Source organism: Pseudomonas sp. A014 (assembly GCF_052378495.1).
GTDB classification, from domain to species: Bacteria; Pseudomonadota; Gammaproteobacteria; order Pseudomonadales; family Pseudomonadaceae; genus Aquipseudomonas; species Aquipseudomonas machongensis.
The window spans coordinates 3,058,751-3,114,743 of record NZ_CP199001.1 but is presented as its reverse complement, the minus strand read 5'-3'; the positions used below and the strand labels follow the sequence as shown (position 1 = coordinate 3,114,743).

48 protein-coding genes, 2 pseudogenes and 1 riboswitch (2 of these 51 cut by a window edge) are annotated in these 55,993 nt (G+C 63.7%); of the genes and pseudogenes, 23 read left to right on the top strand and 27 right to left on the bottom strand.

From position 1 onward, the window contains the following. The 5 genes in view from ureC to ureG are tightly spaced (at most 27 nt apart) and all read left to right on the top strand, a layout consistent with a single transcriptional unit that may run on beyond the window. Window positions 1-1,094, top strand: the 3' portion of a protein-coding gene (gene ureC / locus ACTYOL_RS14125) for an urease subunit alpha (RefSeq protein ID WP_153773762.1). 610 nt of this gene lie to the left of the window's left edge; 1,094 of the gene's 1,704 nt are visible here — the last part of the coding sequence; its start codon lies off the left edge, out of view; its stop codon occupies window positions 1,092-1,094. Between the two features lie 10 nt (window positions 1,095-1,104). Continuing rightward, on the top strand, window positions 1,105-1,572 hold the full coding sequence (gene ureE / locus ACTYOL_RS14120) for an urease accessory protein UreE (protein ID WP_153773761.1): 468 nt from the start codon (window positions 1,105-1,107) through the stop codon (window positions 1,570-1,572). A 27-nt stretch (window positions 1,573-1,599) separates the two neighbouring features. Further along, the gene (locus tag ACTYOL_RS14115) at window positions 1,600-2,145 is read left to right on the top strand and encodes a HupE/UreJ family protein (protein ID WP_444756458.1); all 546 of its coding nucleotides are present in this window, start codon (window positions 1,600-1,602) and stop codon (window positions 2,143-2,145) included. Then, window positions 2,145-2,819, top strand: coding sequence for an urease accessory protein UreF (locus ACTYOL_RS14110; protein WP_054890759.1), 675 nt, complete (start codon window positions 2,145-2,147; stop codon window positions 2,817-2,819). The genes ACTYOL_RS14115 and ACTYOL_RS14110 overlap by 1 nt, the downstream gene beginning before the upstream one ends. 11 nt (window positions 2,820-2,830) lie before the next feature. After that, window positions 2,831-3,454, top strand: a complete 624-nt coding sequence (gene ureG, locus ACTYOL_RS14105) for an urease accessory protein UreG (RefSeq protein WP_054890758.1) — start codon at window positions 2,831-2,833, stop codon at window positions 3,452-3,454. Window positions 3,455-3,518: 64 nt separating this feature from the next. Here ureG and ACTYOL_RS14100 read toward each other — a convergent pair whose 3' ends face one another. From ACTYOL_RS14100 to ACTYOL_RS14090, 3 genes are all read right to left on the bottom strand, one after another. After that, complete coding sequence (locus ACTYOL_RS14100) at window positions 3,519-5,096, bottom strand: hypothetical protein (RefSeq protein WP_444756457.1); 1,578 nt, start codon at window positions 5,094-5,096, stop codon at window positions 3,519-3,521. Window positions 5,097-5,222: 126 nt separating this feature from the next. Next, window positions 5,223-5,717, bottom strand: a complete 495-nt coding sequence (locus ACTYOL_RS14095; RefSeq protein ID WP_054890756.1) for a DUF934 domain-containing protein — start codon at window positions 5,715-5,717, stop codon at window positions 5,223-5,225. After that, a complete protein-coding gene (locus tag ACTYOL_RS14090; protein WP_444756456.1) occupies window positions 5,701-7,353 on the bottom strand; it encodes a nitrite/sulfite reductase in 1,653 nt (550 codons plus the stop codon). Before ACTYOL_RS14090 ends, ACTYOL_RS14095 begins: the two co-directional genes overlap by 17 nt. 214 nt (window positions 7,354-7,567) lie before the next feature. On the opposite strand from ACTYOL_RS14090, the gene ACTYOL_RS14085 reads away from it, so the two are divergent. Next, complete coding sequence (locus ACTYOL_RS14085; RefSeq protein ID WP_444756455.1) at window positions 7,568-8,647, top strand: ABC transporter substrate-binding protein; 1,080 nt, start codon at window positions 7,568-7,570, stop codon at window positions 8,645-8,647. 293 nt (window positions 8,648-8,940) lie between these two features. Here the strand turns inward: ACTYOL_RS14085 and ACTYOL_RS14080 are convergent, their stop codons facing one another. The 4 genes from ACTYOL_RS14080 to ACTYOL_RS14065 form a co-directional block, all read right to left on the bottom strand. Next, on the bottom strand, window positions 8,941-9,159 hold the full coding sequence (locus ACTYOL_RS14080; RefSeq protein WP_054890753.1) for a DUF2970 domain-containing protein: 219 nt from the start codon (window positions 9,157-9,159) through the stop codon (window positions 8,941-8,943). Window positions 9,160-9,212: 53 nt separating this feature from the next. Beyond that, window positions 9,213-10,046 (bottom strand): TIGR03915 family putative DNA repair protein, encoded by an 834-nt coding sequence (locus tag ACTYOL_RS14075; RefSeq protein ID WP_444756454.1) that lies wholly within the window; start codon window positions 10,044-10,046, stop codon window positions 9,213-9,215. Then, window positions 10,037-11,257, bottom strand: a complete 1,221-nt coding sequence (locus tag ACTYOL_RS14070; protein ID WP_444756453.1) for a putative DNA modification/repair radical SAM protein — start codon at window positions 11,255-11,257, stop codon at window positions 10,037-10,039. The genes ACTYOL_RS14075 and ACTYOL_RS14070 overlap by 10 nt, the downstream gene beginning before the upstream one ends. A gap of 222 nt (window positions 11,258-11,479) precedes the next feature. Beyond that, window positions 11,480-12,907, bottom strand: coding sequence for a hypothetical protein (locus ACTYOL_RS14065; protein ID WP_444756452.1), 1,428 nt, complete (start codon window positions 12,905-12,907; stop codon window positions 11,480-11,482). 239 nt (window positions 12,908-13,146) lie between these two features. On the opposite strand from ACTYOL_RS14065, the gene mqo reads away from it, so the two are divergent. Further along, window positions 13,147-14,721: a malate dehydrogenase (quinone) gene (gene mqo / locus ACTYOL_RS14060; protein WP_444756451.1), complete on the top strand. Its 1,575-nt coding sequence runs from the start codon at window positions 13,147-13,149 to the stop codon at window positions 14,719-14,721. A gap of 134 nt (window positions 14,722-14,855) precedes the next feature. Further along, a complete protein-coding gene (locus ACTYOL_RS14055; RefSeq protein ID WP_444756450.1) occupies window positions 14,856-15,254 on the top strand; it encodes a RidA family protein in 399 nt (132 codons plus the stop codon). A gap of 42 nt (window positions 15,255-15,296) precedes the next feature. Here ACTYOL_RS14055 and ACTYOL_RS14050 read toward each other — a convergent pair whose 3' ends face one another. The 3 genes from ACTYOL_RS14050 to ACTYOL_RS14040 form a co-directional block, all read right to left on the bottom strand. Beyond that, window positions 15,297-16,541 (bottom strand): saccharopine dehydrogenase family protein, encoded by a 1,245-nt coding sequence (locus ACTYOL_RS14050; protein WP_444756449.1) that lies wholly within the window; start codon window positions 16,539-16,541, stop codon window positions 15,297-15,299. Window positions 16,542-16,572: 31 nt separating this feature from the next. Beyond that, window positions 16,573-17,670: a carboxynorspermidine decarboxylase gene (locus tag ACTYOL_RS14045; protein WP_054890747.1), complete on the bottom strand. Its 1,098-nt coding sequence runs from the start codon at window positions 17,668-17,670 to the stop codon at window positions 16,573-16,575. A 295-nt stretch (window positions 17,671-17,965) separates the two neighbouring features. After that, on the bottom strand, window positions 17,966-18,361 hold the full coding sequence (locus tag ACTYOL_RS14040; RefSeq protein ID WP_153773753.1) for a RidA family protein: 396 nt from the start codon (window positions 18,359-18,361) through the stop codon (window positions 17,966-17,968). 112 nt (window positions 18,362-18,473) lie between these two features. On the opposite strand from ACTYOL_RS14040, the gene ACTYOL_RS14035 reads away from it, so the two are divergent. Further along, window positions 18,474-19,370, top strand: coding sequence for a LysR family transcriptional regulator (locus ACTYOL_RS14035; RefSeq protein WP_151924581.1), 897 nt, complete (start codon window positions 18,474-18,476; stop codon window positions 19,368-19,370). A 104-nt stretch (window positions 19,371-19,474) separates the two neighbouring features. Further along, window positions 19,475-19,669, top strand: a pseudogene (locus ACTYOL_RS14030) (helix-turn-helix domain-containing protein); the annotation flags it as partial. A gap of 3 nt (window positions 19,670-19,672) precedes the next feature. Here ACTYOL_RS14030 and ACTYOL_RS14025 read toward each other — a convergent pair. The 3 genes from ACTYOL_RS14025 to ACTYOL_RS14015 form a co-directional block, all read right to left on the bottom strand. Next, window positions 19,673-19,972 carry a hypothetical protein gene (locus ACTYOL_RS14025; RefSeq protein ID WP_112898371.1) on the bottom strand — a complete coding sequence of 100 codons (300 nt, stop codon included), beginning with the start codon at window positions 19,970-19,972 and terminating at the stop codon, window positions 19,673-19,675. An 85-nt stretch (window positions 19,973-20,057) separates the two neighbouring features. Next, window positions 20,058-21,410 (bottom strand): GntP family permease, encoded by a 1,353-nt coding sequence (locus ACTYOL_RS14020; RefSeq protein ID WP_444756448.1) that lies wholly within the window; start codon window positions 21,408-21,410, stop codon window positions 20,058-20,060. 111 nt (window positions 21,411-21,521) lie between these two features. Next, window positions 21,522-22,061: a gluconokinase gene (locus tag ACTYOL_RS14015; RefSeq protein ID WP_054890742.1), complete on the bottom strand. Its 540-nt coding sequence runs from the start codon at window positions 22,059-22,061 to the stop codon at window positions 21,522-21,524. A 195-nt stretch (window positions 22,062-22,256) separates the two neighbouring features. On the opposite strand from ACTYOL_RS14015, the gene ACTYOL_RS14010 reads away from it, so the two are divergent. The 3 genes and pseudogenes from ACTYOL_RS14010 to ACTYOL_RS14000 all read left to right on the top strand — a co-directional run bounded on the left by ACTYOL_RS14010 (window position 22,257) and on the right by ACTYOL_RS14000 (window position 24,723). Continuing rightward, window positions 22,257-23,276 (top strand): LacI family DNA-binding transcriptional regulator, encoded by a 1,020-nt coding sequence (locus ACTYOL_RS14010; protein WP_197890773.1) that lies wholly within the window; start codon window positions 22,257-22,259, stop codon window positions 23,274-23,276. A gap of 127 nt (window positions 23,277-23,403) precedes the next feature. Further along, a pseudogene (locus ACTYOL_RS14005) lies at window positions 23,404-24,186 on the top strand (PAS domain-containing protein); the annotation flags it as partial. Between the two features lie 42 nt (window positions 24,187-24,228). After that, window positions 24,229-24,723 carry a methyl-accepting chemotaxis protein gene (locus ACTYOL_RS14000; RefSeq protein WP_370672098.1) on the top strand — a complete coding sequence of 165 codons (495 nt, stop codon included), beginning with the start codon at window positions 24,229-24,231 and terminating at the stop codon, window positions 24,721-24,723. Here ACTYOL_RS14000 and ACTYOL_RS13995 read toward each other — a convergent pair. The 7 genes from ACTYOL_RS13995 to ACTYOL_RS13965 form a co-directional block, all read right to left on the bottom strand. Further along, window positions 24,698-27,973, bottom strand: a complete 3,276-nt coding sequence (locus ACTYOL_RS13995; RefSeq protein WP_444756447.1) for a transporter substrate-binding domain-containing protein — start codon at window positions 27,971-27,973, stop codon at window positions 24,698-24,700. The genes ACTYOL_RS14000 and ACTYOL_RS13995 overlap by 26 nt on opposite strands. An 11-nt stretch (window positions 27,974-27,984) precedes the next feature. Next, complete coding sequence (locus tag ACTYOL_RS13990) at window positions 27,985-28,599, bottom strand: response regulator transcription factor (protein WP_054890738.1); 615 nt, start codon at window positions 28,597-28,599, stop codon at window positions 27,985-27,987. A gap of 221 nt (window positions 28,600-28,820) precedes the next feature. Then, a complete protein-coding gene (locus tag ACTYOL_RS13985; protein WP_153773749.1) occupies window positions 28,821-29,072 on the bottom strand; it encodes a DUF1272 domain-containing protein in 252 nt (83 codons plus the stop codon). Window positions 29,073-29,135: 63 nt separating this feature from the next. Further along, entirely contained in the window at window positions 29,136-29,888 is a 753-nt protein-coding gene (cobM, locus tag ACTYOL_RS13980; RefSeq protein ID WP_197890777.1) for a precorrin-4 C(11)-methyltransferase, read from the bottom strand. Between the two features lie 31 nt (window positions 29,889-29,919). Beyond that, window positions 29,920-30,315 carry a cobalamin biosynthesis protein gene (locus ACTYOL_RS13975; RefSeq protein WP_197890778.1) on the bottom strand — a complete coding sequence of 132 codons (396 nt, stop codon included), beginning with the start codon at window positions 30,313-30,315 and terminating at the stop codon, window positions 29,920-29,922. Next, entirely contained in the window at window positions 30,315-31,004 is a 690-nt protein-coding gene (locus ACTYOL_RS13970; protein ID WP_054890887.1) for a CbtA family protein, read from the bottom strand. The genes ACTYOL_RS13975 and ACTYOL_RS13970 overlap by 1 nt, the downstream gene beginning before the upstream one ends. Window positions 31,005-31,014: 10 nt before the next feature. Next, on the bottom strand, window positions 31,015-31,200 hold the full coding sequence (locus tag ACTYOL_RS13965) for a CbtB domain-containing protein (protein WP_063545029.1): 186 nt from the start codon (window positions 31,198-31,200) through the stop codon (window positions 31,015-31,017). Between the two features lie 99 nt (window positions 31,201-31,299). After that, window positions 31,300-31,522, bottom strand: a riboswitch (cobalamin riboswitch). A gap of 169 nt (window positions 31,523-31,691) precedes the next feature. On the opposite strand from ACTYOL_RS13965, the gene ACTYOL_RS13960 reads away from it, so the two are divergent. After that, window positions 31,692-32,423, top strand: a complete 732-nt coding sequence (locus ACTYOL_RS13960; RefSeq protein WP_197890780.1) for a hypothetical protein — start codon at window positions 31,692-31,694, stop codon at window positions 32,421-32,423. A gap of 15 nt (window positions 32,424-32,438) precedes the next feature. On the opposite strand, the gene ACTYOL_RS13955 is transcribed toward ACTYOL_RS13960, so the two are convergent. After that, on the bottom strand, window positions 32,439-33,323 hold the full coding sequence (locus tag ACTYOL_RS13955; RefSeq protein ID WP_054890732.1) for an alpha/beta hydrolase: 885 nt from the start codon (window positions 33,321-33,323) through the stop codon (window positions 32,439-32,441). Between the two features lie 191 nt (window positions 33,324-33,514). On the opposite strand from ACTYOL_RS13955, the gene ACTYOL_RS13950 reads away from it, so the two are divergent. The 4 genes from ACTYOL_RS13950 (at window position 33,515) to ACTYOL_RS13935 (ending at window position 37,341) form a co-directional block, all read left to right on the top strand. After that, window positions 33,515-34,600 carry a metal-dependent hydrolase gene (locus tag ACTYOL_RS13950; protein ID WP_197890782.1) on the top strand — a complete coding sequence of 362 codons (1,086 nt, stop codon included), beginning with the start codon at window positions 33,515-33,517 and terminating at the stop codon, window positions 34,598-34,600. Beyond that, a complete protein-coding gene (locus ACTYOL_RS13945) occupies window positions 34,549-35,316 on the top strand; it encodes a TraX family protein (RefSeq protein WP_269669769.1) in 768 nt (255 codons plus the stop codon). The genes ACTYOL_RS13950 and ACTYOL_RS13945 overlap by 52 nt, the downstream gene beginning before the upstream one ends. A gap of 28 nt (window positions 35,317-35,344) precedes the next feature. Then, window positions 35,345-36,256 carry a LysR family transcriptional regulator gene (locus ACTYOL_RS13940; protein ID WP_054890729.1) on the top strand — a complete coding sequence of 304 codons (912 nt, stop codon included), beginning with the start codon at window positions 35,345-35,347 and terminating at the stop codon, window positions 36,254-36,256. A gap of 104 nt (window positions 36,257-36,360) precedes the next feature. Then, window positions 36,361-37,341 (top strand): LLM class flavin-dependent oxidoreductase, encoded by a 981-nt coding sequence (locus ACTYOL_RS13935; protein ID WP_444756446.1) that lies wholly within the window; start codon window positions 36,361-36,363, stop codon window positions 37,339-37,341. A gap of 51 nt (window positions 37,342-37,392) precedes the next feature. Here the strand turns inward: ACTYOL_RS13935 and ACTYOL_RS13930 are convergent, their stop codons facing one another. Together ACTYOL_RS13930 and ACTYOL_RS13925 are read right to left on the bottom strand one after the other, a co-directional pair. Further along, complete coding sequence (locus ACTYOL_RS13930; protein ID WP_153773744.1) at window positions 37,393-38,787, bottom strand: efflux transporter outer membrane subunit; 1,395 nt, start codon at window positions 38,785-38,787, stop codon at window positions 37,393-37,395. Window positions 38,788-38,803: 16 nt separating this feature from the next. Further along, window positions 38,804-39,568, bottom strand: a complete 765-nt coding sequence (locus ACTYOL_RS13925) for a helix-turn-helix transcriptional regulator (RefSeq protein WP_200602362.1) — start codon at window positions 39,566-39,568, stop codon at window positions 38,804-38,806. A gap of 415 nt (window positions 39,569-39,983) precedes the next feature. Between ACTYOL_RS13925 and ACTYOL_RS13920 the strand changes: the two genes are divergently transcribed. Together ACTYOL_RS13920 and ACTYOL_RS13915 are read left to right on the top strand one after the other, a co-directional pair. Further along, window positions 39,984-46,331 carry an amino acid adenylation domain-containing protein gene (locus ACTYOL_RS13920; protein ID WP_444756445.1) on the top strand — a complete coding sequence of 2,116 codons (6,348 nt, stop codon included), beginning with the start codon at window positions 39,984-39,986 and terminating at the stop codon, window positions 46,329-46,331. Between the two features lie 118 nt (window positions 46,332-46,449). Then, window positions 46,450-47,073, top strand: coding sequence for a LysE family translocator (locus tag ACTYOL_RS13915; protein WP_125929994.1), 624 nt, complete (start codon window positions 46,450-46,452; stop codon window positions 47,071-47,073). A gap of 4 nt (window positions 47,074-47,077) precedes the next feature. Here the strand turns inward: ACTYOL_RS13915 and ACTYOL_RS13910 are convergent, their stop codons facing one another. From ACTYOL_RS13910 to ACTYOL_RS13900, 3 genes are all read right to left on the bottom strand, one after another. Next, complete coding sequence (locus ACTYOL_RS13910) at window positions 47,078-48,280, bottom strand: MFS transporter (RefSeq protein ID WP_153773740.1); 1,203 nt, start codon at window positions 48,278-48,280, stop codon at window positions 47,078-47,080. 144 nt (window positions 48,281-48,424) lie between these two features. Then, the gene (locus ACTYOL_RS13905) at window positions 48,425-49,099 is read right to left on the bottom strand and encodes a hypothetical protein (RefSeq protein WP_444756444.1); all 675 of its coding nucleotides are present in this window, start codon (window positions 49,097-49,099) and stop codon (window positions 48,425-48,427) included. Beyond that, window positions 49,099-49,668 carry a ComF family protein gene (locus ACTYOL_RS13900; RefSeq protein ID WP_444756443.1) on the bottom strand — a complete coding sequence of 190 codons (570 nt, stop codon included), beginning with the start codon at window positions 49,666-49,668 and terminating at the stop codon, window positions 49,099-49,101. Before ACTYOL_RS13900 ends, ACTYOL_RS13905 begins: the two co-directional genes overlap by 1 nt. A 215-nt stretch (window positions 49,669-49,883) precedes the next feature. Between ACTYOL_RS13900 and ACTYOL_RS13895 the strand changes: the two genes are divergently transcribed. After that, window positions 49,884-50,363: a VOC family protein gene (locus ACTYOL_RS13895; protein ID WP_153773738.1), complete on the top strand. Its 480-nt coding sequence runs from the start codon at window positions 49,884-49,886 to the stop codon at window positions 50,361-50,363. Between the two features lie 27 nt (window positions 50,364-50,390). Here ACTYOL_RS13895 and ACTYOL_RS13890 read toward each other — a convergent pair whose 3' ends face one another. Beyond that, window positions 50,391-52,544 carry a TonB-dependent siderophore receptor gene (locus ACTYOL_RS13890; protein ID WP_444756442.1) on the bottom strand — a complete coding sequence of 718 codons (2,154 nt, stop codon included), beginning with the start codon at window positions 52,542-52,544 and terminating at the stop codon, window positions 50,391-50,393. A 198-nt stretch (window positions 52,545-52,742) separates the two neighbouring features. Here ACTYOL_RS13890 and ACTYOL_RS13885 point away from each other — a divergent pair, with 198 nt between their 5' ends. After that, window positions 52,743-55,103: a DNA polymerase II gene (locus ACTYOL_RS13885; protein WP_444756441.1), complete on the top strand. Its 2,361-nt coding sequence runs from the start codon at window positions 52,743-52,745 to the stop codon at window positions 55,101-55,103. Window positions 55,104-55,212: 109 nt separating this feature from the next. After that, a protein-coding gene (locus ACTYOL_RS13880) for an NEL-type E3 ubiquitin ligase domain-containing protein (protein WP_444756440.1) crosses the window boundary here: on the top strand, window positions 55,213-55,993 show its beginning. 4,106 nt of this gene lie beyond the right edge of the window; 781 of the gene's 4,887 nt are visible here — the first part of the coding sequence; the start codon lies at window positions 55,213-55,215; the stop codon falls past the right edge of the window.

The window sequence follows — 55,993 nt, the reverse complement described above, 5'->3', positions numbered from 1 at the left end:
CGCTGCGCGAGCAGATCGCCGCCGGTGCCATGGGCATGAAATTGCACGAAGACTGGGGTTCGACGCCGGCGGCCATCGATTGCTGCATGAGCGTGGCCGAAGAGATGGACATCCAGGTCGCGATCCACAGCGATACGCTCAACGAATCCGGCTGCATCGAGGACACCCTGGCAGCGATTGGCGATCGCACCATCCACACCTTCCATACCGAAGGGGCGGGCGGTGGTCATGCGCCGGACATCATTCGCGCGGCGGGGCAGGCCAACGTGCTGCCGTCCTCGACCAACCCGACGTTGCCCTACACCATCAACACCGTGGATGAGCACCTGGACATGCTCATGGTCTGCCACCACCTGGACCCGAGCATTGCCGAAGACGTGGCCTTTGCCGAGTCGCGTATCCGCCGTGAGACCATCGCCGCCGAGGACATCCTCCACGACATGGGCGCGTTCTCCATGACGTCGTCCGACTCCCAGGCCATGGGTCGGGTCGGCGAAGTGGTGCTGCGGACCTGGCAGGTGGCCCACCAGATGAAGGTGCGTCGTGGGCCCCTGGCGCCGGACGGCAGCTACAGCGACAACTTCCGGGTCAAGCGCTACATCGCCAAATACACCATCAATCCGGCGCTGAGCCATGGCATCGCGCACGAGGTCGGTTCGGTGGAGGTAGGCAAGCTGGCCGACCTGGTGGTCTGGTCGCCAGCGTTCTTCGGTGTCAAGCCGTCGGCGGTGATCAAGGCCGGCCTGATCGTCACGGCGCCCATGGGCGATATCAACGGCTCGATCCCGACCCCGCAGCCGGTGCACTACCGCCCGATGTACGCAAGCTTCGGTGCAGCTCGCCACGCCACGCGCATGACTTTCCTGCCCCAGGCCGCCATGGACCGTGGGTTGGCCGAGGAGCTCGGGCTGCGCAGCCTGATCGGGGTCACCCGCGGCTGTCGCCGGGTGCGCAAGGCCGACATGGTGCACAACGGCCTGCAGCCGTTGATCGAGGTCGATGCCCAGACTTACCAGGTGCGCGCCGATGGCGAGTTGCTGGTGTGCGAACCGGCCAGCGAACTGCCGCTGGCCCAGCGTTATTTCCTGTTCTGAAGGAGCAAGCATGATTGTCCTGACCCGCCGTGTCGCCGAGGCTGCCTCGGTCACCGGTACTGTCACCCTGGATGTGGACAGCCGAATCAAGAGCCGCCTGCGCGTGACCCTCGACGATGGCCGCGAAGCCGGCCTGATGCTCGAGCGCGGCCATCTGCTGCGCGGTGGCGAACTGCTCGCCGATGCCGACGGCCAGCATCTGGTGCAGGTGCTGGCGGCACCGGAGCGTGTGTCCACGGTGCGCTGCGCCGATCCGTTGTCGCTGGCGCGTGCGGCCTATCACCTGGGCAATCGCCATGTGCCGTTGCAGATCGAGGCCGGCTTTTTGCGCTACCAGCATGATCATGTGCTGGACGAAATGGTGCGCGGCCTGGGCCTTGAGGTACTGATCGAGCAGGCGCCGTTCGAGCCGGAGGCGGGCGCCTACCAGAGCGCCCCTCACGGCCACGCCCACGATCATCCGTTCGTTCGCCTGTAATCCTTCCGAATTGCTTTGGAGCACACGATGAAAAAAGCCCTTGCCCTGGCGTTACTGATGATTGCCTTGCCAGCCTTCGCCCACCCCGGCCACGACAACAACCCGCTGCAGGATGGCCTGCTGCACCCGCTGACAGGCCTGGACCACCTGCTCATGCTGCTGGGTACCGGCGTATTGGCCGCGCTGACCCGACGCAACCTGAGCTTGCCCCTGGCCACGCTCTCGGCGATGTTCGGCGGTGCGGTGCTGGGGCATCTGTTCGGTGACCTGGTGGGTATCGAAACCATGATCTCCATCTCGCTGGTGGTGGCCGCCTGCGCCATGCTGCTGCCTAATCGCCAGGTGCTGCTGGCCCTCGCCATGCCGGTGTTCGCCCTGTTCCATGGCTGGGCCCACGGCGTGGAAGCGACGCCCAGCGCGTTCTGGCTGTTCAGCGCTGGCTTCGTCACCGTCAGTGCGCTGCTGCTGGTGGTCGGATTCGGCGTAGGCTGCCTGCTGCGCCGCCACAGCAAGCTGCAGAAGCTGTTCGGTGGTGGCTTGCTGGCCGGCGCCGCGTTCGTGCTGGCCGGCTGATGAGCAGCGACCTGGCGCTGTTGCGTCTGCTGCAACTGGCGAGCCCGGGCCTGCCGGTGGGTGGTTTCACCTACTCGCAAGGTCTGGAGTGGGCCGTCGAGGCCGGTTGGGTGCGTGACACGGCCGGCTTTTGTGCCTGGCAGCGCGAGCAGTTGCACGACACCTTGGGCTGTCTCGACTGGCCGTTGCTGGCGCGCCTCTACCGCGCATGCCAGGACGATGATGCCGAGGCCTTCGCACGCTGGACCCAGTTTCTGCTGGCCAACCGCGAGACGGCCGAGCTGCGGCTTGAAGAGCGCCAGCGGGGCAGCGCCCTGGCGCGGCTGCTCGATGGCTGGCAACTGGCCCAGGCGCCGGCCTGGCGTGAGAGCATCGAGCTATCCCAGCTCGGTGGCATGGCCTGGCTGGGCGCGCACTGGTCGATCCCGCTGCGCGACTTGGCCCTCGGCCATGGCTTCGCCTGGCTTGAAGGCGCCGTCATGGCTGGGGTCAAGCTGGTGCCTTTCGGCCAGCAGGCGGCCCAGACATTGCTGCGCGACTTGGGCGCCGAGTTGCCCGCCGTGCTCGACCAGGCCCTGACCCTTGGCGATGACGAGCTGGGCGGTGGCCTGCCGCTGCTGGCCATCGCCTCGTCACGACACGAAACCCAATACACCCGTTTGTTCCGTTCCTGAGGACTGCCAACATGCAAAGCTATCAGCAACCCCTGCGCGTCGGTGTCGGCGGCCCGGTCGGCTCCGGCAAGACCGCGCTGCTCGAGGCCCTGTGCAAGGCCATGCGTGATCATTACCACATCGCCGTGGTGACCAACGATATCTACACCAAGGAGGACCAGCGCATCCTCACCGAGGCCGGGGCCTTGGAGCCTGAGCGTATCGTTGGCGTGGAGACCGGCGGCTGCCCGCACACCGCGATTCGCGAAGACGCCTCGATGAACCTGGCGGCGGTGGAAGCGCTGGCGCGCAAGTTCGGTAACCTGGAGGTGATCTTCGTCGAGAGTGGTGGCGATAACCTGAGCGCGACTTTCAGCCCGGAACTGGCCGACCTGACCATCTACGTGATCGACGTGGCCGAAGGCGAGAAGATCCCGCGCAAGGGCGGGCCGGGCATCACCAAGTCGGACTTCCTGGTGATCAACAAGACCGACCTTGCACCTTATGTCGGTGCTTCGCTGGAAGTGATGGAGCGCGACACCAACCGCATGCGCCCCGAGCGACCCTGGACGTTCAGCAACCTGAAGAAGGGTGACGGGTTGCAGGCGGTGATCGATTTCATCGTCGATCGCGGGATGCTGGGGGTGAGGGGGTAAGCCTTCTCTGAGCTTGACTCAGTCACTGTGGCGGCGGCGGTTCGCCGCCCCCACAGGTCCTTTGTCAGGCCGCGATCTTCGACGGATCGGTCTGCAGCAACCAGCGGCTGCGCTGCGACTGCAGCAGCCCCTCGAGCAGCGACACACCGCGATCGCGCTGGGCGATGCGGTCCTGCTCGAATGAATCCCTGAGCAGGTTCAGCACGTTGCGCGACTGGGTCACCGCCTTGGGCGTAGTCACGTCGCTTTTCAGGTGGCCATCGACATAGGTGAGGATCCGCTCTTTCTGGCTCGCCTGCTGGGTGGCGCTGGCTTCCACCAGTTGGCCTTTGTCATAGGCCAGGCGGGTGGTGCTGCTGGCCTGGTCGTCGATCAGGTGGTAGCTGTAGTTTTGCGACTCGCGGTCGCTGCCCAGCACCAGGTTGGTCAGCGGATTGAGGCCGCGGTGGAACGAGGCGGTGAGTTTGCTCTGCTGGTTCTGCTCCACCGACCGGTCCTGCAGGCCACGGTTCTTGACCGTGGTGCTCTGCGAGGTGCTGAAGGTGAAACTGTCGGTTTCGTCCAGGCGCATCGGGTTGCTTCTGCGCGTGGTTTCGCTGATCGAGGCGCTGAAGTCGGCCAGGCCGCTGAGCAGGGCGCGGTCCTTGTCGTTCAGGGCCGTCGGGCTTTGCACCGCAGGTTGGCGATTGTCGTCGATGCTGTTGAGCTGGGTGAACGCGTTCTTGAACAGGTTCATCAGGTTCTCGTCGCCACGGCCACGGCGCTGGGCGGCGTCGAACTGGGTCAGGTAGTTGTCGATCGCCGCCTTGCGCTGCGCCGACTTGCCCAGCAGCTCGGCGTCCTGGGTGTCCAGGCTCAGTTGCACCTGGCCGGTCGGGCCCTGCAGGCTGAGGCTGCGCGCCTTGTCATCGAGGCTCAGGGAGAAGGTCTGCTCGCCGCTCAGGGATTCGAACTTGCTGTTTATCTGCAAGGCGCTGAACAGCTTCGGATCGAGCTTGACCAGTGCGCCGAGCTTGAGCTGGGGTGGCACCTCGTTGAGGCCATCGATGGTGGACTGGAAGGAGTCGGCGAGGTTGCCCAGGCCCTTGAGTTCTTCGCTGCTGAGCGAGCCGCCTTCGACTTCCGCGCTCACCGCCAGGCCCTTTTCGCTACTGGCCAGCGACAAGCGAATGGTCGCGCCGGACGCGGTGGTCAGGCTGAAGGTGACGCCGCTGTCGGGATTCTCGCGCAGGCGCTGCTGCTGCAGCTTGAGCACGCCAGGGTCGATTGGAGAGTCGTCGCTGAAGGCGAACACCGACTGCGAGATGTTCTTTCCGCCGTTCTGTGCGAGCTGTTCGATCAAGGCCGCACCAATGCCTTTGAAGCGGCCCGCGCTGCTGGACGACTGGAAGGCGGTCTGCAGCGTGGTGGCGAGCTTGTCCTGGCTGTCCTTTTCCCAGGCATAGCGGACCTGGCCTGGCAGCAGCCCCTGGCGCGAGTAGGTCTCGGAATCGCTGATGGTGTTGCTCTGGCCGAGAATCACGCTGGTGCTCGGGACTGCCGAGACACTGGCGATGCCGGTCGGGTTGCTGGCGCTGGCCGGGGCCGGTTGCGGGGCAGTCAGGACCGGGGCCAGGCGCTGTGCAGCTGTTATCGGATTCATTAGCGTCCTGCCGAATAGAGATACGGGTACACCAGTGATATCGGCAGGCCAGCACTCAACATTAGAAAAAACGCGCAAACGAAACGGCCCGCCAGAAGGCGGGCCGTTCGTTACAGCAGGCGGCGATCAGCGGCGGCGGAACAGCGGCAGCGGCTCGTCGGTGGCACCCTGGTAGGTGACCGAGAAGTCCTTCAGGCTCTGCAACGCGTCTTCCGGGTCCTTGTCGGCACGGATGGCGAAGGCATCGAAGCCGCAGCGGGCCATGTAGAACAGTTGGTCGCGCAGTACATCGCCAATGGCGCGCAGCTCGCCCTTGTACTGGTAGCGATCACGCAGCAGGCGCGCATTGGAGTAGTTGCGCCCGTCGGTGAAGGCCGGGAAGTTCAGGGCGATGACCTGGAAGTGCTGGACGTCCTCGCCAATTTCCTCGGCTTCTTCGTCACTGTCCAGCCACACGCCCAGGCCGCCGTCGCGGGCCTTGAGGGCATGGGCATGGTCGCGCCACAGCTGCAGTGGAACGATGTAGTCGTCGCAGTTGGTCAGCTCGTCGAACGAGGTTTCCTTGGGCAGCAGGTGCCAGGTTTCGTCGATGAGCTGGTTGTTCTTAATGATTCGCTGCATAGACGCGTTCCTTGAATGGGTCGATGCCGATACGCTGGTAGGTGTCGATGAAGCGCTCGTCTTCGTTGCGCTGCTCGACGTACACGTTGATCAGCTTCTCGATCACGTCAGCCATGTCGTCCTGAGCGAAGGAGGGGCCGAGAATCTTGCCCAGGCTCGCATCGCGCGCGGCGTTGCCGCCCAGCGACACCTGGTAGAACTCCTCGCCTTTCTTGTCCACGCCGAGGATGCCGATGTGGCCCACGTGGTGGTGGCCGCAGGCGTTCATGCAGCCGGAGATGTTGAGGTCGAGCTCGCCGATGTCGAACAGGTAGTCCAGGTCGTCGAAGCGGCGCTGGATGGACTCGGCGATCGGGATCGACTTGGCGTTGGCCAGGGAGCAGAAGTCGCCGCCTGGGCAGCAGATGATGTCGGTCAGCAGACCGATGTTCGGTGTGGCAAAACCACCTTCACGCAGTTCCAGCCACAGCGCGTGCAGCTGGCGCTGCTCGACGTCGGCGAGAATGATGTTCTGCTCGTGCGAGGTACGCAGGAAGCCGAAACTGTAGCGCTCGGCGAGGTCGGCCACGGCATCGAGCTGCTTGTCGGTCAGGTCGCCTGGAGCGACGCCGGTAGGTTTGAGCGACAGGGTCACGGCCACATAGCCAGGCTTCTTGTGCGCACGGGTGTTGCGCGAACGCCAGCGGGCGAACCCTGGGTGCTCCTGGTCCAGGGCGCTGTAGTCGACATTGTCGAGGGCCTGGTACTCGGGGTCGATGAAGTGACGCGAGACGCGCTGGACTTCTGCTTCGGTCAGGGTGCTGTTGCCGCCACGCAGGTGGGCCATTTCGGCCTCGACTTTCTCGGCGAACACTTCTGGCGTCAGGGCCTTGACCAAGATCTTGATCCGCGCCTTGTACTTGTTGTCACGACGGCCGTAACGGTTGTACACGCGCAGGATGGCGTCGAGGTAGCTGATCAGGTCCTGCCAGGGCAGGAACTCATTGATGAACGAGCCGACCACCGGCGTGCGGCCCAGGCCGCCACCGACCAGCACGCGGAAGCCCAGCTCGCCGGTTTCGTTGCGCACAGGCTCAAGGCCGATGTCGTGCACTTCGATGGCCGCGCGGTCTTCCTTCGAACCGTTGATCGCAATCTTGAACTTGCGCGGCAGGTAGGCGAATTCCGGGTGGAAGGTGGTCCACTGACGGACGATCTCACACCAGGGGCGTGGATCGATCAGCTCGTCTGCGGCAACACCGGCAAACTGGTCGGTGGTGGTGTTGCGCAGGCAGTTGCCGCTGGTCTGGATCGCGTGCATCTGCACGGTGGCCAGTTCAGCCAGGATGTCCGGGATGTCTTCCAGCGCAGGCCAGTTGAACTGCACGTTCTGGCGGGTGGAGATGTGCGCGTAGCCCTTGTCGTAGTCGCGGGCGATCTTGGCCAGCATGCGGACCTGGCGCGCGTTCAACTGGCCGTAGGGCACGGCGACGCGCAGCATCGGGGCGAAACGTTGGATGTAGAGGCCGTTCTGCAGGCGCAGAGGGCGGAATTCTTCTTCGCTCAGCTCACCGGCCAGGTAGCGGCGGGTCTGATCACGGAACTGCTTGACGCGGTCCTCGATGATCCGCTGATCGTACTCGTCGTATACGTACATAAAAGTCCTGTCTCAGGCTGCATGCAGCTAATCGCGCGCACGGCCGCGCACTCCGGGTCGGAGCGGGGGAACGATAACAGGTTGTATTTATGCGCTAAAGTGATGTTTTTGCATATGAAAAGAACCATTTGGACTAAGTGAGACTGGCTGCTATTTATCCGTGATGGCCATGCGCCGTTATACTGTATCCTTTGCTTTTGCAGGGATGTCTCGCATGGTCATCAGGACGCTGTGCCGCAGCCTGTGCCTGGGTCTGCCACTGGTGGCAAGCGCCCAAGCCGCTTCGGTGGTTTTTCTCAATCCCGGGTTGTCCGATGAGACGTTCTGGGTTGGCTATTCGCGGTTCATGCAAGCGGCGGCCGACGACCTGGGCATGGATCTGCGCGTGGAGTACGGCGAGCGCCAGGCCGAGCGGCAACTGGAGCAGGCGCGGGCGATCCTGCAGGGCGAGCACAAGCCCGACTACCTGGTGCTGGTCAACGAGCAGTATGTGGCGCCAGAGATCATGCGCCTGTCGCAGGGCAGCGGGGTCAAGCTGTTGTTGGTCAACAACGGCCTGACCGAGGGACAGGCCGAGGCGATTCAGGCACAGCCGGGCAAGTACGCGCCGCTGCTCGGCTCATTGGTCGGCAATGACGAACAGGCGGGTTACCAGATGCTGCACGACCTGGTCGCCAGCCTGCCCCGAACAGGCGAACCGATCGAGCTGCTGGCGTTTTCCGGCATCAGCACCACGCCTGCTTCGCAACTGCGCGAGCAAGGCATGCGGCGGGCGTTGGCCGAGTTTCCGCACGTACGCTTGCGCCAGCTGGTGTATGGCGGCTGGAGCCGCCAACGGGCCTTCGAGCAGGCCAAGTTGCTGCTGCAGCGCTATCCGCGGGTGCGCCTGGTGTGGTCGGCGAACGACCAGATGGCGTTCGGTGCAATGCAGGCGTTCGAGGCGGTTGGCCTGGTGCCGGGGCGCGATGTGTTGTTCAGCGCGGTCAACAGTTCGCCCGAGGCCTTGCAGGCTCGCGTGGATGGGCGGCTGAGCGTGCTCATGGGCGGGCATTTCAGCCTGGGCGGCTGGGCCATGGTGATGCTGCATGACGACGCCCGGGGCCTGGCGATGGACCGCGACGGGCAACACCTCTACCGCCTGCCAGTGCTGCAGGCCATCGATGCGGTGAAGGCGCAGCGCTGGCTGGAACTGAGCGCCCGTAAAGGCTATGGCATCGACTTTCGCCGCTACAGCGCAGAGGGGCGGGGCACCGACTATCGCTACCCGTTCCTGGCGTCACCCGTCGATTATTGAAAGACCCTGCTTGAGCAAAGGGCATTGCTGGACTTAACTGCTGGTGTGACGTGCATTCCCATAACCACTACAAGAGGCAATGCAATGGGAAACCCGACCAAGCTCCGCAAGCCTGACAGCAGTGTCGACGCCTGGGCGATCCTGTGCCTGATCGTGCTGGTTGTCGTGACCGCTGTGTACTGGGTCAGCCATCAGTAACGCAAACTTCAGACCGTGAACTGCAACCTGAGCCGCCCGCGGGAGAGAATTCCGCGGGCGGGTGCGTTCTGGCTTGCGCACGCAAAATGAGTGTTTCACCGCCCCGTCAGATGCATCGCCAACTGCACCAGCCCCACCAGCACCAGGATGAACACCAGGGTGAACATCACCCCCATCACGATGAAGTGGCTGGCCTTGCCGTGGGTGAAGTCGCGCGCGCGGTTCTTGCCGCTCTGCACGCCGAAGGCGGCAGCCAGGATGCTGTGCAGCATCTGCCAGAAGGTGGGTGGCTTGCCTTGGCTGGAATCGTCCATGGTGGCTCCCGGAAATCAGAGGCAATCAGCGAAAGTGTAGGCAACAACGGCGCTCAGCGCCCGACCCGCTTGCCACGTTGCAAGCCAACCTCCAGTGCCTGCCCGTCGCGTTGCTTGCCTTGGCGCGCCAAACCTTCGAGCTGGGGAATGAGCATGCCCTCGGGCAGGTGGCGCCAGAAACGCCCCGGCATATGCAGGCGCAGGGCATCAGGGTTCAGCCGCGCCGGGTTGAAGGTGGAGCGGTAGTAGGTACGCCACAGCTCGGCGCCGGTATCTTCGGCATGGCGCGCCCAGTTCACCCATTCACGCGGACACTGCCGACGGTAGTCGAGCTTGCTGCCGTCGAAGCGTATGCCATCGGTGGGCGTTGCGATCAGCCAGCGCTGGCGCCCGAGGCGGTCGGCAAAATGGCCACTGGCGCTTTCAAGGATGTCATGGGCAGGTTCGTGGTAGGCCACCAGGTCCAGTTGCAGGCGCTCGGCGACCGCTTCCGGCAATGGCACGAAGCGCACGAAGGCGTGCAGGTGATGCGCCTCGCGGGAGACCTGCTTGATACGCCGCTGCAACTCGCTGCCAAGGCGGTCGCCGGCGAGCATTGCCGTGCGATCTCCATGGGCGACACGCCAGAGGACTTCGTACAGCAGGTTCCAGCGTTGTTCGCCGCGATAGCGAGCGGCCTGCTCAAGCTGTGCCAGCAAGGCCGCGGGCACCCGCGCACGGAAGGGGCCGGGTCCTTGTGGCAAAGGCGTGGGGATGGCAAGCAGGTCGTCCATCGGCCCCTGGCCCCAGGTCACCTCGGCCGGGTCGATGCCATGGCCGAGAAGGACTCGCGCCTGGTCGCGCCAGGTGCCGAACAGGTCGTCGCAATCCAGCGCGATCATGCCCATAACCCCATCTGCACCGGTGCCTGCGGTTCGCGCAGGCGTTGGCGCAGCAAGCCGCTGCGCAGTTCGGCCTGGGCCGGGCGGTAATCGCTGGTGACGATGAACGGCCGGGCCTTTTCCAGCACGCAGCGCAGTTGGATCAGATCGTCGTAGCGGATCCGCCGCTCGCGTCGCAGCGCCACCAGCCGCTGTACGCTGCGCAGGCCGATACCGGGAATACGGGCGAGCAGGGCGGGCTCGGCGCGGTTCAGGTCCAGCGGAAAGACCTCGCGGTTGGCCAGGGCCCAGGCCAGCTTGGGGTCGATGTCCAGCGCCAGGTTACCGGCCTGGCCGAGCAGCTCGCCGGCCTTGTAGCCGTAGCCGCGCATCAGGAAGTCGGCCTGGTACAGGCGGTGCTCGCGCAGCAGCGGCGGTGCGGCGAGCGGCACACTGTTCGGGCTGTCCGGGATCGGGCTGAAGGCGGAGTAGTACACGCGCTTGAGGCCATAGCCCTGGTACAGCGATTCGGCGTTGCGCAGCAGGGTGCGGTCGTCGGTGTTGTCGGCACCGACGATTACCTGTGTGCTCTGGCCGGCTGGCGTGAAACGCGGCGCCCGCGGTTCGCCGGCCACGGCCTGCTGGCCCTGGTGAATCACGCCCATGGCCTGGCGGATGGTGTGTGCCTGTTTCTCCGGCGCCAGGCGCTTGAGGCTGGCCTCGGTGGGCAGCTCGACGTTGACGCTCAGTCGGTCGGCCAGGCGTCCGGCTTCTTCGATCAGCAGCGGGTCGGCGTCGGGAATGGTCTTGAGGTGGATGTAGCCGCGGAAGCCGTGCTCTTCGCGCAGCAGCCTGGCAACGCGGTTCAACTGCTCCATGGTGTAGTCGGCCGAGCGAATGATGCCCGAGCTCAGGAACAACCCGCTGATGCAGTTGCGCCGGTAGAAGTCGAGGGTCAGGCGCACCACTTCCTCGGGGCTGAAGCGTGCGCGCGGCACGTTGCTGGAGCGGCGATTGACGCAGTACTGGCAGTCGTACAGGCAAAAGTTGGTGAGCAACACCTTGAGCAGCGATACGCAGCGCCCGTCAGGGGTGTAGCTGTGGCAGATGCCCATGCCATCGGTGGCACCAAGTCCGTCACGCCCCCGCGAACTGCGCTTGGGCGCGCCGCTGCTGGCGCACGAGGCATCGTATTTGGCGGCGTCAGCGAGAATGCCGAGCTTGGCGATGAGTTGCATGGGGAAAACTCGAAATACTGGTTTTTCATACAGTATTTCGAGATTCCTCCGTTTGCAAGTGTGTCTGTCGGCTAACGAGCCTTCAGGTGATGGTAGGCGAGAGCGGTGTCCTGGCCTGGTTATGCGCCAAGGTCACGGCATCCTGGCGTTTGGCGGCAAGCGCTTCGCCGACCATCTTGCGCAATGCGCCCGGCTTGCCCGTCTCGATGTCGTGGTCCCCCGCTAGTTTGCATCTGATCGCAACGACCCGACGGCTCTTCTATTTAGGCGGCTGATATACTCTCCCGGGTTTGTATAGCGTCCGTGGACAAAATACGCTTGAACAGGAAGTCTGTCGCTCAGGAAATAAAAGTCCCCTGGCAAAAGACGCGTTGTTTCAGTCTGCGGCAATGGAGTGGCATAACTACCCGAGGTGGTCACGATTAACAGGCGTGAAGGGCTTGGGTTCGAATAGTGTGTGCGGCCGATAACTGTTTCTCTTTGGTTGCCTATCATAATGGACTGGCCAGGTGTCACCAGCGCTGCAGAGGCATCAAGGGTTGGCGCGTCTTGCGGAATAAGCGGCTCTACGCGCGTGCGGCGATAGCCAATGGGTTCGTCGGGGGATTTGGTCATGAAGTAAACCGTCTGAAAGTCGCTGCTGATCTCCAGGTCGCCGGTCACGATATGGTGGCGTATATCATCAGGATTGATGAAAGCGTTGTAGGATCTTTCAGAGGTTTTATCATAAAGTAAACAGATGCGAGGTTCATGTAAGTGAAACCTTCTCGCAGCCACTGAATATCGTTGTCCCCCAACGACGTACTCGTTGTACGGTTTGGCGGCCAAACCCGGACCTTCCGGGAAGGGGTCTTGCTGGAGAGGGGTTTGCTCGTACGCGACTTGCGGTCTACTGCCTTCTTCGTCCGATGCCGGATCGAAAGGTTCACGTTTCCTATCGGGTAGGTTGTCAACGCCCAGCAAGCTGACGGGGCTGCCATTTACCCTCGCGTCGCTTGTTGATAGCTCGGCAGTAACCAATACAATCGCTACCTCGGATGCGCTGATCGCGCGAACGCCGGCAATCACGTAGACAGTTTGATCTTCGTCAATGTAGTAGTCGCCTGGCGTCAAGTAGGGGATTGTAAGCTCAGGTACATAGGTATTCCATGGGTTGAAGTTGTTTTCCGTATTCAATTGAAAGCGATAGTTTTGCTCGCCCGGGACTGTGTAGAGGATGCGCTCGAAGACAGTCGTGTAACCGCCCCTCGTTTCCATGCCCTCTGCGCGAGTGATACCCGGTAGATGGCCACGGGTCTGTTGGTTGCCTTCCTCCCGGACAGGCAGCGGGCGAGTGAAAATCTCGTAGATTGTTTCTACGGGGTCTTCTGGAGGCTGCTCAGGAACTAAAATTTGTATATAGAGGATTCGTCGATAACCTGGTTCCCCGGGGCGGTCGAGGATGAAATCGAGGCTGTTCATATAAGCTTCGATGCCCTCGGCGGCGACAGGCTCGGACTTTTCGATCTGCCCGTTGTTGAGCACGACGTGGACAATCACGCGGCCATCTTTATATTCGAATAGGCGGTAGACGACCAGGTAGTCTGTATCGATCGGACCATGATAACTACCGACGGATGCGCTGAGCAGTGGCGTTGTAAGCGTGGTCATGTGCATGCCTCCCGAGAGTGAAAACTGATGCTACCGAGGGGCATGAATTTCGGTAACTGACAAAAATATCAGGTGCGCCTGAAGCATTCACGCTGTGCGTGATGGCAGCTTGACTAACCAGACTGAATCACTCAGCTAAGCTTGCGTGGGTTTTGTACACCAAAGGCACGAGCGCTCGGACCAGGGGCAGGGCACTTTCACGGATTGGAGCGAGGCCGTGTGGCCTCGACGGAGGGAACATGCAGATCGCAATCTCATACAAACCGGCCCTGGCGGGCCTAGCCTTGGCCTTTGGCCTCACGGCCGTACAGGCCGCCGAGAGCAAGCGGGTCGATGTGCTGCTGGTGGGCGGCGGGATCATGAGCTCCACGCTGGCCGTGTGGCTCAACGAGCTCGAGCCCGGTTGGTCGATGGAGATGATCGAGCGGCTGGACAAGGTCGCCGAGGAAAGCTCCAACGGCTGGAACAACGCCGGTACCGGGCATTCGGCGCTGGCCGAGCTGAACTACACCCCAGAAAAGGACGGCAAGATCGACATCAGCAAGGCGGTGGAGATCAACGAGTCGTTTCAGGTCACCCGACAGTTTCTCGCCTGGCAGGTCAAGCAGGGGGTACTGAAGAACCCACGTTCGTTCATCAACGCCACACCGCACATGAGCTTTGTCTGGGGCGATGACAATATCCGTTTCCTGCGCAAGCGCTACGAGGCGCTGCAGGCCAGCCCGCTGTTCAAGCCCATGCAGTACTCGGAAGACAACGCACAGATCGCCAAGTGGGTGCCGTTGATGATGGAGGGACGCGACCCGAACCAGAAGCTTGCGGTGACCTGGACGCCGATCGGCACAGACGTCAATTTCGGCGAGATCACTCGTCAGTACGTGACGTACCTGCAGACCCGCCCCAACTTCGACCTCAAGCTCTCCAGCGAAGTGCAGGACATCACCCGCAACGACGACGGCTCGTGGCATGTGGAGTACAAGAACCTCAAGGATGGCAGCACGTCGGCCACCGATGCCAAGTTCCTGTTCATCGGCGCCGGTGGCGCGGCGCTGCCTCTGTTGCAGAAGTCGGGCATCCCCGAGGCGAAGGAATACGCAGGTTTCCCGGTGGGGGGATCGTTCCTGGTGACCGAGAACGCTGCCATTGCCGAGCGCCACATGGCCAAGGCTTATGGCATCGCCTCGACGGGGGCGCCGCCGATGTCGGTGCCGCATCTGGATACGCGGGTGCTCGATGGCAAGCGGGTGATCCTGTTCGGGCCTTTTGCAACCTTCTCGACCAAGTTTCTCAAGGAAGGCTCGCTGCTCGACCTGTTCGGCAGCATGACGCTACACAACAGTTGGCCGATGGTGCGTGTCGGGGTCCGCGAGTTCGACCTGGTGCAGTACCTGATCGGTCAGGTCATGCAATCGGACGACGACCGCTTCGCTGCGCTGCAGACCTACTTCCCCCATGCCAGGAAAGAAGACTGGCGCCTGTGGCAGGCTGGGCAGCGCGTACAGATCATCAAGAACGACCCTGAGCAGGGCGGGGTGCTCAAGCTTGGCACCGAGGTCGTGACCTCCGCCGACGGCACCATTGCCGGCCTGCTGGGTGCCTCGCCGGGCGCCTCGACCGCGCCACCGATCATGCTCGACCTGTTGCGCAAGGTGTTCAAGGACAAGGTCGCTTCACCACCCTGGCAGGAGAAGCTGCACCAGATCATCCCAAGCTACGGGCTCAAGTTGAACGAGCATCCTGACAAGGTGCAGGAGGAGTGGGACTACACCAATGAAGTGCTGCAACTGCAGCCTCTGACTTCGCCAGCGGGCTGAGCCCGGCGGTTGGCGGCCCTGGTGCGGGGCCGCCAGATGCGGAGCTACCGTCTCGAAAGCGTGCCGCCATGCCGCAGCTCGCTTTCGCGTTCGCTTGCTAAGATGCGTCCAATCTCAAGCACTGGACATCCTCAATGAGCGACCGCACTCCGATCATTCCCGCTTCCCAGCAGAAACTTGCCGAACGTGCCGGTTATCTGCCGGCCTTGAAGGTCGGTAGTACGTTGTATCTGGCCGGTCAGGTGGGGCGTACGGCGGATCTGCAGGTCATTGCCGACCCGCGGCAGCAGTTTCACGCGGCGTGGGAAAACCTGAGGGACGTGCTGGCGGCTGCCGGTTGTGATTTCGCGGATGTGGTGGAACTGACCACCTATCATGTCGGCTTGCGCGAGCACATGGCGGTGTTTCGTGAGGTCAAGGACGCGCTGTTCCCGCGGGGTACCTGCCCCTGGACCTGTATTGGTGTCAGCGAACTGGCCCATGACGGGCTGCTGGTGGAGATCAAGTGCGTGGCGGTTGGGCGCCAGGGGTGAAATGCAGAAGGGGCGCCAACGGGCGCCCCTTCTTTTTGCTGCTTAGGCTTCAGCGTCCCAGGGACGATCGCCTTTTTCATCCTTGACGCGGGTCGGCAGGCCCATCACGTCCAGCGTTTTGAGGAACGGCTCGGCGGGCAGTTCCTCGACGTTGACCATGCGCCCGGCATCCCACTCGCCGCGGGCGACCAGCAGGGCTGCGGCCACTGGCGGCACGCCAGCGGTGTAGGAGATGCCCTGGCTGTCGGTCTCGGCGTAGGCTTCTTCGTGGTCGGCGACGTTGTAGATGAACACTTCGCGTGCCTGGCCGTCCTTGGTGCCTTTGACCAGATCGCCGATGCAGGTCTTGCCGGTGTAGCCCGGAGCCAGGGATGCTGGATCGGGCAGTACGGCCTTGACCACTTTCAGCGGCACGACTTCAAGGCCTTCGGCGGTCTTGACCGGTTGCTCGGAGAGCAGGCCGAGGCTCTTCAGCACGGTGAACACGTTGATGTAGTGTTCGCCGAAGCTCATCCAGAAACGCACATTGGGTACGTTCAGGTTCTTCGAGATCGAATGTACTTCATCGTGACCGGTCAGGTAGAGGTTCTGCGAACCCACCACCGGGAGGTCGTCGGTGCGCTTGACCTCGAACATGGTGTTGCTGGTCCACTGGCTGTTCTGCCAGCTCCATACTTGCCCGGTGAACTCGCGGAAGTTGATTTCCGGGTCGAAGTTGGTGGCGAAGTACTTGCCGTGGGAACCGGCATTGACGTCGAGAATGTCGATCGAATCAATGCGGTCGAAATACTGCTGCTGCGCGAGTTTCGCGTAGCTGTTCACCACACCCGGGTCGAAGCCGACACCGAGAATGGCGGTAATGTTCTTCTGCTGGCACTCCTCGAGATGCTTCCACTCGTAGTTGCCATACCAGGGCGGGGTTTCGCAGATCTTGCCCGGTTCTTCGTGAATCGCGGTATCGAGATAGGCGACACCGGTATCGATGCAGGCACGCAGCACCGACATGTTGAGGAAGGCGGAACCGACGTTGATCACGATCTGCGATTCGGTCTCGCGGATCAGTGCCTTGGTCGCCTCGACATCGAGGGCGTTGAGCGAGAAGGCCTGGATGTCTGCGGGTACCTTGAGGCTACCCTTGGCCTTGACGCTGTCGATGATGGCCTGGCATTTGGAGATGTTCCGTGACGCAATCGCAATACGACCGAGTTCGTCGTTATGCTGTGCGCACTTGTGGGCCACCACCTTGGCGACACCTCCTGCACCAATGATAAGAACGTTCTTCTTCAATTTATCCCTTGCTCCTTACTGAAAGCCGGTCTTACGACAGGCTGGAAACGTAGTCTTCGAAACCGAACTCGCGCTTGACCTCGACGCTGCCGTCGAGCTGTTTGACGACGATGGCCGGCATCTTCAGACCGTTGAACCAGTTCTTCTTGACCATGGTGTAACCCGCCGCGTCGATGAACGACAGGCGATCGCCGATGGCCAGAGGACGATCGAATTGGTATTCGCCGAAGATGTCACCGGCCAGGCACGACTTGCCGCAGACCATGTAGGTGTGCTCGCCGTCGTTGGGGGCCATCTTGGCGTTGAGGCGGTAGATCAGCAGGTCGAGCATGTGCGCTTCGATGGAGCTGTCGACCACGGCCAGGTGCTTGCCGTTGTAGAGCGTGTCGAGCACGGTGACTTCCAGCGAGGCGCTGTTGGTGATCGCCGCTTCACCGGGCTCCAGGTAGACCTGCACGCCGTACTTCTCGGAGAAGCCTTTCAGGCGGGCGCAGAAAGCGTCGAGTGCGTAGCCTTCGCCGGTGAAGTGGATGCCGCCGCCGAGGCTGACCCACTGGACCTGGTGCAGCAAATGGCCGAAGCGCTCTTCGATGTGCGAGAGCATCTTGTCGAACAGGCTGAAGTCACCGTTTTCGCAGTTGTTGTGGAACATGAAGCCGGAAATCGTGCCGATCACCTTTTCGATCTTTTCCGGATCCCATTCGCCCAGGCGGCTGAACGGACGCGCCGGGTCGGCCAGCAGGTAGTCGGAGCTGCTCACCTGAGGGTTGACGCGCAGGCCGCGGGTCTTGCCTTCGGACTGCTCGGCGAAGCGCTGGAGCTGGCCGATGGAGTTGAAGATGATCTTGTCGCAGTTCTCCAGCATTTCCTCGACCTCATCGTCGGCCCAGGCCACGCTGTAGGCGTGGGTCTCGCCGGCGAACTTCTGGCGGCCGAGCTTGAGCTCGTAGAGCGAGGAGGAGGTGGTGCCGTCCATGTACTGCTCCATCAGGTCGAATACCGACCAGGTGGCGAAGCACTTGAGGGCGAGCAAGGCCTTGGCGCCGGAGTGTTCGCGCACGTAGGCGATCTTCTCCAGGTTGCCCAGCAGCTTGGTTTTGTCGATGAGGTAGTACGGCGTCTTGATCATTTCAAAGGCCCCCGGCCAGGCCGGCCAAAAAAAGGACACGCATTGTGCCTTCACTTGCCGCATATCGAAAGGGCGCGATGCGCATTTCGTCCGAGCTCGCAGGCTGCGGGCCGCGTGAGGGGAGTAGAGCAGGGGAATGTGACTGTCTTAATCGTTGTGGAGGCAGATGGCCCTATCGCGGGACAAGTCGGGGCGCCGAACCGCCGCTCCCACAAGTGACACCGCAGTATGCAGCAGTTGCGGCGCTCTTGTAGGAGCGGGCTCGTCCCGCGATAGGGCCATCTGCCTCGCTACATCACTGCGGCAACCGCGCCACCACCTTGATCTCGAAATCGAAGCCGTACAACCAGGTTACCCCGACAGCCGTCACCGTTGGGTAAGGTGCTGGCCCCCAGAATTCAGCGCGCACCAAGTCCCAGATGCTCTGGAACTTGTTTTGTGGGTCGACGATGAACAGGGTCACGTCCTGCACGTCAGCGAAGCTGCAACCGGCGGCGGCGAGAATCGCCTCGAGGTTGGCGAAGGCCCGGCGCACCTGGTTTTCCAGGCCCGGCTCGGGTGAGCCGTCCTCGCGGCTGCCAACTTGCCCGGAGACGAACAGCAAGCCGTTGCTGCGCACGGCCGGGGAGTAGTGATTGATGTCGTACAGGGCCTGACGGCCAGCAGGGAATACTACGTCGCGTTGGTTCATGGTGTTTTCTCCATCAAGGGGGTGATGGGGCGACTGTACGAGCCCGGACCTGTTCGATAAACGTGCCAGTCTGGTTATCATTGTTTGTTTATTCCAAACAATCGAGGCGCTGATGGACCGGTTCGACGCAATGCGTGCCTTTGCCCGGGTGGTAGAGGCGGGCAGCTTCACCAAGGCTGCAGAGACGCTGCACATGAGCCGCACCAGTGTGACCCAGCTGGTGCAGCAGTTGGAAACCCGCCTGCGCGTGCGCCTGCTCAACCGCACCACGCGCAAGGTGAGCGTGACCGGCGATGGCGAGCAGTTCTACCAGCGGGTGTTGCGCCTGTTGGCGGAGCTCGAGGATGCGGAGAGCAGCCTCAGCGGCGCTGCCGGCCTGCCGCGTGGCAAGTTGCGGGTCGATGTACCGAGCCCGCTGGCAAGCCTGGTGCTGGTGCCGGCGCTGCCGGACTTCCATGCCCGCTACCCGGACATCCAGATCGACATGGGCGTCAGCGATCGTATCGTCGACATCATTGGCGAGCATGTCGATTGCGTGGTGCGCGGAGGCGAACTGCTGGACCAGTCGCTGATGGCGCGCAAGGTTGCCGACCTGCAGTTGGGGGTGTATGCGGCGCCGGCTTACCTCGAACGCCTTGGCACCCCTGCCCATCCTTCGGACCTGGAGGGTTCTGACCACCGTACGGTAGGTTTTCTCTGGGCACGTACCGGCAAACCGCTGCCCTATGCCCTCGTTCGCGGCACCGAGCGGCTGCAGGTTCGCGGTACCCAAGTGCTGGCGGTGGACGATGGCAACGCCTACCTGGCGGCCGGGGTGGCTGGGCTTGGGGTGCTGTGGCTGCCGGACTACATGGCCCGCGCGCCACTGGCCAGCGGTGCGCTGGTGCGGGTGCTCGAAGATTGGCAGTTGGAGCCGATGCCGTTGTACGTCGCTTATCCGCCGAATCGGCATGTGGGCGCGCGGTTGCGGGTGTTCATCGACTGGGTGGTGGAGGTGATGGGGCGCTGATCAGGGCCTTTCCCGACCGGATAGAGCGCGCTTTGACGGTCAGGCAACACCGCCGGTCGTGCTGGGGCTCAAGTACACCTTGCAGCCGGTTCATGGCTCATCACGCTGTCTACGAACCCCAGCGCCCCGAGGCCGGAGCCCGCCTGCCGGACATGGAGCGCGACAGGGTCTACCGAACCCTTGAGCGCACCGACCGGAATGTCACCAAGTCGGCACGCTTGCTGGGGCCGTCACGCGGCATGCTCCGCTACAAGATCGAAAAGCTGGGGTTGAGCAGGCCTGACAAGCGGCAGTGGTGACCGTCAGGGCTTGCCACTGCCGCCCTGGCTACCATTACCCTCCGAGCCGCTGCCGTCCATGCCGGGCAGGTCGCGGTTGTCGTTCTGCCGGGCCGGCGGGCTTTCCGGGTCGTTGCCCTGGATCCGCGGGTCGGTATCGCGCGGCATGGGTTTTTCAACCGGGTTGAGGGTGCTGTCTACACCAGGCTGTGGCGCGGGGTTATGCGGATCGTCCGGGTAAGTGGTGCCGGTGCCAACCGCCATGGCCAGTGGTGAGCAGAGCAGGGCGGCGAGCAGGCAGGTACGGGTCAGGGATCGCTTCATGGGGCAAACTCCTTTGCGCAGGACAGGGGCATCTTTCTCTTGGGCCCCGTCCTGCTCAGCAAGGTGCCATCATCCCGACCGACGGTCATACCACCATCGACAACAGCATGATGAAGATGATGCCGACCACGGACAGGATGGTTTCCATCATGCTCCAGGTCTTGAAGGTCTCGGCCACGGTCATGTTGAAGTACTGCTTGACCAGCCAGAACCCGGCGTCGTTGACGTGGGACAGAATCAGCGAGCCAGCGCCGGTGGCCAGTACCAGCAGCTCACGGTTCACCCCCGGCACCAGTTCGATCACCGGCGCGACGATACCGGCGCCGGTGATGGTCGCCACGGTTGCCGAACCTGTTGCGATGCGGATCACCGCCGCCACCAGCCAGGCCAGCATGATGGGTGAAATTTCAGCCTGCACGGCCATCTGTCCGATCACGTTGCCAACGCCGGTGTCCACCAGCATCTGCTTGAAGCCGCCGCCTGCACCGACGATCAGCACGATCGCCGCGGTAGGCGCCAGGCTCTGGTCGAGCATCTTCATGATCTGCTGGCGGCTGAAGCCGCGGGCCGAACCGAAGGTGTAGAACGCCAGGAGCAAGGCGGCGAGCAGCGCGGTGATGGGGTGGCCGATCAGGTCCATCCACTGACGCACGATATGGTCAGTCGGGAGTACCACGTCGGCGAAGGTCTTGAGCAACATGAGCGCTACTGGCAGCAGCACGGTGACCAGCGTGATGGTGAAGCTGGGCAGGTTTTTCTGGTCGGAGTCGCGGGCGATCTGGTCCATCAGCTCCTTGGACGGGTTGCCCGGAATGTAGCGGGAGATGAAGTTACCGAACAGCGGCCCGGCGATGACTGCAGTAGGCAGTGCCACCAGCAGGCCGTAGAAGATGGTCTTGCCGATATCGGCGTGGAAAATGCCGATCGCCAGCAATGGTCCAGGATGCGGCGGCACCAGGCCATGCACCACCGAGAGCCCTGCCAGCAGCGGGATGCCGATCTTCACCAGCGACACCCCGGAGCGGCGGGCGACGATGAATACCAGCGGGATCAGCAGCACGAAGCCGATCTCGAAGAACAGTGGGATGCCCACCAGGAATGCGGCGAACATCATCGCCCAATGTACTTTCTGCTTGCCGAAGGCTCGGATCAGCGTCTGTGCGATCTGGTCGGCGCCGCCGGAGTCGGCCATCAGCTTGCCGAGCATGGTGCCCAGCGCCAGGACGATGCCGACAAAGCCGAGCACGCCGCCGAAGCCGTCCTGGAACGATTTCATGACCTTGGCCACCGGCATGCCGGAGGTCAGGCCGAGGAAGCCTGCGGCCAGGGTCAGTGCGACGAAGGGGTGGACCTTGAAATGGGTGATCAGCAGGATGAGCCCGACGATGGTAACGAGCGCGTCGAGCAGCAGGTAGGTATCAGTAGCCAGTCCGAACATGGTGTCTATGCCTCGGTCTTGTCGTTGTTGTAATGGCGAAACTTGAGTGAACTTTTGACGCCCGCAGGCGTCGGGACAGCGCTGTCTTTGGTGAGCCGGAAAACCGCCGGATCAGGCAGTTCGCGCCAGGTGCCGGTCACCGCAGGGCTTTAGCCAGTCGTGCACGGATTCGGCAAGTGCTTCGATCGGACGCGTGGCGTCCAGCGCCAGCGTGAGCGGTTCGCCACGCGGCGATTCGAGGGTCGCAAACTGGCTGGTGATGAGGCTTGCCGGCATGAAGTGGCCGGGGCGGGCGAGCACGCGTTTCTCGGCCTCTTCAGGGCTCAATTCGAGAAAGACGAAGCCCAGGCCTGGCACGGCCTGGCGCAGGGTGTCGCGGTAGCGGCGCTTGAGCGCCGAGCAGGTGAGGATCGGGCGTTCACCGGCCTGGAGAATGGCCTGCAGCTCTTCGCCCAGGCGTACCAGCCAACCGGCACGGTCGTTGTCGTCCAGGGGAATGCCGGCGCTCATCTTCTGGATGTTTTCGGCAGGGTGGAAGGCGTCGCCCTCGATCAGGCGTCCGCCGCTACGTGCAGCAACGGCCTGGCCGACGCAGCTTTTGCCACAGCCTGCCACGCCCATGACCACGATGGCGCAAGGGGAAAGGTTCATCGGTACCTCCTGCGGGGTAAGACAGCGCTGTCTTGCTCTCGACGAGCAGTGGTGCAAGCGCCACCCTCCCGGGTGTTATTGATCTTGTGATACGCAGTATGGATGCTGCGGCAATTATTACGTTGCCTGCGTCCTGAGACAGCGCTACCTTAGTGACCGTTCCCACTTCTTGCAAGTAGTAAAATTACAACATTCATGACCCGCACCGGCTCCCGCACCACAGGTCGTCCCACTCTGGCCGAAGTCGCCAGGCTTTCAGGGGTTTCTCCCATTACCGCTTCGCGCGCGCTGCGCGGCGTCAGCACGGTTGCACCGGAGTTGGTGGAAAAGGTCATTGCCGCCGCAGCGAGCCTGGGGTACGTGGCCAACCCGGCCGCCCGTGCCCTGGCATCGGCACGCAGCCAGTCGGTGGTGGTATTGATTCCATCGCTGTCCAACCAACTGTTCATCGACACGCTGGAGGCGATTCACGAGGTGATGCGTCCACGCGGGTTGGAAGTGCTGATCGGCAACTATCACTACGACAGCGCCGAGGAAGAGAACCTGATCCGCAACTACCTGGCCTACCAGCCCTGCGGCATCCTGCTGACCGGGTTCGAGCGCAGCGATGCTTCGCGGCAGATGCTCGCAGCCAGCGGCGTGCCCTGTGTCCACATGATGGAGCTTGGCGGGGAGCCGGGCGCCCTGTCGGTGGGGTTTTCGCAGCAGCAGGCGGGTCGCGCCGCCGCTCGCCACCTCATTGAGCGTGGCCGCAGGCGCCTGGGCTTCATCGCGGCGCAGCTCGATCCGCGGGTGATGCAGCGCGCCGAGGGGTTTCGCCAGGCCTTGCTGGAGGCCGGCTTGCAGGCACCGGAGCTGGAGATGCTGGACCCACAACCCTCATCGATCGGCCTTGGTGGCGAGCTGTTCAGCCGTTTGCTGGCCAAGGCACCGGATGTCGACGGCCTGTTCTTCTGCAACGATGACCTGGCCCAGGGCGCGGTGCTCCAGGCGTTGCGCCAAGGTGTCGAGGTTCCGCGGCAGGTGGCGATGGTCGGCTTCAACGACCTGCCGGCTTCGGCGCACATGGTGCCGCGCCTGACCTCGATCCGTACGCCAAGGGCCGCTGTGGGGCGCACTGCCGCGCAGGCGCTGTTGAGTCTGCTCGACGGCAAGCGGGACGTGGAGCAGCAGCAGGACATGGGCTTCGAGTTGGTGGTGCGGGAAAGCACCTGACCGGACGTGGATACGGTCGAATCTCCCTTCGAAACCGCCTAATCACAAGGTGATATCAGATCGCTTGCATGGCGGCGGGGCCCATCTATGCTCAGGAAACCCCTGCGCACACAAGGAGGCCCGGCGCATGTTCGAGTACCATCGCAAGTCCGACCTGATCGAGATTCAGCGTAGCCGCCAGGCACTGGCAGGCATGGAAGCCAAGTTGGCCGCGATCAGTCGCTCCATGGCGATGATCGAGTTCGCCCCGGATGGCACCATCCTCGACGCCAACGACAACTTCTGCGCAACGATGGGCTACAGCGCCGATGAGATCCGCGGCAAGCACCACCGTCTGTTCTGCGACCCAACCTATGCCAAGAGCGCCGAGTACCAGCAGCTATGGCATGAGCTGGGGCAGGGCAAGGCGATCAGCGGTACGTTCGAACGTATCGACAAGTCCGGGCGCGAGGTGTGGCTGGAGGCGAGCTACATGCCAGTGCTCGATGATCAACAGCAGGTTACCAGCGTGATCAAGGTCGCGGCCGACATCACCCGCAGGGTCAACGAAGAGCATGAGAGCGAAAGCCTGCTCAAGGCCATCGGTCGCTCGATGGCGGTGATCGAGTTCACCCCCGAGGGGCGGGTGATCACGGCCAACCAGAACTTCCTCGATACCATGGGCTATCGCCTGGAGGAGGTCACGGGGCGTCATCACGGGTTGTTCTGCCTGCCCCATGAGCGTGAATCGCCCCAGTACCGGGAGTTCTGGGCATCGCTCAACCGGGGCGAGTATCACTCCCACCGCTTCGAACGGGTCAACAAGCAAGGCCAGACGGTGTACCTGGAGGCTTCCTATAATCCGATCTTCGATGGCAAGGGCCGCCTGTACAAGGTGGTCAAGTTCGCCAGCGACATCACCAATCAGGTCAGCACCCAGCAGAGCGCGGCCGATGCGGCTCACGCAAGCTCCGTGCAGACCGACGCCTGCGCGCGCAAGGGAACCCAGGTGGTGCAGCAGACGGTGCAGGTGATCGAGCAGATTTCCGAGGAGCTCAACGACGCGGCGCGCAGCATCGATGCGGTGAGCAAGCAGTCGGAGCTGATCGGAAAGATCGTCCTGACCATTCGCGGGATTGCCGACCAGACCAACCTGTTGGCACTCAATGCCGCCATCGAGGCCGCGCGTGCCGGTGAGCACGGGCGCGGTTTCGCGGTTGTGGCTGACGAGGTGCGCAGCCTGGCGGCGCGGACCAGCAAAGCCACGCTGGAGATCGTCGAGGTGGTGCGACAGAATCACGACCTGTCACTGACGGCGGTGGCCAGCATGCAGTCGAGCCTGTCGCGCACGGGGTTGGGCGTGGAGCTGGCCAACGAGGCCGGTACCGTGATCATGGAGATCCAGCAAGGCTCACGTCACGTGGTCGATGCGATCAGCCAGATCAGTTCGACCCTGCAATTGCATTGAGCCCCTCGCGCAACTGATGCTCCAGGCCCTGGAGGTTTGCCTCCAGGCGTGCGAGCAATGCATCGCTGGGCGCTCCATCGGCCAGTGCCTGTTCCAGCGTTTCGCAATCGCGGACCACACCCCTGACCTTGAGCATGCGCGCACCGCCTTTGATCCGGTGCACCAGCGTTTTCACCTGCGCCGATGTGTGGCCCGGGGCCAGTTCGCGCAGGGCCTGCAGGTCTTGCGCGGTGCTCTGGGCGAGTTGTTCGAGCAGGCGCCGAGTCAGCTCTACGTCGTCCTGGGTGAGATGGCGCAACTGAGCAATGTCGAAACCACTGTCAGGCGGTGCATCTTCCGGGGGCGTTGCCTCGGTAGTCGGCGCCTGGGGCAAGTGGGCCTTGAGGGTACGCAGGTCGATCGGTTTGAACAGGCACTCGTCCATGCCATCGGCCAGGCACTGTGCCTTGGCTTCGGCCTGGGCGTTGGCCGTGACGCCGAGGATTCGGCAGGGCTGGGCACCGCGTTCGCGTTCCAATGTACGGATGCGTCGTGTCAGTTCGTGGCCATCCATCACGGGCATGCTGCAGTCGGTGATCACCAGGTCGAACGCTTCGGCCTGCCAGAGCGCCAGGGCCGTCTGGCCATTTTCAGCCAGGCGCACCTTGTGCCCGAGAGTGCATAGTTGCTTTTCGAGGAGCATGAGGTTGGCCGGGTAGTCATCCACGACCAGGACATGCAAAGGACCGGCCTGGGCAGTGTCGCCGAGTAGCTCGGGCAGGGGCTGCGCAACCAGGGGCTCGGCGTTCGGCAGCGACAGGCTTATATCGATTCGGGTGCCGACGCCCTGCAGGCTCTGCAGTTGCAGGACGCCGCCCATGAGCTGGCACAGTGTACGGCTGATGATCAGGCCCAGCCCGGCACCATGGCGTGCGCGCTGGCCGTCGAGTTGGGCGAAGGCCTGGAACAGCCTGGCCTGATCGGCTTCGCTGATGCCGATGCCGCTGTCTTGCACCTGCAGTTCCACCTGCAGGACATCTTTGGTCTGTGCCTGCACGATCATACCGACTTCGACCTGGCCTTGCTCGGTGAACTTGATCGCATTGCTGAGCAGGTTGGACACCACCTGGCGTAGCCTTACCGGATCGACAGAGGCCCAGATCGGCGACTCTGGGAGCCTGGTTTGAAGCGTCAGTCCCTTGACCTTGGCATTGGCTTCGAAGGCGCGTACGGTCGAGCGGACGAGCTCGACCAGGTCGGTGGCTACGGGCTGCAAGACCATGTGCCCGGACTCGATGCGCGAGATGTCGAGGATATCGCCGATCAGGTCGAGCAGGCCGAGTGCGGCATCGTGTGCAGTCTGCAAGCCCTGCGGGTCGCTGTGGCCTTGACGGTTGTCTTCGAGTGCCAGTTCCAGCAGCCCGATCACCGCGTTCATGGGGGTGCGGATCTCATGACTCATGATTGCCAGGAAGCTGCTTTTGGCCTGGCTGGCACGCTCGGCATCCTCCTTGGCCTGGCGCAACTGTTCGAGCAGGCTGCGGCTGAGCGTGAGCTGGGCCTGAAGCGCCCGTTGTGCCTCGCTGCGCTGGTGGATCAACTTGCGCAGATAGCCGTTCCAGAACACCACGCCGGCCAGCAAAAATGCCGAAAGCACCAGCACCTGCAACGCCAGCGAGCGGTAGTTGCCCCACAGGCTATCGCTGACGATGGTGCTGGTACGCCAACGGTTGATCAACTGGTCCAGTTCTTCCGGCGGGATACTCAGCAACGCCTTGTCCATGATCGACTGCAGTTGCGGCAGATCGGGCGCCACGGCAAAAGCTATTGCTGTCTGGCTGTCGTCCTGCAAGCCGGCGATGCGCAACCTGTCCTTGAACACATGAGTCAGGTAGTAGGACGCGCTGATGTTGCTGATCAGCGCAACGTCGGTATTGCCCTTGGCCACCGACTCCATCATCGCCAACGTGTTGCTGGCCTCGACCACATGAGCCTGCGGATAACGCTGGCGCAGCGCGACCTCCTGGGAACCGTCACGCACCAGCGCGATGCGTTGTGCGTTCTGTGGGCCGGCTTGCGTGCTGGTGCGACGCACGACCTGCACGTTGGGGCTGACCAGGTAGGGGCGGGTGAAACGCACGCGCGATGCGCGCGACGGGCTGTAGTCCAGGGCTCCGACCAGCTGTGCATCACCCCGTGCCACCTCATCGACCATGGCCGCCACGGAGTTGCGTTCAACGATGTCGAAACGCAGGCCGGTGCGCAAAGTGATCTGTTTGAGAACGTCCAGTGTAATGCCGTTGGGTTGCTGCTGGGTGTCGTTGAATGTGATTGGTGCAAAGCTTGGATTGATCAGTACCCGTATCCTGGGGGCTCTGGCCAGCCAGCGTTGTTCTTCATCGGTGAGCGTGGAAAGGCGACGCTGCAGGAGCAGGCTGGTGTTGCCACTGGACCAGCGGCGCAGGATGTTCAGGCGCTCGCTGTCGGTAATCCTCTGTAACGCCTGGTCGACCAGGCCGAGTAGCCTGGTGTTGTGCTGGTCCAATGCGAAGGCGAAAGCGCCTGCGGGTGCCTGGACGAAATGGTCGATGCGCACCAGGCCTTGATAGGCTCGTCCAATAGCGAAGTCCGAGCTGATGGCATCGCCGATGTAGGCATCGGCATCACCCTGCGCCACTGCGCTGAGGCCTGCGTAGGTCGAGCTGTAGAGGATCAGCTGCGCCTGGGGATACAGGGCTTGGACAGCCGTCTTGGGCAGGTAGTGATCGACCATGGCCAGGCGCAGGCCGGCCAGATCCTCACTGTGCAACTGGGGGCGGTCCTGACGTGTGACGATCACCGGAAGGTCGTCGGCATAGGTTTGGCTCAGGGACAACTTGGCATCGGCTGCTTCGAAGCCATTGGAGCTGCCAAGCAGGTCGATCTGCCCCTGGTGCAGGGCTTCGATGGCCGCCGTGCGACTGGCAAAACGGCGTACTTCGATCGGCATGCCCAGTTGCTCGCCGATCAGGCCAGCATAGTCCGCACTCAACCCCTCGTAGTCGTTTGGGCTGACATTGATTTCAAAGGGGGGGTAGTCAGGACGCGAACTGCCCAGGACCAGCACCTTGCGCTCGCGCAGCCACTGGCGGTCGCTGTCGCTCAGCGGCAGCGCGACACTGGCACTGATCGAGCGAGCCAGCAAGTGTCGCGGTTCGCTTTCACCAATGGCGGCGCCCGATATCAGCAGGGCCGCCGCTGCCAGTAGCAGGCCGCCAAGGGTGTGCCTCATCGTCGCGAGGCTCAGTTCACTTGGTTGCGTTTGGCCAGGTCGACCATTTCGACCAGCGACTCGGTCTTGAGTTTTTCTCCGATTCGACCGCGGTAGGTGCTGATGGTCTTGGCGCTGAGGTTCATGGCCGTCCCTATGTACTTGTTGTTCTCTCCCCGCGCGAGCCTGCGCAGGACTTCCATTTCCCGATTCGACAGGCTGTTGAGCCTCACCGTTTCCGATTCCAGGGTGCTGCTGTTCACCGACATCTGCGGAAAGGTCGAATAGCCTTTGACCAGGGCCTTGAGCGCGAACAACAGGGCATCGAGGTCTTCGTCCTTGTTGACGAAGGCCGAGATTCCGGCATCCAGGCAGCGACGGACGTAGAGATCAGAGGACTGCCCGGTGAGTACCATGATTTTTGGTGCAGGATCGAGCAATTGCAAACGCTTGATCACTTCCATGCCATCCAGGCCCGGTAACCCAATATCGAGAATCACCACCTTCGGTGCAAGCTGGCGTGCCATCTGCACGGCCTCGATGCCATTGCCCGATTCACCGACAACCTCAAAGCGTTCCCGCTCGAGCAGGATACGCACGGCGAGGCGGACGGTAGGGTGATCATCGACCATCAGTACGGTGGTCATTGGAAAACTCCTGTACGAAATAATGTTCGTTCCTGACGTTATCCAGGAATACGTCTGTAGGGCCAATCTGGCTGCGGGCACGATACGTCCATCAGAACGCTTTGATAATGGCGAGTATAGGCGTGTGGAAAAAGCCGCCATTTGCTGGTGAAAAGTCTTACAAAAGAAACTAGGGGCGAGGGGCGATGAGACCCTCGCGGGCGGGTGTGGGGTAAGGGCGCTCAGGTCGGGCGCGCACAGGCGGGATGCGGTTTATTCACGCGATGCGTCGACGCGGGATTTTTGAGCAGCGCAGCACCGACCCGTGTCGGGCGTTGCTGCAATTGCCCCGCGCAATTCGGACATTGTCCCTGTAGATGCTGTTCAGCGCAGCGGCGGCAGAAGGTGCACTCGAACGAGCAGATCAGCGCGTCCAGGGTGTCGGGGGGCAAATCGGTATCGCAACATTCGCAATTGGGGCGTAGCTCGAGCATGGCGCAACTCCGGTGCGGACAGAGATGCGCCAGTGTCGGTCGCTGGACGCTGGCTGGCAATCCTCAGTCGCCGGGGCGATACAGATGGGCGTGGCCGGCGCGGTACAAGGCCGAGTCGGCAAACGGTGCGTCGCCTAGAACATGGCCGACGAGAATCAGTGCCGTGCGCCGGAAGCCTTTGTTGGCAACACCCTCGACGATATCGGCGAGACGGCCCCTGACCCAGTCCTGGTCCGGCCAAGTGGCGCGGTGGATCACTGCCACCGGGCAATCCGCCCCATAGTGCGGCAGCAGCTCCTCGACGATGCGCGGCAGATGGCGTACCCCCAAGTGAATGGCCAAGGTACTGCGGTGGCGCGCCAGGTCCGCCAGTTGCTCGCCTGCCGGCATCGGCGAGCGATCGCCGTAGCGGGTCAGGATGACGGTCTGCGAGATGTCCGGCAGCGTCAGTTCGCAGCCGAGCAGGGCGGCGCTGGCGGCTGTGGCGGTAACGCCAGGAATGATCTGGTAGTCGATGCCCAGTTCGCGCAGGTGGCGGATCTGTTCGCCGATGGCGCCATACAGGCTCGGGTCCCCGCTGTGTACACGGGCCACATCCAGGCCCTGGTCATGGGCGTCGCGGATTGCGCCGATGATCTGCTCCAGGTGCAGTTCGGCGCTGTTGATCAGGGTACTGGCGGTGTGGCCTTCGAGTACCGCGGCCGGTACCAGTGAGCCGGCGTAGATGATCACCGGGCATTGACGGATCAGGCGTTGGCCCTTGACCGTGATCAGCTCCGGATCGCCGGGGCCGGCACCGATGAAATAGACCGTCATGGCAAGTCCTTGAAGGTGAAATGAAGTGCGATTATCCGTTGCTGGCCAGCGCCAGGGTAGCGTCACCGAGCACCTGCCTGGTGATTGTCAGGATCGGCGAGCGCTGACCCTCGCTCGCCGCCAGTGCCAGCGCCGCGCTTTCTGCCACTCCCCAGCAGCCGGTGGTGTTGAAGGCCATTTCGGAGCGGTGGCTGAGCAACGGCAGGAAGGGCTGCAGTTGCTGGGCGCTGTACAGCGTCAGGGGCAGGCCGAGCTGCTCGGCCAGTTGCCGCAGGCCGGGCTCCTGAGCCTTGAGATCGATGCTGGCGATACCTCGCAACGCGGCCAGCGTCAGGCCGTTGTTGGCCAGTGCAAGGTGCAGCAGGGTTTCCAGAACCGCCGCGGGGCAACCCCGGCGGCAGCCGAAACCGACATAGAGCGCGGCCATCAGGCCTGCGCGGAGCGGCGGTACAGCCAGGCGCTCAGCAGACCCAGTGCCACCCAGAAGGCTGCGTTGGTCAGCCAGGAGGCAACCTTGAACTGTGCTTCCAGCGCTTCAGGCGCCAGGCTTTCATGCACCAGTGGCTGAGGGGCGCCGATCAGGTGCGGTACCACCAGCAGCGCTGCGCCAAGCACTTTGAGCAGCCAGTGCCGCGCGAAGACCAGCAACGCCAGGCCCACAGCAGTGGCGGCGGCGGTGCCGATCCACCAGGTCTGGCGTTGACCCAGATCGGCTGCGGCGGTGCCAGGCAGTTCGGGTGGCAGGCCCAGGGTCGGTGCCAGGCAGAACACGGCGAAGCCGCCCAGCCCCCACAAGGCGCCAGTACTGACTCGACCGGGTTCGCGCAGGCTGTAGAGTGCGGCGAGGATCAGCGCGAAACCGACTGCCACCACCAGGTTACCGCCGGTGGTCGACAGCACGCGCTGCCAGCCGTCTTCCGGTGACCAGGCTTCTGCACCGTGCTCATGGCCAGCGGCACTTTCACCGGCGTGCTCGTGCTGCTCGGTGGGGGCCGAGTTTTCATAGGTTTCGGCTTGAAGGATCAACGGAGCGACCCAGAAACTCTGCAATAGCGTCAGCAAAAGTGCGGCGAGCAGGCCACTGAAGCCTGCAGTGCGAGCGATACGCTTGATCATCATCGGACACTCAGTGGCAAGGGAAGGCGGCGCTGTGACGGGTATCGTGGGCAGCGTTGTGCACAGCCTCCAGGTGCGAGAACCCGGCGAAGTACACCAGGCACAAGCCCAGCAGGCTGGCGCCGACCGCAACGACGAGACGCTGGCTGAGGCTGACGGGGGTGGCGATGCTGTGTTTGGCGCTGGTGACGGACATGACGCATTCCTCTGCTTTTTTTCATGGGCGACAGGAAGCGCGGCAACCCCAGGCGAGAACCGCCCAGGGACATGCAACAGCGCCCGCCCACCGCGGGGTGTGATCACAAGACGTCGGGCCGGTCTCCGGGCTGACGAGCAGGAGCCTGGCTCCTGGGGAGAGCGTCACCTTCCCATGCCGCACTGCAGGCACAGTGGATCAGACGCTCGCTCGCTTACCGTTGCGGGGGCAGCACCGGACTTGCCAGACCCATGAAGAGCCTGTGACGCACCGGTTTCCCGTTTCACCCCTGCAAAGGGGCACCCTACGTAATGTATTAGGAGATCACGGCCATGCTTTGGTCGTCAATTCTTGTTACGAATTGAGCAAATGGGCGGGCTGAAAATCCTCAGTCAGCCTTGAACGTCGCACTTTTTTACATTCAGGGGCTCTATGCATGGCCAGGCTGCGCCGATTCCCGGCCCGGCCGCTGACCCTGGACCCCGGTGCAAATGCCTGTTCCCGCCTTTCGCCGCCGTGCCCGCCTGTCATTGGTGGGTGTCTTGATCGCCCTGTGCGGGTGCACCGGGCAGCAGGGGCGTGACGTATTCACCCAGTTGGGTAACGGGCATCCTGGCGAGCTGTTCCAGACCAGTGTCGACCGCATGGCCACCTTGTCCATGCGCGACAACCTGCAGAGCCTGTATCTGCTGATGAACAAGCTCTACCTGCGCAACCCCAGTCAGTGGAAGCAGTCCGGATACCTGGATGCCGCCACTGCCGAGCGCCAGATCCGCCAGGCCATCGAGCAGCGCCAGTCGTTGCCGCAACTGGGCGAGCGCCGTGACCTGGCGGCGCTGAGCTATGCCTTGAGCCCGGAGTTTCGCGGTGATCGGGTCGGTGCGTTCATCTATGCGATCGGCAGCATGTTGATTACCGCCCACGGTGGGCGCACCGAGTTCTACATGACCGACGCCATTGACCCACTGTTCGTCAATAACGCCGCGCGCAACATCGAAAAGGCCACCTGGATGCTCGGTCAGCGCCAGGACGCCAATGGTGTGTTGCTGCTGTTTTCCAACGAGATCTCGGAAGAGGGCAGCAACCTGAGTTTTGCCGTCGAGTTCGGCAAGATCGTCGCACGCCTCGACCTGCTGGCGCAGATGCTCGATGAGCGCTACCGACGGATCGGCCTCAACTATGCGCAGAGCCTGCTGCTGATGAATTTCCTGCCCGTACAGTGATCATCGCCCCGGGCCTCAGAGCAAGGCTTCGATGGCGCGGCGATAGCGCTGGCCTGCCAGGCTCATGCTGTTGTTGTGGCTTGCCCCCGGCACCAGCAGCAAGGTCTTGGGCTGCTGCGCGGCCTCGAACAGCGCCTGGCTGAAGCGTGGCGGCACATAGCGGTCGTCCAGGCCGTGCACCAGCAGCAGAGGTAAATCGATATCGGCGATCTTGCCCAGCGAGTCGAACTTCTGCGACAGCAGCCAGCGTACCGGCAGTGCGGTATCGGCCACCGATGCTGCCACGTCGCCAAGGGAGGTGAAGGTGGATTCGAGAATCAGGCCGCGCGCAGGTACGGGCTGGCCTTGCTGGCGTGCCTGGCGTGCGAGCTCCGACGCAAGCTCGACAGCGACCGCACCGCCCAGCGAATGGCCGAAGATCAGGCGCTTGCTTGGCACCGGCTGCAACTGGGCGAAGCGCTCCCAGGCAATTCGGGCGTCCTCGTATACCGTGGCCTCGGACGGCAGGTCGCCTTGGCTCTGGCCAAACCCGCGGTAGTCCACGGCCAGCACCGAATAGCCCATGGCGTGCAGCTGCTCGATGCGGAACAACTGACCGGTGAGGTTCCAGCGTACGCCGTGCAGGTAGAGTATCGCTGGCGCATCGGCGCGTTTGGCCGGCCACCACCAGGCGTGCAGGCTCTGGCCGTCGGTGAAGCTGCGCGGGCGCAGGTCCAGCTCCTGTACGCCGGCCGGCAGGCCCCTGAACCAACTGGCCTGGCCCGGCTCGATACGAAACACCAGTTCGCGCTCCTTGTGCTGCAAGACCGCGCAACCCGCGGGCAGGCCCACCACCAGCAAGGCCATGGCCAGCCAGGTGAGCCAGCGGCGTTTGAAGTGAGTGAGCAGGGTGTCGGTCATGGGTGTCATCAGGCGTGCTGGAAATCGTCGTTTTTAACAGAAGCCATGGCCTCGCTGCAGGCAATTTTTCCCGAGCGGTGCTGACACATGTTTGCAAGCTGTTTCCCCAGCGCCCTCGAGGGGATCTGCACGCTTGCCGCAGCGGGCGCCGAGGGGTAGGTTTCCCTGACCCTGTCGATGGAAGACTTACCTTGGACTCGATTACCCAAGCCGTACTTGGCGCCGCCCTGCAAGGTACCGTGCTCGGCCGCATCCAGGGCCGCCGTTCGCTGTTGTACGGTGCCGCGCTGGCCACCTTGCCCGATCTCGATGTGGTGATCCGGTATGCGGACCCTGTTTCGCAGATGACCTATCACCGCGGTTTTTCCCATTCGATCTTCGTCCTTACCGGCCTGGCGCTGCTGCTGGCGTGGCTGGTGGCCTGGGTAGGGCAGAGGCGCCGGCCCGACAGAGGCTACCGTTGGCCCCGACTGTTCGTGGCGTTCTGGCTGGTGCTGGTCACCCATCCCCTGTTGGACGCCTTCACGGTCTATGGCACGCAATTGTTCTGGCCGCTGCCGTTCACTCCCGAAAGCTGGGCGGCAGTGTTCATCATCGACCCGATCTACACCGTGCCGCTGCTGGTCGCTGTGATCTACGCCGCGTGGCGGGGGCTGAGTGGTCGGGCGATACCCCTGATGGCAGCGGCTCTGCTGTTCAGTACGGCGTATCTGGGGTTCGGGCTGGCCGGGCGCATGGCGGTCGAGCAGCGTTTCCATGAGGCCCTGGGCCGCCAGGGCGTTGTTGTCGATCATGTGCGGGCAGTGCCCATGGCCTTCAACAGCCTGGTCTGGCGGGTGCTGGCCAAGACGGCGGATGGTCATTACTACGAGGGCGTGAGCAGCGTTTTCGACCGCGAACCACCCGAGATGCAGCGCCTGTCGCTGAACCTGGACGCCGCCAAGGTGCTCGAGGGCGTCGCGCTGCACGAGCGGCTGCGCTGGTTCACCGATGATTGGCTGCGTTATGACGTGGTCGGCGATGTGCTGGTGGTGACCGACCTGCGCATGGGCATTCCCGGTAACTACACCTTCCGTTTCCGCATGGCTCATCGCGACAGCCAGGGTCAGTGGGTGGTCGATACCCCAGCCAACTGGAGTGACGGTGCCGCGATGTTCAACGGCCATGACCTGGGGCTGATCTGGCGTCGCATCCTCCAACAGCAACCTCCGCTGCCCCTGGCGGCTTGGACCACACGCTACCTGAATCCCTCGCCGCAATCCGGGGTGGCGCCCTGAACGGCCGCTCGGCCGGGCTCGACCTGGTCAAGTGGACGGCGATCCTGAGCATGGTCGCCGATCATTTGCGCTACCTGTGGCCCAGTGCCGACGGGTTGTTCGTGGTCGGGCGCCTGGCGTTTCCACTGTTCTGCCTGGTGATCGCCTGTCATGTCTCACGCGCCCAGCCAGGCGCGCTGTACACGGCAGCCAACGCGCGCTACCTGAGCTGGATGTTGGCCTTCTCGGTACTTGCCGAGGGCCCGTACCGTTGGTTGGACAATGGCTCGCACACGCTCAATGTCATGCCCACCCTGACCCTTGGCCTGCTGGTCGCCTGGGGGGTGAAGCATCCACAGCCTGCTGCGCGCATTGTCGGCCTCGGTAGTGCCGGGCTGGCGCTGGTTTTCAGTGATCGACTGATGTATGGCTTGCCGGGGGTATTGCTGCCGGCGGCCTGCCTGATGCTGTGGTCGCGAGGTCGGCCCGGCTGGCTGGTGCCCTGTCTGCTGGCAATGGGCGCAAACCTGACCAACAGTTGGTTATGGGCGCATCCCTGGCAGCCCTTTTCCCTGCTGGTGCTGGCCACCGCGGCAATGGCGCTGCCATTGGGTTTGCGCATGCTGGCGTACCAGGGCGCCTCAATCGTGCCTGTGGGACGCTGGGCCTACGGGTTCTATCCTTTGCACCTGATGGCGATCAAGGCCTTGCAATACCTCGATCTGCCCCCATCCTAGGCAGCCTCGGATATCCAGGAACAGCTTCATGGAACCCAACCGCTTCGGCGACATCGCCGCCTTCGTCAGTGCCGTGAAGGTCGGCAGCTTCACCGCAGCCGCCGCGAGCCTGGGCCTGACCCGCTCGGCGGTGGGCAAGAGCATCGCGCGCCTCGAATCGCGCATGGCCGTGCGCCTGCTCAACCGTACCACGCGCAAACTGAGCCTGACCGATGAAGGCCAGGTCGCGTTCGAGCGTTGGCGGCAGATCCTCGAAGACCTGGACGAAGTCGAGACCACGATGGCCCAGCGCCGTGGACGACCGACCGGCACCCTGCGCCTGACTGCGCCGCTGTCGTTCGGCCAGCGTCATGTGCTGCCGATCCTGGATGTCTACCTCAAGCAATGGCCGGAACTGCGCGCCGATATCCGCTTCACCGACCGTTTCGTCGATTTGGTGGAGGAGGGGGTGGACGTTGCCGTGCGCATCGGTGCGCCCAAGGAGGACTCGCAACTGCTGACACGCACCGTGGCGTGGCAGCAGTTCGTCACCTGCGCTGCACCCGAGTACTTGCAGCGTCATGGGGTGCCCCAGGTACCGGCAGACCTGTATGGGCACGACAAGATCGCTTTTCTGGCGGGCGAGAAGGCCAGCCCCTGGCGCTTCCACACCAATGAAGGGCTGCACCTGTGCGAAGAGCCCGGGCGCTTGAACATCGACAGCTCCGAGGCCATGCTCGATGGCGCCCGCGCCGGGTTCGGGCTGATTCACCTGCCCACCTACATCACCGGCGACGACTTGCGCGCTGGAACGCTGGTCGAGGTACTTGCGGATTACCGGCCGCCAGCGGACCCGATTCGTATCGTCTACCCCAGCAAGCGCCATTTGTCGCCACGGGTGCGAGGTTTCATCGACCTGCTGGTCGCCCGCTGGGAGCATGGAGTGCCCTGGGAACGCTGATTGGGGAATGCAGGGACCGTGTGTAGGGCCCGTTTTGCGGTTTATCGCCCAGGCGTGGCCCTGGACACTGTGCAGTCATATCCGTCACGACTTATGGAGACGCCATGACTGCGTTGTCTGTCCTGGACCTGGTCATGATTGGCGAGGGCAAGACCCTGGCCGATGCGATCGAGGAATCCCGTCAACTGGCACGCCACGTCGAGCAGCACGGCTACGCTCGATACTGGATCGCCGAACACCATGACATGCCCGGCATCGGCTCTGCCGCCACAGCGCTGGTAATCAACGAGATCGCCAATGCCACGCGGCTTATTCGCGTGGGTGCCGGTGGCATCATGCTGCCCAATCATGCTCCGCTGGTGGTCGCCGAGCAGTTTGGCACGCTCGATGCCCTGCACCCGGGGCGCATCGACCTGGGGTTGGGGCGTGCCCCCGGCAGCTCCGGCCCGACCGTCCGTGCTTTGCGCGGCGTCGCGCCCGAGCGTGACTTTGCCCAGGACATCGCCGAGTTGCGCGACTACCTGGCCGACAACGGCCAGCGATCGGTGCGCGGGGTGCCGGGCAAGCACGAGGTGCCGGTGTGGATATTGGGTTCCAGCCTGTTCGGCGCCGACCTTGCGGCACGGCTCGGCTTGCCTTACGCCTTTGCCTCCCATTTCGCCCCGCGCTACCTGCTGCAGGCCATCGCCCATTACCGCGCGAACTTCCAACCCTCGGCGCAACTGGCCAAGCCCTACGTCATGGTGGGCATGAATCTGTTCGCAGCAGCCAGCGATGCCGAAGCCGATTATCTGGCCAGCTCGCACCGCAAATGGATGCTCGATCTGCATGTCGGACGTCACGGCCTGCTGCCCCTGCCGCAGGAAGGTTATGTCGAGGGCTTGCCGGGCCATGAACGGGCGGTGCTGGAACAGGTGATGGCCTGTACCGTGGCCGGTGGGCCGCAGCGGGTGAGGGATGGGTTGCGCACACTGATCGAACAGACTGGCGCCGATGAGTTGATGATCGATTGCCGGATCCATGACCCCTTGGCGCGCTTGCGCTCCCACGCATATGCGGCCCAGGCCCTTGCCGATCTGGCCTGACTCGACCTGAGCGGCAGGCGCCAAGGCGCGGCCGCGGGCCACGGCCTGGCTTCAGTGCGCGTCTGTCCAGCCTCCCCCTAACGCGGCATAGAGGTTCACCTCTGCCAGCAATTGCGCCAGCCGGTCGTTGATCAAGCCCTGCTGGGCACTGAACAGTGAGCGCTGGGCGTCGAGAAAGGTCAGGCTGCTGTCCACGCCAATGCGGTAGCGATTGCGTGCCAGGTCGTAGTAGCGCTGGGTGGAGGCCACCAGGTCGCGCTGGGCCACCAGTTGCCGCTGATAAGTGGCGCGCGCCGCCAGGCCGTCAGACACCTCCTGGAACGCCCCCTGAATCGATTTCTCGTAGCGAGCCACCTCGATTTCCTTTTGCAGGCGCGCATAGTCCAGGCTGGCCCTCAGGCTGCCGGCGGTGAACAGCGGCAGGTTGATCTGCGGCTGGAACAACCAGGTACCGCTGCCGCCGTCGAACAGCCCGGACAATTCGCGACTGCTGGAGCCTGCGTTGGCGGTCAGGCTGATGCTGGGAAAGAACGCTGCCCGTGCGGCACCGATGTCGGCATTGGCTGCACGCAGCTGGTATTCGGCTTCCAGGATGTCCGGGCGACGTTGCAGCAGTGCCGAGGGCAGGCCGGGCGGCAAGCCGACGATCTGCTGCGAGGCCAGCGGCAGATTGGGCGTACGCTCATCGAGGGGCGCGCCGACCAGCAGGGTCAGCTGGTTGATATCCTGGGCAACCTGGCGCTGGTAGCGGGCTACTGCGGCACGAGCGGTGTCGACGCTGGTCTGCGCCTGGATCTGCTGCAATGCCGACGCAGTGCCGGCGCGACGCTGACCCTGGGTCAGGCGCAGGCTTTCCTGGTCGGCGATCAGGGTCTGGCGTGACAGTTCGAGCAGCTCCAGGTCAGCTCGCCAGGTCATGTAGCTGCTCGCCACGCTGGCCACCAACCCCAATTGCACACTGCGCCGGGCCTGTTCGCTGGCGAGATAGGTCAGCAAGGCCTTGTCACTCAGGCTGCGCAGGCGGCCGAACAGGTCAAGCTCATAGGCGCTCACCCCGAGCGTGGCGGCGTAGGTCTGGGTGATGGCTCCGTCGCCGGTCCCGGTCATGCGCCGCGGCAGGTACTGGCGCTGGCCCTTGGCGTCGGCGGAGACCTTGGGCAGCAACTCCGAGCGCTGGATACGAAACTGCGCACGATAGGCTTCGACGTTGAGCGCTGCTACGCGCAGATCGCGGTTGTTGAGCAGTGCGTTGTCGATCAGTTGGCGCAGCAACGGATCCTGGAACACCTGGTGCCAGTCGTCGTGCTGGCGGCTGGGAGCCATGGCATCCTGGCTGGCTTCCCCTGGGAATCGAGGTGCGACAGGCAGGGCGGGGCGTTGATAGTCGGGGGCCAGGGTGCAGCCGGTCAGCAACACCGCCAACACGGCAGCAGGGTATCTGGGCATCGCGGGTTCTCTGGAGTCAGGCACCGGCCATCCATCTGGCCAGGCCGTGGCGGCCACTGACGCCAAGCTTGGCGGTGGCGCGTTTGAGGTAGGTTTCCACCGAACTGTTCTTCACGTTCAGGCGTTGGGCCATTTCCGGTACGGTGCCACCGGTGAGCAGCCCCAGGCAGACTTCCTGCTCACGGCTCGACAGTTGCACGGCTTCCTGGGCCAGGCGCTCGTCGAAGCCGTGGCGCAAGGTGTCGGGCGTCGCCGAACCTTCACCCTGCACGTGCACCTGGTGCTGCGCATGGTGTTCAAGCAGAGGCAGCAAGGTGTCGGAGAGGCGTTTGAGCAGCGACAGTTCGCCGAGGGAAAAGGCCATCTGGCTGGGCAGGCGATGGAAGCAGATGACCCAACGGCGGTCGCCATTGCACGACACCAGGTTGCACTGGTGAGCACTGGATTGCGGGTTGCCGGTGGCATGAGGCGCCTTGACCTGAATGAGCAGGGGATCCTTCATCTGCAGGATGTTCTGCAACAGTGGGTGATTGGGCTGATCAGGCGGAGGAAACTCCTGGGCAAGCCCCGCGCCGCCCAGCACCTTGACCCGAGTGACGCCGGTCTGTCGGGCATCCAGGGTCCACTCGCTCAGGTCGAGCCGGTGCACTGGCACTAGGCTGTCGACCAACTGGAGCATGCGCTCGGCAAAATGATCCTCGCCGGTGCTGGCGATCAGCTCTCCCAGTTGCAGGTAGAGGCGCGCGTCGTGGTGATGTTCGAGGCTGCGGGTCAGCTTCATGTCCTGTTCATCCTTGAATCGGGTACTGCGCAGGCGGGTGGCGAATGGTCTTACGCCCTGGCCGGTCGAGGGTGGCGCTATTCAAGCCTGGGCCTGGCGCCTGCGTCTGTAGTGGAAACCGGGGACAGAAAATGGCATCGAATCGGACAAAGTGGGGGGATGATTCGGACAGACTAAATGCAAATGTTTCGGCAGTAGTCGACAAATTGACGTCATAAAGCCGCTGTTGCCATCACGTTTGCCACGGTTGGCCCTGCGGGTAGGCTATCGAAGGGGTTGATATGTAGCTGATTTCCTACAGAAAAATCAGCGACCGAGGATGCGCGGGCGACTGTCCGGGTTTCCGGGGCCATACAGGGTAGGGAAGCGATGCTTGAATCCGCGGACGATCAACGGAGAAGGACCCTCCCAGCCCATGCCTGCCGCCGATACCTACCCCCTGACCAGCGCTCAACGGGACATCTGGCTCGACCAGTTGAGCAACGGCGATTCTCCGCTCTATACCATCGGCGGCTATGTCGAACTCACGGGCGACCTGCGGCCGGACACCCTGCGCCAAGCGTTGCAGCAACTGGTGGCGGCCAACCCGGTGTTACGCACCGAGCTGTTGCCAGGTGCCGGGGCCGACGGCCTCCCTGTGCAGCGCTTCGCCGAGCATGCCACCTTGGCATTGCCCCTGCTGGACCTGTCGGCTGAAGCTGACCCGGCAGCGGCGGCCACGGCATTGATTCAGGCGCAAATGGGCCAGGGTTATCGCTTCGACGGCACGGCACTGCTGCGTTTTGCCCTGATTCGCCTGGGGCCGGAGCACCACTGGCTGGCAACCCAGGCCCATCACCTGATTCTCGACGGCTGGGGCTTCGGCCAGATGCTCAAGGCACTGGGCGAGCATTACACCGCGCTGCTCGAAGGCGGCGAGGCGCCACGGGCCCAGGCCGGTTATGCCGACTTCATCGACGAAGACCGCCAGTACCAGGGCTCGATTCGCCAGGCCCGCGATCGCGCATACTGGCTCAAGCGCTTCGCCAGCGTGCCGGAGCCGCTGCTGGCAGCGCGTCACCATTACCGTCGAGCCACCGATGAAGCACCTTCGCGCACCTGGGTTCAGGCGTTCCCCGATGGGTTGCACGAGCGCATGAAACGCCTGGCCGAAGTTCACCAGGCCTCGGCGTTCCATGTACTGCTGGCTGCACTGCATGTGCTGTTCTCTCGCAGCGCACAACGCGAGGATTGGGTGGTGGGCCTGCCGCTGCTCAATCGTGGCGGCGCACGTTTCAAGGCTACGCTGGGGACCTTCGTGCAGGTCAGCGCGGTGCCCTTGGCGTTCTCTCCGGCACTGGTTTTCGCCGAACTGGTGGTCGCGATACGCGACACCCTGCGCCGCGATTTTCGCCATCAGCGGCTGGCCGTGAGCGAGCTGAACCGAGCACTGGGCCTGTTGCGCGAAGAGCGCGGGCAACTGTTCGAGGTGTCGGTCTCCTACGAGCAGGACGATCACGACTACCGTTACGGCGCGGCCAGCGCCCACACGGTGAAGGTCTCCAACAGCCACGAATCCACGCCCTTGGCCATCCACCTGCGCAGCAACCGCCATAACGACAAGGCCTGGTTGCACCTGGTGCATCACCGCGCCTGGCTGGCGAGCGACGAGGCCGAGGCGTTGGCACAGCGGCTGCTGCACGTGCTGGATCAAGGCTTGGCGACACCCGCGTTGGCGGTTGCCGATTTCGATCTGCCGACACCTGCCGAGCATCGGCAGATGCAGGTATGGAACGCGACGGGGCGTGCAGTTGGCGAGCCGCTCGTGCATCGCCGAATCGAGGCACACGCGGCGCTGATGCCCGAGGCCATTGCCGCCGTGCACGAAGAGCGCAGCCTGAGTTACGGCGAGCTGAATCAGCGCGCGAATGCACTGGCCCTGCGTCTGATCGAGCGAGGTGTGAGGCCCGAGCAGCGCGTTGCGGTGGTTGCCCGCCGTGGCCTGGATACCCTCGTGGGCCTGCTGGCGGTGCTCAAGGCGGGTGCGGCCTACGTACCGATCGACCCAGCACATCCGCGTGAGCGCATCGCCTACCTGCTCGAAGACAGCGCACCAGTGGCACTGCTGACACAGCAGGATCTGCTGGCGCGTCTGCCACGCCATGCACTGCCGTTGATCGAGCTCGACGCCTGCCCGGCAGCCGCGGCCACCTTGGACAATCCTCGCGTGGCGGGGCTTGTGGCCGAGAGCCTGGTCTATGTGATCTACACCTCAGGCTCCACCGGCCAACCCAAGGGGGTGATGGTCGAACACCGCATGCTGGCCAACCTGGTCGACTGGCATTGCGAGGCTTTTGACCTGGGCGTTGGCGGACACACGTCGAGCCTCGCTGGTTTTGGTTTCGATGCCATGGCTTGGGAGGTCTGGCCAGCCTTGTGCGCGGGTGCGACGCTGCACCTGGCGCCTACCAGCGAAGGTGGCGAGGATATCGACAAGCTGCTGCGCTGGTGGCGGGCCCAGCCACTGCAGGTCAGTTTCCTGCCAACCCCGGTGGCCGAACATGCTTTCACCCAGCATGATCATCCGACCCTGCGCACCCTGCTGGTGGGGGGCGACCGGCTGCGCAGCCTGTCGCGTGAGCGGGCCTATGCGGTCATCAACAACTACGGCCCTACCGAAGCCACGGTGGTCGCCAGCTCCGGGCGGGTGATGGCGGGTGGCGCGCTGCATATCGGCACGCCTGTGGCCAATACACGGTTGTATGTGCTCGATGCGCAGCTCAAGCCATTGCCGGTCGGCGTACCGGGTGAGCTCTACGTAGCAGGCCTGGGGGTCGCTCGCGGCTACCTGAATCGCCCGCAGATGACTGCCGAGCGTTTCCTGGACGACCCGTTCAGTGACGAAGCCGGCGCACGGATGTACCGCACCGGCGACCGGGTGCGCTGGCTTGCCGACGGCACCCTTGAATACCTGGGGCGCAACGACGATCAGGTGAAGATCCGCGGTGTGCGTGTAGAACTCGGCGAAATCGAGGCTGCGCTGGCCAGCCACGGACAGGTGCGTGAAGCAGTGGTACTGCTGCGCGATGGCCAACTGCAGGCCTGGTTCATCGGAGATGCGGTCACCCCCGGCGACCTGCATGAGCACCTGCGCGGCCTTCTGCCTGCGGCCCTGCTGCCGGTCGGCTACCAGCGCATCGACCACTGGCCGCTGACCGCCAATGGCAAGCTCGACCGCCGCGCCTTGCCGGCGCTGGATGAAACCGCGTCGGTACGCCGCGCCCATGAAGCACCCCGCGGCGACGTGGAGGTTCGCCTGGCGGCACTCTGGAGCGAGTTGCTGGGAGTACAGCGCATTGGTCGTCACGATCACTTCTTCGAGTTGGGCGGCCATTCGTTGCTGGCAGTGCAACTGGTCGAGCGCATGCGCCAGCAAGGCCTGCAGGCTGACGTGCAGGTGCTGTTCGGCCAGCCGACCCTCGCGAGTCTGGCCGCGGCCAGCCAGCGTTCCCTCGCTCAGGTGGAAGACAACCGTGTGCCTGCTGATTGCAGCCACATCACGCCGGAGCTGCTCAGCCTGGTGTCGCTGACCCAGGGCGAGATCGACGCGATCGTCGCGGGGATACCGGGTGGTGCGGGCAATGTGCAGGAAATCTACCCTTTGGCGCCTTTGCAGCAGGGGCTCCTTTATCACCACCTGCGCGACAGCCATGATCCTTATCAGCAACAGGCGCTGTTCGCCTTTACCGACCAGACGGCATTCGAGGCATTCGCCCACGCGTTGCAACAGGTCGTCGAGCGTCACGACATCCTGCGCACCAGCCTGGCCTGGGAAGGGCTCGAACAACCGCAGCAGGTGGTCTGGCGTCAGGCGCAATTGCCCGTGGAGGTATTGCGGGCCGGGCCGGACGATACGGCGCAGGCGTTGGCTGCGCATTACTCTGCGGCGCAACGCCCGCTGGACCTGCGTCGTGCGCCGATGATGGCGCTGGCGGGTGCCGAAGACCGTGAGCACGGTCGTTGGTTGGGGCTGTTGCGTTTCCACCATCTGGTCAACGATGCCGTGTCGGTGCAGGTGTTGCTCGGTGAGCTGCGGGCCCTGATGAGCGATGAGGGTCATACGCTGCCGGCGCCTGTGCCTTATCGCAACTATGTCGCGCTCAGCGGCGCCGAGGCGCGGCAGCAAGGGCACGAGGCGTTCCTGCGGGCATTGCTGGCAGGTGTCGAGGCACCGCCGACGTTGCCGGGCATGGTCGAGGATCAGGTGCAGGTGGGCGCGCTGGAGAGCCTTGCGCATGAGGTTCCGCTCGTGCTCACCGAGGCCTTGCGCCGCCTGGCCCGGCAGCAGGATGTCGGCCTGGCCAGCCTGTTCCACCTGGCTTGGGCGCAGGTGCTGGGGGCATTGGGCGGTCGTGACGACGTGGTGTTCGGCAGCGTGTTGCTGGGGCGGATGATGGCGGGCGAGGGGGCCGATCGGGCGTTGGGCATGTTCATCAACAGCTTGCCCCTGCGGGTGAGCCTGGCGGGCCGCAGCGTGGCGCAGGCACTGGCCGACACCCATGCCGGGCTTGCCGCGCTGTTGGGCCACGAAGATGCACCCTTGCTGCTGGCTCAGCGTTGCAGCGGGCTGCCAGCGGGTGTGCCGCTGTTCAACAGCTTGATCAATTTCCGCCATGGGCTGGTGGCAGGGCAATCGACATTGCCAGGTGCCCGCTTGCTGGAAGCCAGCGAAGTACACAGCCATGCGCTGGTGCTGTCGGTGGATGATCAGGACGAGGCCTTGCACCTGAACGTTCGCGCGCCGCGAGCGTTGGGTGCAGCGCGTGTGCTGGCCTACCTCGAGCGTACCCTCGAGGGGCTGGTCGAGGCGCTGGAACAGGGCGGTTCGGCACCGATCGAGCAGTTGTGCAGTGTGCCTGAGAACGAGCTGCAACGGCTGCTGCACGAACTCAATGCCACCCAGGAGCCCCACGAGTTGATGCGCCAGACCCTGCCGGCGCTGTTCCAGGCCCAGGTGCTGCGCACGCCGGATGCGGTGGCGCTGCAGACCGACGAGGCGGCGCTGAGCTACCGTGAACTCGACGAGCAGGCCAACCGTCTGGCCCATCACCTGGTGGCCCTTGGCGTACAGCCTGACACACGTGTCGGCGTCTGCATCGAGCGCGGCCTGTCGCTGCTGGTCGGGCTGCTGGGCGTGCTCAAGGCCGGCGGTGCCTACGTGCCGTTGGATCCTGGTTACCCGGATGAACGCCTGCGCTACATGGTCGAGGACAGTGCACCGTTGGCAGTACTGGTCCATGGGGCCACACGTGGTCTGTTCGATCCGGCGTCGGTGCCGCTGGTGGATCTCGACCAGGGAGGCTGGCAAGCGCAGCCTGCCGAGGCCCCTGAGGTGCCGGCGTTGACGCCTTCGAACCTTGCCTACGTGATGTACACCTCCGGCTCGACCGGTATGCCCAAGGGTGTGATGATCGAGCACCGCGGGCTGGGCAACCTCATGCATTGGGGCTCGAGCATCTGCCCGCCGCGTCCGGGTGATGCGCTGTTGCAGCGTGCGCCGTTCAGCTTCGACGGTTCGGTCTGGGAGTTGTTCTGGCCGTTGTGTGCAGGCTTGCGCCTGGTGCTGGCCCGCCCAGACGGCCATCGCGATCCGGCTTATCTGGTGCAACTGGTCCAGACTCACCAGGTGACCACGATCAAGTTCGTCCCGGCGTTGTTGCACCAGTTTCTCGAGCAGCCGGGCGTCGAACGCTGTACGAGCCTGATCGACATCTTCTGTGGCGGGGGTGAGTTGACCCTGGCGCTGGCTGCCAGCGTGCGCCGGCGCCTGCCGCAGGTGCGCTTGCACAATGTCTATGGGCCGACCGAGGCTACGGTCGACAGCACGGCCTGGACGCTCGAACCCGATCAGCCGCTGCCGCACACGCCACCGCCGATCGGCCGGGCGATCGCCAATACCCGGCTCTACGTGCTCGATGCCCATGCCCGGCCGGTGCCGATGGGCGTGGCAGGAGAGTTACACATCGGCGGCGTCGGCGTGGCACGCGGCTACCTTGGGTTGCCGGTGCTGCAGGCCGAGCGCTTCATCGACAGCCCGTTCGTCGAGGGCGATCGGCTGTATCGCACCGGGGACCTGGTGCGCTACCGCGAGGATGGCGAGCTGGAGTTCCTCGGGCGCAACGACTTCCAGGTCAAGCTGCGCGGTCTGCGCGTCGAGCTCGGTGAAATCGAGGCACTGCTGGGTGGGCATCCTGCGCTGGGCCAGAGCGTGGTCCTGGTGCGCGACGAGCGCCTGGTCGCCTATTTCACCTGCCGAGAGGGGCAACCCGCTCCGGCGCTGGATACGTTGCGTAGCCATCTGTTGGCGCGACTGCCGGAGTACATGGTGCCCTCGGCCTTCGTCGCCCTGGCCGACATGCCGCTTAGCCCCAACGGCAAGATCGACCGCAAGGCACTGCCCGAGCCGGGCGCGGAGTCGGTGATCAGCCGCGCCTACGCGGCGCCACGCAACGCGCTGGAGCAGACCCTGGCGCAGATCTGGAGCGAAGTGCTGAAAGTCGAGCAGGTTGGGCGCGACGACAACTTCTTCGAACTGGGCGGGCATTCACTGCTGGCGGTGAATCTGGTGGCGCGCATGCGCCAGGCGGGGTTGCAAGCCGACGCACGCACCTTGTTCCGCCAGCCGACGCTGGCAGGCCTGGCGGCCAGTACCGGGTGGGAAAAGCCGCAGGTCGAGATCGCAGCCACTACCATCCCGGGGCTGAAGGCACGACGCAGGATCTGAGGCGGGCAGGGGCTGCGTCGCAGCCCCGGACTCACTGTGCCGGCGAATGACCACGCCACTGTGCTTGACCGCATGGCGCCAGGGCGCAAGGCTACCGGGGTCCGCATGGAGAAAAACGATGGACCTGTCGAGCCTGTTGCTGTTCATCCCCGCCTGTTTCGCCCTGAACATGGCGCCGGGGCCCAATAACCTGCTGTCGTTGCACAACGCCAGCCGCCACGGCTTGCGCACTGCCTGCCTGGCAGGAAGCGGGCGTATCCTCGCCTTCAGCGGCATGATCGCCTTGGCGGCGATGGGGCTGGCGGTGGTGCTGCATACCAGCGAATACCTGTTCTTGAGCATCAAGCTCGTGGGCGCGGCCTACCTGTTCTATATCGCCTGGCAGTTGTGGCGGGCGCCCGTGGCAGAGGCACCCCATGCTGGCAGGCAGTCGCGCGGTATCTGGCGCCTGGCACGGCAGGAGTTCTGGGTGGCGGCGGGCAACCCGAAGGCGATTCTCATATTCACAGCCTTCCTGCCGCAGTTCGTGTCGATCGGCAGTCCCACTCCCGTGGGCGAGCAGTTCCTTTGGCTGGGGTTGTGGTTCCTGTTGCTGGAATGGGCGGCGATCGCGATCTATGCGGCGCTGGGTGCCTACCTGCAGCGCTGGTTCAACCAGCCGCGGCCACGGCGGCTGTTCAATCGGATCAGCGCCTCGTTGCTGGGGTGTGCAGGGCTTGGCTTGCTGGCTGCACGGCGATAACCCCTCAGCTGGCCTTTTCGCAGGTATCGGCAGGCAACGGGGCTTGCTCGCGTAGCGCCGACGCCACGACGAACGCCAGGGCCACCAATGTCAGGACCGGCAGCATCGCCAGGCGCAAGCCATGATGCTCGCCGATGAAACCCAGCAAGGGCGGGCCGACCAGAAACGCCAGGTACCCCGCCGTTGCCGCCAGCCTTACCCGCTGATCGCTGTGTGCACCGCTTTCCCCGGCTGCCGAGATCGCCAGGGGGAAACCCAGCGATGCGCCAATGCCCCAGAGCATCACGGCGGCTGCGGCGATCCATGGCACCTCGCAGAACACCACCAGCGCCAGGCTGCCTGCACCCAGCAGTGCGCTGGCACGCAAGGTGAGCGCCCGGCCAAAGCGGCGCACCACCGGCGCTCCAGCGAATCGACCCAGGGTCATCCCCATGGTGAACACCAGGTAGATCAGCGTGCCGGTGGTTTCTGCGAATCCGTGGCCGTCGATCATTAGCAGCGGCAGCCAGTCATTGGCCGCACCCTCGGCAAGCGCCATCGCCAGCACCACGAAGCCGATCAGCAACAGGCGCCGGTCGCTGAGCAGGGCGCCCCAGGCAAACTCTGCTGCCTGCGTTGTCGGTTGGCTCGTTGCTCGTTCACTGGCCCGAGGAGCGTGGGGGGCGAGGGCCAGGGTCACGCCGGCCGAAAGCAGTGCCGCGACGACCAGGTGCAGGTCCAGGGGGACCTGCAGCGCAGTCATCCCCATGCCGGCCAGCGCGCCCACCAGGGTACCGAGGCTGAAGAATCCGTGCAGGGTGGTCATGATCGGCGCATCGATTTCCCGCTCCACGGCGGCACCTTCGATGTTCACTGCGATGTCCGCCCAGCCCATGCCGATGCCGTAGATGAACAGCCCGGCAAAGGCGCACCAGGCACTGGCCAACTCGCTGCTGCCGGCGAGCACCAGCATGCCGGCGGACAGGCCGAGCAGGCCGATGCGCATCATTCGGTGCGCACCGAAGCGGGTGATGAGGCGTCCGGCGCTGAGAATCCCGCACATCGCTCCGGCTGAAAATCCAAACAGGATCATCCCCATCTGTTCGGTGGAGGCCGACAGGCCGTCGCGCAGGGCTGGGGTGCGGGTGACCCAACTGGCGAGGGTCAGGCCAGGAAGCAGAAACAGCAGATACAAGGCGTAGCGGGCCAGGCGGTGAGTGGCGGGCATGGTACAGACTCGCTGGAATAATTTCGTACGGATGTACGAATAAATCGTACGGATGTCCGAAAAGGGCGTCAATCCCGTATTGAGTCGTGTGCTGGCTGAATGTTCAAACCGTTCCACAGGCAACCGGCGCCCGGCCGGTTGCCTTCAGGAGAACAGGTCGGCGCCGGTGGATGTAGATATCGCGTCCAGCTTGGCTTGCAACTCGGCCACCCGGCGTTGGTGACGGGCGATGGCCGTGAGGTGTTCATCGATCTGCTGACGAATGGTTACCGGATCTTCGACTTTCCTCGACAGCCGTTCGATCCGCCTGGACAAGCCGACCTTCTTGTCGGCCTCCAGGCGAGCCGGCTCGTCCATCTGGGCGATGAGCGCCTGCAGATCGTCCAGACAATGGACGTTGCAGAACAATCCCGCGGCCTGACGGTAAACCACCGACTTCCGGGCTCTGTCCAGCAGTTCGAAGACATTGCTCAAGGTGCCGGGGCTTTTGCCGTCCCAGATCATCAGGCCGAAATCGGCTGCTTCGGCCATTTCCAGGTCCTTGGCGGTGTAGAACGCGCGGCCCCTGGCATTGGCGGGTGGGCGGACAGCCACGAGTGGCCATGCACCAAGGTTGTGGCGAGGCGTGTCACCGGTGCAGTACACCGTGACGGCGGTGTACTGGCGATTGGCGAAATACTGCTGCACGCATTGGTCCACGCCTGCGGCGTCACCGACCAGCACTTCATGGCCGCTGGCAACGATATTGTCGAGCCGCGCCTCGACCTGGGAGTCGAGACGCTTGAGCGTGATCGAGCCGGAGATGAAAACCTTCGGCATCAATGCCTCCGTGTAAGGGTGACGACTGCAATTGAGCGGATGCTAGTGTATCCGCGCAGGGCGGTACAGGCGGCTTCCAGCGAGGCGCCAGTGTCGAACAGATCGTCGAGCAGCAGGATATTGCACGGGTGGAGTTTGTCGTGGGTGACAAAGCAACCTTGCAGCGCGGCGCAGCGCTCTTCATAGGTCGCCAGGTCTTTCATTGCGACGGTGCTGCTGTGCTTGATCAGTGTCTGGTCGCAGTACTCGAGCTCCAGCAACTGGGCTACCCGTTCTGCCACCGCGTGCACGGGCTGGCGAGTACGCTGGCGGCTGGCGGGCATGGGCAGCACGACATCCACCGGGACATTCTGTATCGCCTGGACGACAGATTCTGCGAGGAAGTCCACCAGGTCGTAGTCGTCGCGGTACTTGAGCTGGAATACAGCCTCGCCGATGGCGGTGCGGGTGGTGTCGAACTGCATGTAGCCTTGGGCGTTTTCGCCGACCGGCACGCTGTAGAGGACATGTTTGTCGAGGCTGATACCGTAATCCCAGGCGTCGTTGCCCGGCAGTTCGCGAATGTCCATGTGGGGCTTCCTTGTCGTTGATATGCCAGAGATGTTCGAACGGCTATCAATCAGCCGCGGTGGCAATGTTGCGACGGGGAAGTCCCAATTTCGACTTCTCGCTTTCCGTTTCTTGCGTAGGAAAATTCCGAGCTGTCCGTGTGTCGCCCTCGTCAGTTACCTGTGACGGGCCCGGCTAGACTGCTCAGGATCATCCACCGATCCGGGAGCCTGCCATGCCCAGCAAGAACACCATCTGCCTCTGGTTCGACAGCGATGCCGAGGCGGCGGCGCAGTTCTACGCCGACACTTTCCCCGACAGCCGTGTGGTGGCCGTGCACAAGGCGCCGGGCGACTACCCCTCGGGCAAAGAGGGTGATGTGCTTACGGTGGAGTTCATCGTGATGGGCATCCCGTGCCTGGGCCTCAATGGTGGGGGCGCGTTCAAGCATTCCGAGGCGTTTTCGTTCCAGGTGGCCACTGACGACCAGGCCGAGACCGATCGCTACTGGCACGCGATCATCGATAACGGTGGCCAGGCCAGCGTGTGCGGCTGGTGCAAGGATAAATGGGGGCTGTCGTGGCAGATCAGCCCGCGGGTGCTGACCGACGCGGTCGGCGGTAGCGACCGCGCGGCAGCCAAGCGGGCGTTCGAGGCGATGATGAAGATGGACAAGATCGACATCGCCACGATCGAGCGCGCGATCAAGGGCTGACAGGCCTGGCCCGCCAGCCCGCGAGGGTCAGAAGCTGTACTTGGCCGTCAGCATCAGGTTGCGTGGATCGCCGAAGGTGTCGCCGCCGTAGTCCACCGACTTCGAAATGGACGAGTAGTACTTCCTGTCGAAGATGTTGTTGGCGTTGAGCTGCAGGTCCAGATGCTGGTTGACCTGGTAGCCGGCCAACAGGTCGGTGACTGCGTAGCTACCCTGGACCAACCGGTAGTTGCCGCCATCGACCGGGATGTCGTTGTACATGCGGCTCTGCCAGGTGATGCCGCCGCCCACTCGCAGTTTTTCCAGCGGGCCCTGGAAGCGGTAGGTGGTGAACAGCTTGAACTGGTGTTCGGGCGTGTCGGACTTGAGCGGCTTGTTGACGCTCGCCGGGTTCTTCTCGTCCTTGATGGTGTGCACGCGGGCGTAGGTGTAGCCGGTGCCGATCTGCCAATGGTCGGTCAGTGCACCCTGCAGTTCGAAATCGATACCTTGGCTGCGTACTTCGCCCGAGGCTTCATAGCAGGTCATCTGCGGGCAGTTGGCCGCGCCGATCTGGACCTGGCGGTTTTCCTGGTCGATACGGAACACCGCAAGGCTGGCGTTCAGGGCACCGTCGAAATATTCGCCCTTGATGCCGACTTCATAGTTCTTGCCGACGATCGGGATGATCGGCTTGCCGGAGACATCCTTGCCGCTCTGCGGAGTGAAGATGTCGGTGTAGCTCACATACACCGAATGATGCTCGTCCAGGTCATAGATCAGGCCGCCGTAGCGAGTGACGTTGCGGGTCACCTTGTAGTCGCCGTCGTTGTTGTCGCGCTGGTCGTAGTCGTACCAGTCAAGGCGTCCGCCGAGAATCAGCTTGAGTGGGTCTGCCAGGCTCAGGCGGGTGGTGGCGTAGACGCCTTCCTGGTTGATCAGGTAGCGACTGTTGCCAGTGTGCAGGAAGTTCGGCTTGCCGCTATCGAGCGGATAGTCGGTGTCATAGGGGCTGTATTCGCGCTCATTCATGTCGTAGATGCGCTTGCTGGCACCCAGCACCAATTCATGGCTGCGGCCCAGCAGCTCGAAGGGGCCGCTGGCGAAGGCGTCGAGACCCAGTTGGTTCTCGTCGTGCGCGGACTGGTAGACCGTCCTGCTCAGGGTCTTGGCGGTGTTCCAGCGCGACAGGTAAGAGCCGCGGAACAGCGCGTTCTGCTCGCTGTAGTTGGCGTTGACCTGCAGCTTCCAGTCATTGGCCAGGTGGTGGCGCACTTCGGCGAAGAGGGTGTTGATCTCCTGGTCCTTGTCTTCCCAGTCGGTGCCGGGGTTGTACGAACGCGACACATCCAGGTGATGGCCGCTGAGGTCGGTCGGGATGGCCCCCCAGAAGAAATTGGTCTTGTCCTTCTGGTGCGAAAAGCCCAGGGTCAAGGTGGTGTCGTCGCTCAGGTCGGCTTCGCTGATGGCATAGAACAGCCCATGGTTTTCTTCCTGACCATCACGGAATCCGTTGGCGTCGCGGTAGGAGGTCACTATCCGGCCGCGCAGGGTGCCGCTGTCGTTGAGCGGGCTGGAGGCGTCGAGCTCGCCGCGGTAGTTGTCCCAGCTACCGGCCGCGCCGGTGACGGTGACTTTCTGTTCGGCCAGTGGGCGCTTGCGCACCAGGTTGATGGCCGCTGATGGTGTACCGGCGCCTGTGACCAGGCCGGTGGAGCCGCGAACCACTTCGACGCGGTCGAACATCGCCAGGTTGGGTTGGGCGCCAACCACCCAACCGGTATACGCGCTTGGGATGCCGTCGTACATCAGGTTGTCGACGTCGAAGCCTCGGGCGGTGTAGCTCTGGCGGCCGGGGCCGCTGGACTGGTTGAGGAACAGCCCCGGGGTGTAGCGGGCCACGTCGTTGATGCTGGTCATGTTCTGGTCGTCCATGCGCTGACGGGTGATCACGGTGACCGCCTGCGGGGTCTCGCGCATGGTCAACGGCAGCTTGGTCGCGGTGTTCATGGCGCCGGTGGTGTAGGACGTGCTGCCTTCGGTGGTGCTGCCCAGCCGGTTGTCGCTGATCTCGGTGGCGCCCAGTTCCAGCGTCGCGGGTGGTTGCTGGTCGTCAGCCATGGCATGGGGCAGGGCGCTGAGACAGACGGCCAGGGCCAGCAGGTTGAGCGCGAAACGACGAGGCGGAGCAGCAGGGGTCATGCCTGGATATCCTTGTTGCTAGTGCTTATGAGAATGATTGGCAATAAGTTTGTCAGGATTTGTCGCGCCTCGAAAGCGTGGTATGCCAAAAAATCGACAAATTTTTCACATCTGCCCGCGTGTTGCAGAATCGCCAGACGTCCCGGGGCTTGCGCAAAGCGGGTAGAATTCGCGCTTGATCAAGTGTGTGAGGTCCATGTGGAGCTGCAGCAGGGTTTTGTCCTGACCCGCCATTGGCATGACACCCCCGACGGCACGTGTGTGGAGTTCTGGCTGGCCACCGACCAGGGCCCCCGGCGTGTACGCCTGGGCGCGCAGGTTTCGGTGGCGTTCGTGCCCGCGCAGCAGGCCGCACATGCACAACTGTTGCTCGGCGATGAGCCGGGCGCAGAGCTGCGCCCCCTTGAACTGCGCGACTTTCAGCAGCGGCCGGTGATGGGCCTTTACTGCCGCCAACACCGCCAACTGATGGCCTTGGACAAACGCTTGCGCACGGCCGGCATCGAGGTGCTGGAAGCCGACATCCGACCGCCGGAGCGCTATCTGATGGAGCGCTTCATTACCGCGCCGGTCTTGTTCGGTGGTCGTGTCGATGCCCAGGGAACGGTCGTGGATGCCCAGCTCAAGCCTCATCCGGACTACCGCCCGAGCCTGCGCCTGGTGTCTCTGGATATCGAGACCAGCGAACGGGGCGAGCTGTACAGCATCGCGCTGGAGGGATGCGGCCAGCGCCAGGTCTACATGCTCGGACCTCCCAACGGCCCAATGCGGGTGGAGGATTTCGACCTGCACTACTGCGCCGACCGTGGCCAGTTGCTCGAGTGCCTCAACCGCTGGTTGGAGCGTCACGACCCGGATGCGATCATCGGCTGGAACCTGGTGCAGTTCGACCTGCGTATCCTTCACGATCACGCTCGGCAGTTGCAGGTGCCTCTGTGCCTGGGCCGCGATGGTGCGCCGATGACCCTGCGCGAGCATGGCAGCCGCACGCATTTCTTCGCCGATGCGCCGGGGCGGCTATTGATCGACGGCATCGAAGCCCTGCGCTCGGCGACCTGGAGCTTCCCCTCGTTCAGCCTGGAAAACGTCGCCCAGACCCTGCTGGGCGAAGGCAAGGCCATCGACACTCCCTACCAGCGCATGGATGAGATCAACCGGATGTTCGCCGAGGACAAGCCGGCCCTGGCGCGCTACAACCTCAAGGATTGCGAGCTGGTCACCCGCGTCTTCGAGCACACCCGGCTGCTCGACTTCCTTCTTGAACGTGCCACGGTGACTGGCCTGCCGGTGGACCGCAGCGGCGGCTCGGTGGCGGCGTTCTGTCACCTTTACATCCCGGCCATGCACCGGTTGGGCTTCGTCGCGCCGAGCCTGGGCAGCCGCGAGGGCGAGGCCAGCCCAGGCGGGTTCGTCATGGACTCGCGGCCAGGCTTGTACGAATCGGTGCTGGTGCTGGACTACAAGAGCCTGTACCCGTCGATCATCCGTACCTTCCTGATCGACCCGGTGGGGCTGGTGGAAGGCTTGCGCGAGCCCGATCAGACAAGCTCGGTCGAGGGCTTTCGTGGCGCCCGCTTCTCGCGTACCCGCCACGCCTTGCCAGCCATCGTCGAGCGGGTCTGGCAGAATCGCGAAGCGGCGAAGAAAGCGGGTAACGCCCCGTTGTCCCAGGCCCTGAAGATCATCATGAATGCCTTCTACGGCGTGCTTGGCTCCAGCGGTTGTCGGTTCTTCGACCCGCGCCTGGCATCTTCGATCACCCTGCGCGGGCATCAGATCATGCGCCAGACCCGGGCGCTGATCGAAGCACGTGGTTATGACGTGATCTATGGCGACACCGACTCCACCTTCGTCTGGCTCAAGGGGGCGCACGACGAGGAGCAGGCGGCGCGTATCGGGCGTGCACTGGTGGCTGAGGTCAACCAGTGGTGGCGCGAGCATTTGGATCAAGAGCTGGGGCTGCACAGTGCGCTGGAGCTGCAGTTCGAAACCCACTACCGGCGCTTCCTGATGCCGACCATCCGCGGCACCGAGGAGGGCAGCAAGAAGCGCTATGCCGGGTTGGTACAGCGCGCGGACGGCCAGGACGAGGTGGTGTACAAAGGGCTGGAGTCGGTACGCACCGACTGGTCGCCGCTGGCCCGGCAGTTCCAGCAGGAGCTGTATGGCCGGATCTTTCGGGGCCAACCCTACCGCGACTATGTGCGCGATTATGTACGACGCACGCTGTTGGGCGAACAGGATGAACTGCTGGTGTATCGCAAGCGGCTGCGTCGTCCCTTGCAGGACTACCAGCGCAACGTGCCTCCCCATGTGCGCGCCGCGCGCCTTGCCGATGAATACAACCTGCGCCTGGGTCGCCCGCTGCAATACCAGCGGGGAGGCTGGATCAGCTACCTCATCACCACGGCAGGCCCTGAGCCTCTGGAGAACCTGCAGTCGCCAGTCGATCACGAGCACTACCTGAGCCGGCAGTTGCAGCCGGTGGCGGATGCGATCCTGCCGTTCGTTGGGGATGATTTCGCCAGCCTGACCGATCGCCAGCTCCTGCTCTTCTGAGGGCCCCGCCGCACGCTCGGTGGGCCGCCGTCGGGGTGGCATCTATCTACTGCCCGAGCGGGGACCCTGCCACCTAGCCTGCGCTTCTTTTTTCAAGGAGCGCGATGCCATGCCGACCCCCCGCGAACAGCGCGAAGAAGACGCCATGACCGTCCCCGATTTTCCGGCCTTGCATCAGGACGCCGTGATTGGGGAGCGTTTGCCGGACTGGCTGCGTCAGGCCTCCCCGGAACAGGTCAAGCAGTTGCACGAGGCGATGCAGCTCAGCGTGTACTTCCAGACGCGGGCTCAAGCCATCATGGGGCAGTTGGAACCCCTGGACAGCTTTGCCCAGACTCGTCTGGCCGAGGCCCTCAAGCCCCATGTCGACGAGCCTTTCGATGTCCGCATACTGCAGTTTCGACGTGGGCACCGCGAGCCGGTGCACACCTCGATACCCATCGGCTACCCGGTGACGGTGCCGGTGTACACCCAAATACCCCTACTTGAGGCGGCGCTGGGCAACTTCCGCGAGGAGGAAACCGAGGACGGCGGGCAGTTACCCGGTACCCGGCTAGGCGATCCTGGCAATGGCTCTGCCCGGCTCCCCAGTGCGCGTCATTTCGCTGCGCTGTGCCGGTCACTGGACCTGGGCGGTCAATACCAGCGCCATTTGCACACGGTGCTGGAGCTGTACAGCGATTCGGAGGCTGGCGCCGACTCGGTGTTCGGCCGTGCCCATCGCTACGGCATGCTGGCCGATGCCTGTGTCGCTCGGCTCAAAGGCGTCCTGAGCGAGGACGAATACGTGCTGGTGCAGAATCTCTGCGCGCAGAAAGCCCCGTTGACCTTCGAAGGACGACCGGTACAGTGCAAGCGTCTGAGCCTGTTGGCGTGCACCCTGGAGCAGA

Excerpts from the sequence above, each read along its gene's own strand:
- ACTYOL_RS13920 (WP_444756445.1), top strand. The coding sequence starts at position 39,984 with ATGCCTGCCGCCGATACCTACCCCCTGACCAGCGCTCAACGGGACATC.
- ureE (WP_153773761.1), top strand. The coding sequence starts at position 1,105 with ATGATTGTCCTGACCCGCCGTGTCGCCGAGGCTGCCTCGGTCACCGGT.
- ACTYOL_RS13970 (WP_054890887.1), bottom strand. The coding sequence starts at position 31,004 with ATGATCAAGCGTATCGCTCGCACTGCAGGCTTCAGTGGCCTGCTCGCC.
- ACTYOL_RS14055 (WP_444756450.1), top strand. The coding sequence starts at position 14,856 with ATGAGCGACCGCACTCCGATCATTCCCGCTTCCCAGCAGAAACTTGCC.
- ACTYOL_RS14010 (WP_197890773.1), top strand. The coding sequence starts at position 22,257 with ATGACCCGCACCGGCTCCCGCACCACAGGTCGTCCCACTCTGGCCGAA.
- ACTYOL_RS14040 (WP_153773753.1), bottom strand. The coding sequence starts at position 18,361 with ATGAACCAACGCGACGTAGTATTCCCTGCTGGCCGTCAGGCCCTGTAC.
- ACTYOL_RS13955 (WP_054890732.1), bottom strand. The coding sequence starts at position 33,323 with ATGACCGACACCCTGCTCACTCACTTCAAACGCCGCTGGCTCACCTGG.
- ACTYOL_RS14015 (WP_054890742.1), bottom strand. The coding sequence starts at position 22,061 with ATGAACCTTTCCCCTTGCGCCATCGTGGTCATGGGCGTGGCAGGCTGT.
- ACTYOL_RS13930 (WP_153773744.1), bottom strand. The coding sequence starts at position 38,787 with ATGCCCAGATACCCTGCTGCCGTGTTGGCGGTGTTGCTGACCGGCTGC.
- ACTYOL_RS14080 (WP_054890753.1), bottom strand. The coding sequence starts at position 9,159 with ATGGACGATTCCAGCCAAGGCAAGCCACCCACCTTCTGGCAGATGCTG.
- ACTYOL_RS13895 (WP_153773738.1), top strand. The coding sequence starts at position 49,884 with ATGCCCAGCAAGAACACCATCTGCCTCTGGTTCGACAGCGATGCCGAG.
- cobM (WP_197890777.1), bottom strand. The coding sequence starts at position 29,888 with ATGACGGTCTATTTCATCGGTGCCGGCCCCGGCGATCCGGAGCTGATC.
- ACTYOL_RS14070 (WP_444756453.1), bottom strand. The coding sequence starts at position 11,257 with ATGCAACTCATCGCCAAGCTCGGCATTCTCGCTGACGCCGCCAAATAC.
- mqo (WP_444756451.1), top strand. The coding sequence starts at position 13,147 with ATGCAGATCGCAATCTCATACAAACCGGCCCTGGCGGGCCTAGCCTTG.
- ACTYOL_RS14035 (WP_151924581.1), top strand. The coding sequence starts at position 18,474 with ATGGACCGGTTCGACGCAATGCGTGCCTTTGCCCGGGTGGTAGAGGCG.
- ureG (WP_054890758.1), top strand. The coding sequence starts at position 2,831 with ATGCAAAGCTATCAGCAACCCCTGCGCGTCGGTGTCGGCGGCCCGGTC.
- ACTYOL_RS14075 (WP_444756454.1), bottom strand. The coding sequence starts at position 10,046 with ATGGGCATGATCGCGCTGGATTGCGACGACCTGTTCGGCACCTGGCGC.
- ACTYOL_RS13995 (WP_444756447.1), bottom strand. The coding sequence starts at position 27,973 with ATGAGGCACACCCTTGGCGGCCTGCTACTGGCAGCGGCGGCCCTGCTG.
- ACTYOL_RS13960 (WP_197890780.1), top strand. The coding sequence starts at position 31,692 with ATGCCTGTTCCCGCCTTTCGCCGCCGTGCCCGCCTGTCATTGGTGGGT.
- ACTYOL_RS14045 (WP_054890747.1), bottom strand. The coding sequence starts at position 17,670 with ATGATCAAGACGCCGTACTACCTCATCGACAAAACCAAGCTGCTGGGC.
- ACTYOL_RS14100 (WP_444756457.1), bottom strand. The coding sequence starts at position 5,096 with ATGAATCCGATAACAGCTGCACAGCGCCTGGCCCCGGTCCTGACTGCC.
- ACTYOL_RS14110 (WP_054890759.1), top strand. The coding sequence starts at position 2,145 with ATGAGCAGCGACCTGGCGCTGTTGCGTCTGCTGCAACTGGCGAGCCCG.
- ACTYOL_RS13975 (WP_197890778.1), bottom strand. The coding sequence starts at position 30,315 with ATGGCCGCGCTCTATGTCGGTTTCGGCTGCCGCCGGGGTTGCCCCGCG.
- ACTYOL_RS14115 (WP_444756458.1), top strand. The coding sequence starts at position 1,600 with ATGAAAAAAGCCCTTGCCCTGGCGTTACTGATGATTGCCTTGCCAGCC.
- ACTYOL_RS13940 (WP_054890729.1), top strand. The coding sequence starts at position 35,345 with ATGGAACCCAACCGCTTCGGCGACATCGCCGCCTTCGTCAGTGCCGTG.
- ACTYOL_RS14025 (WP_112898371.1), bottom strand. The coding sequence starts at position 19,972 with ATGAAGCGATCCCTGACCCGTACCTGCCTGCTCGCCGCCCTGCTCTGC.
- ACTYOL_RS13985 (WP_153773749.1), bottom strand. The coding sequence starts at position 29,072 with ATGCTCGAGCTACGCCCCAATTGCGAATGTTGCGATACCGATTTGCCC.
- ACTYOL_RS13890 (WP_444756442.1), bottom strand. The coding sequence starts at position 52,544 with ATGACCCCTGCTGCTCCGCCTCGTCGTTTCGCGCTCAACCTGCTGGCC.
- ACTYOL_RS13935 (WP_444756446.1), top strand. The coding sequence starts at position 36,361 with ATGACTGCGTTGTCTGTCCTGGACCTGGTCATGATTGGCGAGGGCAAG.
- ACTYOL_RS13905 (WP_444756444.1), bottom strand. The coding sequence starts at position 49,099 with ATGCCGAAGGTTTTCATCTCCGGCTCGATCACGCTCAAGCGTCTCGAC.
- ACTYOL_RS14095 (WP_054890756.1), bottom strand. The coding sequence starts at position 5,717 with ATGCAGCGAATCATTAAGAACAACCAGCTCATCGACGAAACCTGGCAC.
- ACTYOL_RS13910 (WP_153773740.1), bottom strand. The coding sequence starts at position 48,280 with ATGCCCGCCACTCACCGCCTGGCCCGCTACGCCTTGTATCTGCTGTTT.
- ACTYOL_RS14020 (WP_444756448.1), bottom strand. The coding sequence starts at position 21,410 with ATGTTCGGACTGGCTACTGATACCTACCTGCTGCTCGACGCGCTCGTT.
- ACTYOL_RS13925 (WP_200602362.1), bottom strand. The coding sequence starts at position 39,568 with ATGAAGCTGACCCGCAGCCTCGAACATCACCACGACGCGCGCCTCTAC.
- ACTYOL_RS14090 (WP_444756456.1), bottom strand. The coding sequence starts at position 7,353 with ATGTACGTATACGACGAGTACGATCAGCGGATCATCGAGGACCGCGTC.
- ACTYOL_RS14085 (WP_444756455.1), top strand. The coding sequence starts at position 7,568 with ATGGTCATCAGGACGCTGTGCCGCAGCCTGTGCCTGGGTCTGCCACTG.
- ACTYOL_RS13990 (WP_054890738.1), bottom strand. The coding sequence starts at position 28,599 with ATGACCACCGTACTGATGGTCGATGATCACCCTACCGTCCGCCTCGCC.
- ACTYOL_RS14065 (WP_444756452.1), bottom strand. The coding sequence starts at position 12,907 with ATGACCACGCTTACAACGCCACTGCTCAGCGCATCCGTCGGTAGTTAT.
- ACTYOL_RS13915 (WP_125929994.1), top strand. The coding sequence starts at position 46,450 with ATGGACCTGTCGAGCCTGTTGCTGTTCATCCCCGCCTGTTTCGCCCTG.
- ACTYOL_RS13965 (WP_063545029.1), bottom strand. The coding sequence starts at position 31,200 with ATGTCCGTCACCAGCGCCAAACACAGCATCGCCACCCCCGTCAGCCTC.
- ACTYOL_RS13900 (WP_444756443.1), bottom strand. The coding sequence starts at position 49,668 with ATGGACATTCGCGAACTGCCGGGCAACGACGCCTGGGATTACGGTATC.